The organism is Xanthomonas sp. GW, from assembly GCF_014236815.1.
Lineage (GTDB): Bacteria > Pseudomonadota > Gammaproteobacteria > Xanthomonadales > Xanthomonadaceae > Xanthomonas_A.
The window spans coordinates 2,552,603-2,606,379 of the sequence record NZ_CP051189.1; the positions used below are offsets into that span (position 1 = coordinate 2,552,603).

A 53,777-nucleotide genomic window follows, 5' to 3' on the forward strand; every position below is an offset into this window, starting at 1 on the left:
CGTCTGGCTCCGAGGCGTCCGCATAGCGCGGCTCTTTGCCGGTCGCAAGCCATAACGCAGTGACGCCGAGCACCGCTGCCAGCGCAGGTAGCTGCGTCGAGGTCACCTGGTCGCCGTTCTCCAAACCGGCGAGGGTCGGGTACTTGACCTTCGCGAGGCGGGCAAGGTCTGGGCGCGACATGCCCTTGGCTTCGCGCGCCTCCACGATTCGGTCGCCGACGGTTGTGGCCTTCATCCCATTCATCCCGCAATTCTTATGGAATTCCGTTATGGGATGCCGTTGACTCAAACTATGGGATGCCATAGGATGGGCCATGGACACGACATGGGCAGACCGAATCAAGGCGCTCGAGGCGAGGGGCTGGTCTCTGACTGAGATCGGCCGCGCGATCGAGAAATCCCCGCAGGCGGTGAGCGACATCAAGCAGGGCCGCACGCGCGAACCCGGCGGGATGGCCGCCGTCAAGTTGCACCAGCTGCACGCGACGGATGCTCCGCCGCCTTCTGCAGCCGAAGAGACCTCCACCCCCGACCACCAAGAGGCCGCCTGACGTGGCCGGCCTGCCTGAAGCGGTACCTAGCCCGACAGGAGGCGAGTCCGTCACTGTCGATTGGTCGGCCCCGCGAAACCCTTTTCCATGTACTGCAGCAGCCCGCCGAGTTCCTGATGAAGCCGGCGCAGCACGCTTATTTCCAGCCCGATCGGGCGAAGCGGCGTCATTTCCCTGGACGTCTCGTCGCCATCGCTGGGAACCGAGAGAAGGGTGATGACCGCGACTTTGAAGTTGTCCGAGACCTCGATGCTCCAGCTTCCGATGGGATCGAGTTCGATTTTTTCCTGTTCCATGTCGCCCTCCCTGCGGGCTCTGGCTGTTCGTGTGGAAACAGCAGCCTACCGCAAGGAGGGCGACGCCTTCATCGGCCGCCACGGGTCACTCCGACCCGCGGCGGAGCACGCGCGTTACCAGCTTTCCGTCGACCCATCGGGCCGACAGCCAGTTCTGTCCGACCTTGACCAGCGCGGTGACGTTCTCGCCGCGCGGTACGCGCACCTGGCCATCCCTGGCCCGCTTCCCTGCTGACTTGATCTTCTCCATGGCGCAGATGGTGCGCCGCCGCATGAACGCATTCCACGTTTCCAGAGACCGCCCATGAACGTATCCGACGCCGCCTACTACACGGTCCACGACTATCCCGGTGGCGCTGGGCCACTGGGCCTGCGCTTAACCCGCATCAACAAGGATGGCGAGGAAGTCGGGATGTCGGAGGCCGTGCTCAACAGCAAGGTCAACCAGAACACCACGACGCACCAACTGGGCTTGTTAGAAGCCGACCGCATCATGGGCCTGACCGGTGACCACCGGATTCTTTTCGCCATGGCCAGCAACCACGGCTACCAGCTGCACAAGCTCAACGCAGACCCTGCGCACGGCACCCTGATGCAGCGCCTGCTGAAGGCCAGCAGCGCCGAGGGCGCGGTCGATCGCGTACTGGAAGAGGCGCTGTCCGACGGCGTCATCACCCCTAACGAACTGAAGGCCGTCATCTCCGCGGAGATGGATCGCCAGGCCGCCAGCATGCAGCTGATGGCCAAGCTGCGCGAGATGTGCGAAGCGAGGGCTGCGGCATGAACGCCACAGCCCGCGCGATGTCGATCGTCCGCATGCAGTGGCACGTCGCCGGCTGCCTGCAGCTGCTGCGGGGTGCGTGATGGCGCGCATTCGCTCGATCAAGCCGGAGTTCTGGTCCAGCGAGCAGGTCATGGAGTGCTCGCCGACGGCTCGGCTCCTCTTCATCGGACTGTGGAACTTCTGCGACGACGCCGGCAACCACGTGGCCAGCGCGAAGACCATCAAGGCCGAAATCTTCCCAGGGGACGATATCTCCTCGACGGACGTGCAGCGAATGCTCGACGAGTTGTCGTCGAATTCTCTGATCGCCTTCTATACCAACGGTGACAAGCAGTATTTGCACGTCACTGGATGGAGAAAGCACCAGAAAATCGACCGTCCGACCTTCAAACATCCTGCTTTTTCTGCTGATGATCGTCGAGGCCTCGACGAGTCCTCACCCCCGGAAGGGAAGGGAGAGGAGGGGAGTGGAGAGGAAGGGAAAGGAGAAAAGAACCCCCCTAACCCCCCGGCTGGCGCCGAGGGGGAGAAACCGGGGCGACGGAAGCGGGCAAAGATCAACTTCCCGGCGTTCATCGAGGCATGCCGCGATGCCGGGGAGAAGCCGGTCTGTGCTGACGACCCGATTTTCACCTTCGCCACCGACGCCGGCATCCCGAGGGATTTCCTGCACCTGGCCTGGCGCGAGTTCGCCAGCAAGCACCGCACCAGCGGGCGGATGCAGAAGGATTGGCGCGCGCACTTCCGCGACGCGGTGCGGCGGAACTGGTTCAAGCTCTGGTGGTTCCCGTCCGAGGGCAGCTGCGAGCTGACCACCGCCGGCGTGCAGCTGAAGCGCGAGCGTGACGCTGCGGCCAAGCAGCCCGAGCACCCGGAGCAGGCGGCATGACCGCGGTGATGGACTACGAACGCAGCTACGACGCCGTGGCGCATCTGCGCGTGCCGCCGCATTCGGTGGACTCCGAGCAGTCGGTCCTCGGCGGCCTGATGCTGTCGCCGGAAGCGCTGCGCGAGGTTCGTGACCTGCTGTCCGAGCAGGACTTCTACCGCCGCGACCACCAGCTGATCTACCAGGCCATCTGCGACCTGGCCGACCGCGAGCAGCCGTTCGACGCGGTGCTGCTGGGCAACTGGTTCGAGAACCAGGGCAAGCTCGAGCTGGTCGGCGACGGCGCCTACCTGATCGAACTGGCCAGCACCGTCCCATCGGCCGCGAACATTCGCGCCTACGCCGAGGTGGTGCGGAACAAGGCGCTTCTGCGCGGCGTCATCCAGCGCGCCGGCGAGATCACCAGCGAGGCCTACGAAGCGGCGGACGAGGACGCCGATGCGCTGGTGGCCAGCGCCACATCGAAGTTCGCCAGCCTGAGCGTGCAGTCCAGCGGCAACGGCGGGTTGGTGCTGGTGCGCGGCGACCTGCAGGGCATGTGGGAGGAAATGGAAGCCCGCTACGAGGGCACGGCCGACCTGGGGCTCGTGCCGCCGTGGCAGAACGTGGCGAAGAAGCTGCCGGGGCTGGAGCCGACCGACCTGATGATCCTGGCCGCGCGTCCGTCGATGGGCAAGACCGCGAACATGCTGGAATGGGTCTACAGCGTCGCCGCGCAGGGCAAGAACGCTGCGGTCTTCAGCCTGGAAATGAGCCGGCGCCAGCTGCTGATGCGCCTGATGAGCATGCACTCCGGGGTGCACCTGTCCCGCATGCGCGTGAAGGGCGAGCTGACCGACGAGGACTGGCACAAGCTCAGCATCGCGCGCAACTACCTGCACAGCCTGCCGCTGGCGATCGACGACTGCGGATCGCTGCCGGTGGACTCGCTCGTGGCGCGCGCATCGCGCATGCACGCCAAGGTGCCGGGCGGCCTGAGCGCGATCGCCGTGGACTACCTGCAGCTGCTCTCGTGCCAGGCCAAGGCCGGCAACCGCACGGAGGAGGTGTCGTACATCTCGCGCACGCTGAAGAAGCTGGCGAAGACCCTAGGCTGCCCCGTCATCGCGCTGTCGCAGCTCAATCGCAGCGTCGAGACGCGCACCGACAAGCGTCCGGTGATGGCCGACCTGCGTGAGTCCGGCGGCATCGAGCAGGACGCCGACGTGATCGCCTTCATCTACCGCGACGACTACTACACGAAGGACGCATGCGGCGCGCCCGGCATCGCCGAGTTCATCCTGGCCAAGAACCGCCAGGGCGAGACCGGCGCCGCGTACCTGCGGCACAACCTGGCCTGCAGCAGCTTCACCGACTACTACGGCCCGCGCCCCGACTACACGGTCAAGCGCCTCGTGGATAGCGGCAGCACGGCGCCGGATGACGGATTCGACGACTTCGAAGGCGGCGCCGGCCAGCGCCGCAGCGGGCGCGACCGCGCTGTAGGGAGGGACCAATGAACGGCGACGCGATCTACCGCACCGCGAAGGATCCGCACCACGACGGCCATGCCGAATGGGGCTGGGATGGCACGTTCTTGTGGCACCGCGGCGTTGGTCAATCCCGGTGGACGAAGGTCAATCGGATCTCGTTCACGCCCGCGCGCATCCAGCTCATCGCCGAGCTGATTGGGAGCCAGCCGTGACCATGACCGCAGCAGCGAAGAAGGTCAGGGCGAAGCGCGCCTCGCGGCCGATCTACATGATCGTGCGCCGGCTGCTGGACCCGGTCACGCGCCAGGAGGTCGGCGCGCTGGTGCCGGAGAACCAGGTCGACAGCGAGCTGATGCGCGCGCGCGGCTACCGCGTCGGACAGGAGCTGCGCGCCGAGCTGAAAGCGCCGCGCGACGGCTGGCGCCACCGGCTACTGCACAAGATCGGCCACCTGATGGTCGAGAACGTCGACGGCTGGGAAAGCCTGGACACGCACGAAGCCGTGAAGCGGCTGCAGCGCGAAGCCGGCGTCTGCTGCGAGCAGGTCGACATGGACGCCACGGCGGTGGTGTCCGCGGTGCTGGCGGCGGCCGATGCCGCGTTCGGCCCTGGCGCGGCGAAGCTGCTGCGCGAGGTGCTGCCGCGGATCGAGACCATCCCGGTCACGGTGGCGCGCTCCCTGGCGTTCGACTGCATGGACGAGGACGAGTTCCGCCGGCTGTTCGAGGGCATCACGCAGCACATCGGCCTGCACTACACGCAGGTGATGATCGGGGACGTGGTCGCCGAGTTCTGGCTCATGGCGAACGGGCAGGGCACGCAGCCGGCGCCGGCGCGGAGGGCTGCGTAATGGCGGTCTACGTCGACAACATGCGCGCGCACTTCGGGCGGATGGTGATGTGCCACATGCTGGCGGACAGCCGCGAAGAGTTGGACGCGATGGCGGACAGGATCGGCGTGGCACGCCGATGGATCCAGCATGCGGGCACCGCCAAGGAGCACTACGACATCGCGCTGAGCGCGCGCGCCAAGGCGGTAGCGGCCGGTGCAGTCGAGGTCGATATCCGCGACACGGCGCGAATGGTCGCGGAGCGACGGGCCGCTGCCGCTGCTGCCAGAGGCGCCGTCTGATGCGCCAGCACGGCTACGACCCGACGACCTTGTCCGGAGCGATCAAGTTGCGGGCCTGGGACCGCGGCGTGACGCTCACGAAGCTGGCGCCGCTGGTGGGCATGCGTCCCGATTCGCTGCGGCAACGCCTATCGAAAACCCGCGGCAAGCGCTCGCTGCAGCCGTGGCAGGTGTCGGTGCTGGCGCGCGCCCTGGCGATGGACGAACAGCAGCTGCACCGCCTGGCCGCGAAGCATGAGGGCTGGAAGGTATGAGACGCGCCATCAAGCCGGCGACACGCGCCGAGCAGGCCTACCAGGACGCGGCGCGCGCGCTCGGCTGCGTGGTCTGCCGCTGGCGCTTCGCCGCCGGCCTGCAGCGCGGCATCGGCTGCGGTCATGTCCGCATCCATCACCGGAACGTCGGCGACCTTCACGGCCAGAAGCAGATCGGCCAGCACGCCGTCGTCGCCATGGGCGACTGGCACCACCAGGGCATTCCGCTGCCCGACAAGAACGGCCGGGCCATGTACGCCATCTACGGCCCGAGCTTCCAAGAGCAGGCGCGCGAATTCCGCATGTGGACGCTGGACGTGCTCGGCGATCTGGGGCGCGGGACTGCAGCGTGGCAGGCCTATCAGGATCAATTGCTTTTGAGGAGCGACGCAGCGTGAAGCGAGAGGAACTGACACAAGAGCGGTTGAGGACGCTCCTCACATACGACCCGATAACTGGGATCTTTCGACGCCGGATACAGCGAACGTTCGGCCCCAAAGCTGGGGTCATTGCCGGCTCGCGTCGGAACGACCGCGGCTATGTGCGCATCAAGGTCGATGGCCACGAGTACCTAGCTCATCGTCTTGCGTGGCTGTACCAGGAGGGCAAATGGCCCGCCGATCAGATCGACCACGTCAATGGCCTGACTTGGGATAACCGATGGGCGAATCTTCGCGAGGCCAATAGCCAGCAGAACGGGCAGAACCGCGCCCTCAATCGAAACAGCACATCCGGCTTCATCGGTGTCACCTGGTGCAAACGCCGCCGGTGCTGGCAGGCCGACATAAAAATCCGAGGCCGGAACGTGTGGCTTGGCTACTTCGATACAGCCGAGCAAGCCGCCGATGCACGCATTCGTGCTCAGCAACAGATCTTCGATTTTCAACCTGTGCCGAGGACTCAGGTACAGCAGGACCAACTACTCAACATCACGAGGGCAGCATGATCCAGCGCCACCAACTCTTCCGGCACGAGCCGCACAATGACATCTACGGCGACTGCCATCGCACGGCGATCGCCTGCCTGATGGACATGGAGCCGTGGCGTGTCCCGCACTTCACGCAGCTCGCTGCAACCCAGCCCGGCTACGCATGGGAGCGCGGTGTCTCTGAGTTCCTGGCTTCGCACGGACTCTGCTCCGTGGATGTCGCGTTCGGCCCTGGCAACGGCGTCGAGGGCGTCTTCGCCTACATGGAGTCCCGCAATCCGGGCATTCGCTATCTGCTGGGCGGAATGAGCCCCCGCGGAACGAACCACACGGTGATCGCGTGCGGCGGCGGCTACGAGTGGGACCCGCATCCGGACGGCGGGTTTCTGGTCGGCCCGCTGAGCAATGGGCACTACGAAATCACCTTCCTGCTCCCGCTCTCCATGCAACTGCGGAGCGCCGCATGAGCCGCGCCGCGCGGGTGCGGGCCTGGCTGATCGCCGCTGGCGGGATGCGGTCGGCGGCCGAGGTCTCGGATGGGCTGGGCGCCGAGGGCAAGGAACGGCTGATGATCGCCTGGACGCTCGGCGTGCTGGTGCGTAGCGGCCAGGTGATGCGGGAGGGATTCCGGAAGGGCACGCGCTACGAATTCGTGCGCATGCCGACGAAGGCGTCGAAGCTGACGCCGGAGGAACGCCGGACGAAGCGCAACGCGGCGGAGCGCGCGCGGCTGAAGAGTCTCGGCGGCCGATCGCGCGAAGAGTGGGCCGCGGAGCTTGCGCAGAAGCGGCAGGCGCGGGAGGTCGCGCGCGCAGAGCGGCAGGCCGAGCGCGAGGCTCGCTTCCGCGATCTGCCCTACGCCAAGCAGCGCGCCGCCGAGCGCAAGCGGCTGGCCCGCCACGCAGCTGGGCGCATGTCCCGCGCCGAGTGGCTGACCAAGGTCGCCGCCGGCAAGCAGGAGCGCCCCAGCGCGCCGCGGCCAGCGCCGACCAGGCTGCAGCGCGTCGGCAGCGTCGCCGGCATGACGCCCAAGCCTGTCGTCGTGCCGTGCAGCAAGCCGGCCGAGACCGTAGAGCAGTTCCTGGCGCGCGGCGGCGCCGTTGATCGGCTGCCCGGCATCCAGGCCGCGCCGGCGCCGCGGACCATCCCGACTTGGAGAAACGCAGCATGACCATGCGCCTGACGTTCGGCATCGACCCCGGCCTGACCGGCGCCATCGCGACCCTGATCGACGGCGAGGCCGGCCTTATCCTCGACATGCCTACGGCGCAGGTCGGCGACTGGCGCGAAGTGGACGCCCGCGCATTGGCGCTGTGGATCCGCGAGCAGCGCGCCGCGCACCCTGGCGCCTACGTGTCCGCGTGCATCGAGAAGGTCGGCGCATTCCCCGGCGATGGCGGAACGTCCGCGTTCCGGTTCGGCGACAGCTACGGCGGCGCGCGCGCGGTGCTGCAGGTCCTGGGCATCCCGTACACGCGCGCCATCCCCGCGGTCTGGAAGCGCCGGTTCGGGCTGCTGGGCCAGGACAAGGACGCGGCCCGCCTGCTGGCCCTGCAGCGGTTCCCGAGCGCCGCCGATGCGCTGAAGCGGAAGAAGGACAACGGCCGCGCCGACGCGCTGCTGCTGGCGCTGTACCACGAGCAGGGAGACGTGGGAGCCCGCGCCGCGTGAGCAACCCCGACGACCTCACCCGGCCCGAGCGCTACACCGAGCACCACCACGCCCGCGTGCTGCGCAAGCGCATGGACGCCGACCGCCGCCGGCACGGCAACTGCTGCATCTGCGCCTGCCGCGACACCACGCTGGGCATCGTCCACTGCCGCGGGCAGGAAGAGCGGCAGAAGGGCGCGTGCAGTTGGGACAAGAAACAGCCCGTTTTCCGATTCGACCCGAACACCTTGGAGAAGTACCGCGATGCAGCATAGAACCGACCCCTTGATCGAAGAGCTGAAGCGCTGGGGGAATGCCCAGGCCAACCGCTACGCCTACACGCGGGCCGACCGCAGCATCCACATGCTGGAGCAGGCGCGCGACATGGCGCCGGGGACGGTGGAGAACGCACTGCGCTACCTGAAGGGCCGTGACGGCACCGACCGCCGGCGTTTCATGGCGGCGCGCAGTGGTGTCGATGGCCTGGCCATCCTTCCCATGTGGGCGGTGGACGCTATCCGATCATCGAACGACGCCGGCAAGCCGCACGACAACCCCGAGATCGCCGTGGACATGGGAATCCCCGACGACCTGCGCTGGGTGGACCGGGCGCTATCCGGCCTGTCGCGCGCCACGCCGCTGCGCGAGCTGATCGTGCGGACTGAGTTCACGGTGTCGGCCAGTCAGTCGGTGAAGGCGCGCATGGTTGCCGAGCAGTACGGCGGCAAGCTGAGCATCTGGCAGTACCGCCGAGAGCTGCAGCGCGGGCTCGACTGCCTGGGAGGGATGCAACGCGCCGCTTGACATTAGTGCATGCTGCACTAATACTCTCGTTGCCAGTGGTGTAGGTCGCGGTTACTTCTCGCTATGAAACCACCGCTTCCGATCGTTCCCTGGCACTGTTTTTGAAAACTCGTGGTGTAGAGCGCAGTTACTTCGGATAAGCCGTTCTTCGGAACGGGGGGTTCAATTCCCCATACCTGCGCTCGCTTGTTCCCGAGTCCGGTTTGTTCTGCTGGTGGTGTAGTGGGCAGTTACTTCGACTGTTAATCGAGAGGTCGGGGGTTCGAATCCCTCCGCGCGCCGCGAGGCGCGCGTAGCTCAGCGGTTAGAGCGCTAAAATCTCTGCCTACGTTTGTTCCCCAGCTTCTACCGAATTCGGATCACTCCAACCTTGTGAGGATCCGCAAATGCAGCTCAACGCCGCGCCCCGTCGTAACACCGAAGTCACCCATGGCGGCTCGCCCGCCTTCCAGCATGTGTCCCCGACCCAGCAGCTGCGCCGCGCCGTCCTGGCGTGCTTGCTGTGGGAAGACAGCTTCTACGAATCCGGCGATTCCATTGCCGATCGCATCGCCGACCTAGTCGGCAAGGTCAGCCCGGCCGACGTTGCTGCCCTGGCGGTCGAAGCTCGTTCCGAACACAACCTGCGCCACGTCCCGTTGCTGCTCGCCGTCGAACTGGCCAAGCACGCTCGCGGCACCGGCATCGTTTCGGACACCATCGCCAAGGTGATCCAGCGCGCCGACGAAGTGGCCGAATTTCTGACGCTGTACTGGCGCGCCGGTCGCACGCCCATCGCCAAACAGGTAAAGAAGGGGCTGGCCGCGGCGCTGCGCAAGTTTGACGCCTACCAGTTGGCGAAGTACGACCGCGAAAAGGCGATCCGCCTGCGCGACGTGCTGTTCATGGTGCACGCCAAGCCGAAGGACGACGCTCAGGCGGCGATCTGGAAGCAACTGGTGGACGGCACCCTGCCGGCGCCGGATACCTGGGAAGTGGCCCTATCCGGCGGCGCCGACAAGCGCGAGACCTTCGAACGGATGCTGGGCGAGGGGACGCTGGGCTATCTGGCCCTGCTGCGCAACCTGCGCAACATGACCGATGCAGGCGTGGACACGCATCTGGTGCGCGAAGCATTGCTGGCGCGCAAGGGCGGCGCGAACCGCGTGCTGCCGTTCCGCTACGTGGCCGCCGCGCGCGTCGTGCCGCAGTGGGAACCGATCATCGACCAGGCGCTGCAGCAGGCGATCCGCGAACTGCCCGCGCTGGCCGGGCATACTGTGGTTCTCGTGGACGTGTCGGGTTCGATGAACGCTAAGCTGTCCGGCAAGTCGGACCTGACGCGCATGGATGCCGCTGCAACCCTCGCGGCCGTGGTCAACTGCGAACTGCTGCGCATGTTTTCCTTTTCGCAAGGCCTGGTCGAAGTGCCCCCGCGCCGCGGCATGGCCGGTGTCGATGCCTTGATCCGTTCGCAGTCGCACGGCGGCACGGACTTGGCCGGCGCCATCACCGCTATCAACCGGGACGTGCCGTGTGACCGCCTCATCGTCATCACCGACGAACAGGCGACCACCGGCCGCGTGCCCGATCCGGTCGCGCCGCTGGCGTACATGATCAACGTCGCCAGTTACAAGAACGGCGTGGGTTATGGGAAGTGGACGCACATTGATGGCTTCAGCGAGGGGGTCTTGCGCTGGATCATTGAGGCCGAGCGTGTCGCCTGAAGAACTGCGAGAAGCTTGCGTCGACCTCTACGGGGAATGGGGATGGCAAACCCGACTGGCTGAAGCGCTGGGCGTGGACGGATCGACGGTGCGGCGCTGGGTTTCCGGCGCCGTGCCAATCCCGAATCCAGCCGCAGCAGCTGTGCGGTGCTTCGTTGCCAGAAAGCGCGACAAGGACTGCTGACAGGGCTTAGGCAGATTAACGCCGCTTGACAGGTTGCACACTTTGACCCATGCTTTATTTTAGCGTCGAATACTCCCTCTGAAGCCCTGGCCCAAAGCCGGGGCTTCGCCGTTTTCGGCCCCCGAACACCGATCGACCACCGCGCGAACGCCCCGCTGAACCGCCGCGAGGCGACAGGGGTTGGCGCGCCGGACACCTTGGCGGCGTCGAGCGCCCGGCTCCATGAGACCGGGTGCCGTGCCTATCCAGCGGTGGTGATCGGCCCTCTTTGCCCGGCTCCTCGCCAGACCAAGCCATGCATCCAGCTGGACCGCGGGCCGGGCACCTTACAACGACCCGGTAGCTCAACTGGCAGAGCAGCGGCCTCCAAAGCCGCCGGTTGTAGGTTCGACTCCTACCCGCGTCGCCACACCCAGCCCTGCCATCCGGCGGGGCTTTTTCATTCCGGAGCCACCATGTCCGCAATCGCCGTTGCCGCCTCGCTGGTGCGCAAGTGGGAGGGCTGCCGCCTGACCGCATACCCGGACCCGGCGACGGGCGGTGACCCCTGGACGATCGGCTACGGCGCGACCGGCCCGGGCATCCGCAAGGGCGTGACCTGGACGCAGGCCCAGGCCGACCAGCGGCTGGAGCAGGACGTGTCCCGGTTCGTGGACGGCGCGCGCGCGCTCCTCAAGCGGCCGGCCACGGACAACCAGCTCGGCGCGATGGCGTCACTGGCCTACAACATCGGACTGCACCGGTTCAGCGAGTCCACGCTGCTGCGCCTGTTCAACGAGGGCAAGACCGTCGCGGCCGGCCAGCAGTTCAACGTCTGGACGATGGCCGCCGGCAAGCGGATGCAGGGCCTGGTCAACCGACGCGCGGACGAGCGCCGCGTGTTCGAGACGGCGGCCGCCTGACGTGGCGCGCATCACGCTGGCGCAGCTGGGCGTTGCGGTGCCGATCGCTGCCAGCATCTTCGGCCTGGCCGACAACTGGCCGGCGGTGAAGCTGTTCCTGATCGACATCGGCACGTTCCTGTCGGCCCCGCAGGTCGAGGCAATGTGGATGAGCCTGGCGATCAGCGTCGCCATCGGCCTGCTGCTGCCGCATCTCCCGCAGCAGATCGGCATGCGCGCGTCCTGGCCGCCGGCCTTCACGAAGGCGCGGATCCGGTTCTGGAGCTGCCTGCTGGCGATCGTCATCTGCTGGGCCAAGGTGCCGACACCGCGCGGCGCCTGGTTCGCGCTGATGACCGGCTTCGCCGCGATGGGGCTGTGGACGACCGCCTCGAACGTGCTCTACCGCATGTTCCCCTGCGCCAAGCCAGAGTCGCTGCAGGCCAACGACCCGCCGGCCGCCGGGGAAGGGGACGCGTGATGCCGGACCTCGACGATGCCGGGCTGCTGGACGCCGAGCGCCAATCCCTGGGAGAGGCGGTCGCGCTGCTGCAGGAGGTGTGGGGCCGCTCCCCGCGCCCGCGCCGCGACAACCGCAACGTGCTGCGCTTGGGCTACGGTCGGGCGATCGAGACGCGGGACCAGAGCGAGCGCGCGGCCACGCTGGAGCTGACCGAGGACTGCATGGAGGCGCAGGAGACGCTGCGCGGCCGTTTCTTCGAGCTGCTGGCGGTCCACCCGGAGATGCGCCCCTCGCTGCCGTACATCATCGCCATCGCCGACATCATCGGCGCCGAGGACGTGCGGGACAGCAGCGACCTGTGGGCCGCCGCGCGCCGGGGCGACTGGATGGAGTTCGGGTCGGTGATCCAGGAATTCCGCTGGGAGCGTTTCAACGACGCGACCGAGCAGGACAACCGGGCCGTGTCCCGACTGGTGATGCGCTTGGCCATGGGCGCATCGAGGGCTTCCGAATGAACCTGTCTACCCCTAATCCGCTGCGCCCCTACCTTGCCACGATCCGCGGAGTCGGCTACTGCCTGCTGGCCGGCGCGGTCCTGATCGGCGGCTGCAAGATGGGCCAGCACATGGAGCGGGCCGACGCCGACAGCAAGGTGGCCGCCGCTGGCAAGGAGCGCGACAAGGCTAGCAAGGTGGCCGCCGACTACCTGGCCGCAGCGAATGCCTGCGGACAGCTGGTCGCGGGGATCAGCCAGGAAACCGCGCTCGCGAAGCAGCGCTCGGACGAGTGGAAGAAGGCCGCCGAGATCGCCGACGCGCGCGCATCGAAGGCGGCCGACGATGCCGCGGCCAAGGTCGCCGCGGCCGAGAAGGCGCTGCAGGCGGCAAAGGCCAAGCCGGTATGTCGATCGCAGCTCGCGCTTGAGCTGTGCCCCGAAATCCCCCTGCTGTAGGAGCAGAGCATGCACATCATCAAGCGCGGCCGCGATCCAAGCGCCGGCGAGCACCACCGCAGCACCTGCCGCCGCTGCGGAACGAAGTTCGAGTGGCATACCGGCGAGGCCACGGTACTTCCCGACCACCGCGACGGGGACTACTACCAGGTGATATGTCCCGTTTGTAGCCATGCCGTCACCAAGGCTATCGACACCAGGTACTACGCATGAACCGCCTGCTGCTGATCGCCCTGCTGCTGCCGCTGGCCGGCTGGGGTGGATGCTCCCAGACCAAGCCGCAGATCCCCGAGAAGGTCTACGTGCGCGTGGAGGTGCCGGCCGAGCTGCCCGAGACGCTGACGGCGCCGTGCCCGCCGGTGCGCGCCAAGACCCGGACGGTCGAAGCGGTGGTGTCGGCCTACAACGCCAACATCCCGACCCAAGAGGACTGCGACCGCCGCATGGGCGAGATCCGCAAGCTGACCAAGCCGGCCCCGGGCCAGGTGAAGCCGTGAGCGCATTCCTGAGCCTGATGCAGATCGCGCTGGTGGTGGCGGCTTTGTTCGCCGCGAGCAGGGGCCGGTGGGATTGGGCGGCAGGTCTGTGGGCTGCTGCTGCGTACTGCTGGTGGAAACGAGGCCAGTTGCCAGCGCGAGGCCCCGGCCAGTGAGCGAGAAGCCCGAACCCGTCGTCTTCCACCTGGCGCATCACCTGAGCGAGGCAGAGATGGGCGACCTTGCGGCCAATTTCCGCAAGGCATACGGCGATCGGATGGTGATCGTCCTCCCGCCGGGCATCACCAAGAGCGACAGCGAGCAGCTGGACCGCATCGAGCGGCAGCTCGGCGTCCTGATCAATGCGCTGGCAGCCGAGGGCGAGGAAGAGCGGGAAGCTCCTATCACCACCCTGGACGGCGACGTGCTGCCGGGCGACCGGGACCAGACGGAGAGCCTCGGGTGACCGGGCGCAGCACGATGCCGTCCCCGGCCGGCAGACCAGTGGAGGGCAGCATCATCGGGGTTCGGATTCGGCTTGGCTGGCGCGGGCAGCCAGTGGTGCAGATCCAGCGGCAGTTGAGCCGCTTCCGATTCATGGGACCGGCGCCGGAGCCGGTAGTCACTGAGCCTTGCGGCGCCACAACCTGGCGGGACGCTGGGAAGGCCGACGCAATCGAGCTGGCCGGATTCATCAGCTCTCGCCGAGAGCCCTGATGGCGAGGGTAACCACACTGGCGCCGCGCATAAGCTGCGCACCCAGCAGGCTCAAGCCATCGGCACCGGTGGTGCCCACCTACGGGCAGGGCAGAGGCGGCAGGCCATGGCGCAGGAAGCGCGAGGCGGTGATGAGGCGAGACGCCTACCTGTGCCAGCCCTGCAAGAGGCAGGGAAGGGTGACCGAGGCCACCGAGGTGGACCACATCCTCAACGTGGCAGAGGGTGGCACCGACGACGACGCCAACCTGCAGGCGATCTGCACCGACTGCCATGGCGCGAAGACGCAGGCCGAGGCACGAAGGGGCGCGGCGCGGCCGTGACGTGGAACATTGAACCTGAATGTGAAACGTGAACGACGGCCGTGGAACATGAACTGCGAATATGAACGTGAAACATGAACGGGGGGGGGTGGAAAAATTCCGACCCTCGACCGACGGACACCCGCCGCTCACTCATTCAGAGGTTTTTTTCTCGGCTGGAATTTCAGGCTGAAGGCCATTTATGCGCAAGAACACGAAAGCGGGGCGGCCGGCGTTCTCGCCCACGGCGGCACAGCGGCGGATGGTGACCAATGCCGCGGCTGGCGGCATGTCGCACGAGGAGATCGCCATCGGGATTGGCGTCGCCCGCAACACGCTGGAGAAGTACTTCGAGAAGGAGCTGTCGACTGTGGCGCTGCGCCGGCGCATGGAGGTACTGGACGCCATGGCGAGGACGGCACTTAAGGGCAACGTGGCAGCCCAGAAGGCCTTCCTTGCGCACACGCCTACGCTGGCTGCGCCCCCGGTTACACCGGAGAAGCCGGTGGGTAAGAAGGAGCAGGCGAACGCTGCCGCGGTCGGCGCACAGGCCGGCACCGAGTGGGCGGACCTGCTGGACGACAAGGTCACCCCGATCCGGCGCGCGGCGCAGTAAGTGGCCTGGGACCTCTCCTGCCGCGATTGGTGGGAGCGCTTGCAGGCTGGGCGGCTGCCCGTCGGCGATCTGCCGCTGTGGACGCCGCAGGCGGAGCGCGCCGCGCAGATTTTCGGCCGGCTGCGGCTCGCAGATGTGCCAGGCACGCCAACGGTAGCCGAGGCCGGCGGCGAGTGGTTCCAAGAGGTGGTCCGCTGCATGTTCGGCGCCGTGGATCCGGCGACCGGGCAGCGAGAGATCCGCGACCTGTTCGCCCTGGTGCCGAAAAAGAACGCGAAGACCACGTTCGGCGCGCTGGGCATGGTCACCGCGGTGCTGCTGAACAAGCGCCCGCGCGCGACGTTCCTGATGACCGCGCCGGTGCAGGACACGGCGCAGCTGGCGTTCGATGCCGCTGCCGGCGCGATCGAGCTGGACCCGGTTCTGGATGCGAAGTTCCACATCCGGCACCACCTGAAGACGATCATCCACCGCGAGACGAAAGCCTCGCTGGAGATCATGACGTTCGACCCGGGCGTGCTGACGGGCATCAAGGTGTCCGGCGGCGCGCTGATCGACGAGCTGCACGTGTGCGCGAAGAAGTCGAAGGCGCCGCAGGCGCTGCGACAGATCCGCGGTGGCATGGTGCCGTACCCAGAGGCGTTCCTGTGGTTCATCACCACGCAGAGCGATGAGCAGCCGGTCGGCGTCTTCGCTGACGAGCTGCAGAAGGCGCGCGACATCCGCGACGGCAAGCGGCTCGGCAAGATGCTGCCGGTGCTGTTCGAGTTCCCGCAGGAGGTGCAGGAATCGAAGGACCAGCAGTGGAAGGATCCGCAGTTGTGGCCGCTGCTGAACCCGAACATCGGGCGCGCCATCACGCTGGAGCGGATGGTCGAGGAGTTCGAGGACGCCGTCGGCACCAGCGAGGCGGAACTGCGCAGCTGGGGCTCGCAGCACCTGAACATCCAGATCGGCGTGGCGCTCCACCAGGGCAGCTGGGCCGGCGCCGAGTACTGGGAGGCGCAGGCCGACAAGCGGCTGACGCTGGAGGGAATGATCCGCCGATGCGACGCCATCACGGTCGGCATCGATGGCGGCGGCCTGGACGACCTGCTTGGCCTGTCGTTCTGCGGCAGGGACAAACACACGAAGCGGAAGCTGCTGCTGAGCCGCGCCTTCGCCCATCCCAAGGCGCTGAAGCGCCGGAAGAGCCAAGAGACGCGCTACGACGACTTCATTGCCGACGGACACCTGGTCGTTGGCAAGGAGACGCAGGAGGGCGCCACGGACCTGAGCGACATGGCCGCCATGGTGAAACAGGTGGCCAAGTCCAGGCTGCTGGCCGGCATCGGCGTGGATCCATCGGGGCTCGGCACCGTCCTGGACGTGCTGGCCGCCGCCAAGATCGATCCGGAGCTGATTACCGGCATCCGGCAAGGCTGGCAGCTGACCGGCACCTGCAAAGTGTTCGAGCGCTGGTTGTGCGACGGCCTACTCACGCACGACGGCTCGCGGCTGATGGACTGGTGCGTGGGCAACGCGAAGGTGGAGGCGTCGAAGAACGCGCTCTACGTGACCAAGGCGGCCAGCGGGGTCGGGAAGATCGACCCGCTGATGGCCGCGATGAACGCTGTCGAGCTGATGTCTCGGAACCCCGAGCCGCAGAACAAAAAGCTCGTCCTCATGACCCTGGGTGGAACCTGATGAAGAACGAAAACCGTGCCTACAGCCTGCTCGAGGTGAAGTCGTACGACGACGACCAGCGCGTCATCACCGGATGGGCGACCACGCCGGAGCCGGACCGCATGGGCGACATCGTGGAGCCGCTGGGCGCCAAGTTCGCCGCCGAGCTGCCGCTGCTGTGGCAGCACCGCCACGACAGCCCGGTCGGCGTCGTGAAGTTCGGCAAGCCGACAGCGAAGGGCATCCCGTTCCAAGCTGGTGTCGCCAACATCACGACGCCCGGCACGCTGAAGGACCTGTGCGACCTCGCCTGGCAGTCCGTGAAGGAGAAGCTGGTGCGCGGCGTGTCGATCGGCTTCCGTGCGCTGGAATACAGCTTCATGGAGAGCGGTGGCATCCGCTTCACCGAAGTCGAAATCTACGAGCTGTCCCTGGTCACCATCCCGGCCAACGCCGCGGCGACCATCCAGAGCATCAAGGCCATGGACACCGGCGCGATGCGCCCGGCGAACTACGGCGTCCCCCTCATCCAGCGCCAGGCGGCACCGGTCGAGCGACCGGCCGGCGGCGCGGTGAAGTTGCTGCACTGAAGCACCGGGCCGCACTGCCCCGCGGGGTGGAACCCGCTTTCCCAATCTTGCAGGCACTGCCCGGCGTGGAACCCGGGCCGAACGGCTGCGCCATCAAGGAAACGAAATGAAGACCATCGCCGAACAGCTGGAAGCGCTGCGCGCGACCCGCGAAGCGCACCAGAAGAAGCTGGGCGACATCGCCCAGAAGTCCATGGACGAGAGCCGTTCCTTCAACACCGCCGAGCAGGAAGAGTTCGACGACCTGGAAGGCCAGATCAAGTCGCTCGACGGCGACATCGACCGCCTGACCCGACTGCAGGCCGTGCAGGCCAAGTCCGCGGTGCCGGCCGCCATCATCGCCAGGGGCAACGAGGACGCCGTGTCCCGCGGCGAAGGCCGCTCGTTGGAGCCGGCCCAGCTCAAGACGATCGACAAGGTGGATGCCGGCATCGGCTTCGCGCGCGTCGCGCGCTGCCTGGCGGTGTCCCACGTGCACCACCAAAGCCCAATCGACGTCGCGCGCGCCGTCTACCCGGGCGACGAGCGCCTGCACAGCATCATCCAGCAGAAAGCCGCGGTGCCAGCTGCCAGCACGGGTAACGCGGGCTGGGCCGGCAACCTGATCACGGACGGCGGCGTGGCGTTTGCCGATTTCGTCGAGTGGCTGCGCCCGCGGTCGCTGCTGGGCCAGGTCTCGGATCGCCTGCGCAATCTTCCGTTCGACACGCCGGTGCTGGTGCAGGGTTCCGCCGCGATCGGCAAGTGGACCAAGGAGGGCGGGGCGAAGCCGCTGACCCGGTGGTCCTACAGCCGCGCGAAACTCGTTCCGCTGAAGGTCGCCGCGATCGCTGCTGCGACGAAGGAAACGATGATGCGGGCAACGCCGGCCGCCGACGCCTTGCTGCGCGACGAACTGGGCCGCGCGGTCAATCAGACGATCGACACGCAGTTCATCGATCCCGACGCGGCCGCCGTCGCCGACGAGGCGCCCGCTTCGATCCTCAATGGCGTGCCGGCCACCACCGTGCCCGCAGGCGGCGACGCGGACGCGATCCGCGCGGGCGCCGCCGCTCTGATGAACGCCATCGCCGGGGCAAATCTGTCGCTGGCCGGCTCGTTCTGGGCGATGTCGGAGAGGACTGCGATCGCGCTGTCCCTGATGACGAACCCGCTGGGCGCAACCGAGTTCCCCGGGATCAACTTCACCGGCGGCACGTTCCTGGGCCTGCCGGCGTTCGTGTCGGCCTTCGTGCCGGACGATGAGGACGGGGCGGTGATCGCCCTGATCAAGGGAGACGAGATCTTCCTGGGCGACGAAGGCGGCCTGCAGGTCTCGATGTCGGATCAGGCGTCGCTGGTGATGGACGACGCGCCCACGATGAACAGCACCACGCCCACGGCCCAGCAGGTGGTCTCGCTGTGGCAGACCAACAGCGTCGCATTCCTGGTCGAGCGCTTCATCAACTGGCAGCGTCGGCGTGCGCAGGCGGTCGCGTGGGCGCGCGTCAACTGGGGCCGGGCTTCGGCTCCGACCAGCTCGTAATCGGATGGCGGTGGCGGGGCCTCTACGGCCCCGCCATTTCTTCCAACAAGTGAGGTTCCAATGAGCAAGGTCGAAATCCTGAGCAAGGGCGGCAGGGTGGCGCGCGTGCACCCGAAGATCGCCGACGTGCTGGTGCAGCGCGGTACGTACATCCGGCGCGACATAGTGGCGGAGCCGGCAGCGTCTTCACCGATTGCACCCGTGGCGCCTGTGCAGCAGTCCAGCCAGGAACCATCCGCCGGCCGTGCGCAACCGGTAGTCGGCGAGGCTGGCCACGCGCGCGCAAAGAAAAAGGGTGGGAAGAAGCACTCCAGCGAGGGCGCTTCCGAATGACCGGATTTTCGCCCCGAGAGCTGGCCACAGAGGCCGGCGTCCGCAAATACGGCACCGGCTACCTGAAGGCTCTGTCGCCTGCCGTCGCTGCTCCGGGGCGGAATGACTGGCACACGCTGATGGGCCATGAGCCGTTCACCGGCGCTTGGCAGCGCAACATGGAAGAGCGGCAGAGCACCGTCCTGTGCTACCCGACGCTGTACGCCTGCCTCAACCGAATCGCACCGGACATCGGCAAGCTGCCGTTCGTGCTGAAGATCGAAGACGAAAACGGCATCTGGTCGATCGACAAGGCGAACACCGCCTACTGGCCGGTGCTGCGCAAGCCGAACGCCTACCAGACCGCGCAGCAGTTCCGCGAAGCCTGGATGCTGTCGAAGCTGATCCAGGGCAACACGTACGTGCTGAAGGGTCGCGATGATCGCCGCGTGGTGACGCGGCTGTGGGTGCTGGATCCGTGCCGCGTGCAGCCGATGGTGTCCGAAAGCGGCGATGTCTTCTACCAGATCAACTATGGCACCGGGTCGAACCTGCTGCCAGCGAACTACCCGGGCGAGCAGCTGATCGTGCCGGCGAGCGAGATCATCCACGACCGGATGAACTGCTTCCACCACCAGCTGATCGGCGTGCCGCCGCTGTGCGCGGCGCACTGGCCGGCGGTGAAGAACCTCAAGATCCTGAAGGACTCCACGACGTTCTTCAGCAACGGCGCGAACCCGGGCGGCATCCTCACTGCGCCGGCGGGCATGTCGGATGATGACGCGAAAGAGGTGAAATCCTACTGGGACACGGAGTTCCGCGGCAGCAAGGCCGGCAATGTGGCCGTGATCGGAGCGGACATGAAGTTCACGCCCTTCGCGTTCAAGTCGGCGGACAACCAGCTGGTCGAGCAGATGGAGTATTCGGACCAGCAGATCACCCAGCCCTTTGGCATCCCGCCGTTCAAGGTCGGCATCGGGTCCATCCCGGCCGGCATGAAGGTCGACGACATAAACCAGCTGTACTACTCCGATGCCCTGCAGTCTCACATCGAAGCCATGGAGGCTCTGCTGGATGAAGGCCTCGGCATCAGTCGGCCGCGCGGCGTGGAACTGGATCTGGAGCCACTTCTGCGGATGGACGTGGGCAAGCAGGCTGACGTGCACACGAAGCTGACGGGTGGCGGCATCGAGACCCCGAACGAGGGGCGCAAGGCTTTCGGCCTGGGCCCTCTTGTGGGCGGCGACACCGTCTACATGCAGCAGCAGGACTACCCGCTGGATCAAGTGCGCCTCAACAAGATCGAGCAGGCGCCCGCCGCGGAGCCAGCACCAGCCGAACCGGCCGTCGAGGCGCCGCCAGCCGACACCGACGAGGTGCGCGAGCTGCGCCACCAGCTTTTCATGATGAAGGCCCTCGCGGCCGCCCGAGCCGAGGTGCTGTGCAATGAGTGATCCGATCGAGTTCGGCAAGGAGCTGGCCCGCCTTGTGCGCGATGCGCTGGCGCCGGTGCAGCGCCAAGTCGCGGCGCTTGAGGCGCGCGCGCCGGAGAAGGGGGACCGTGGCGCCGACGCGGACCCGGCGCTCGTGGCGAAGATGGTGGAAGAGGCCATGGCCGCGCTGCCGCCGCCGAAGGACGGCAAGGATGCCGATCCCGTCTCGGATGAGCAGGTGGCGGCGCAGGTGGCACGCCACCTGGAGCATCATCCGCCGCGCGACGGCCTTGATGCCGAGCCGCTGGACGTCGACGCGGTCGCCGACGCTGTGGTGGCGAAGCTGCTGTCGTCGGACCGGCTGCAGACGCTGATTGACCTGGCGACGACCGAGGCGGTGGCGAAGCACTTCGAAGCGAACCCAGTGAGCCACGGCAAGGACGCGGATCCGGCGGCGATCGATAAGGCAGTCGCCGCAGCGGTCGCCGCGCTGCCCGCGCCGAAGGACGGCCGCGACGCCGACCCGGTGTCGGATGAGCAGATCGGAGTCCAGGTCGCCAAGCATCTGGCCGCGCACCCGCCGAAGGATGGCTCCGACGGCGTCGGCCTGGCCGGCGCGATTATCGACCGCGGCGGCCATCTGGTGATTACCACCACAAAGGGGGAGGCGATCAAGCTCGACAAGGTCGTCGGCAAGGATGGCCTCGACGGACTAAGCTTCGAATCGGCAGCCGGCCACTACGACGCCGAGCGCGGCTTCGTCATCACCCTGGCCGCCGGCGAGCGCCGGAACGAGTTGGTCCTGCCGTATATGGTCCACCGCGGCTTCTGGCGCGAGGGCCTGGGCACGAAGGCCGGCCAGTCCATCACCCACGACGGCGCGCTGTGGATCGCCAAACGCGACAACGCCTCGCGGCCGTGCCTGGAGAACGAGCAGGACTGGGCGCTTGCCGCGCGCAAGGGCCGCGACGGAAAGGACGGCAAGAGCGTGCGCGTGCCGGTCGAGCCGGTGAAGCTGGGAGCCGGCAATGGCTGAGTTTGTCACCGCGGCGGACGCGCGCGAGCAGCTGCGCATCGACAGCGGCGCCGACGATGGCTGGCTGGCCATCTGGATCCCGGCCGTGTCCGCATCAGTGGCGGCATGGCTGAAGCAGGAGTGGCGTCTGTATGTGCTGCTGCGCGACTCGAACGGCGACCTGGTGCGGGACAGCGCCGGCATCCCGCTGCCGGCCGAGGACAGCAATGGCGCGCTGATCCTGCACCCCTCGGTGATCGCCGCCACGCTGCTGGAGCTGGCGTCGCAGTACCGCTACCGGGAAGGCGAGGGCGACAACGTGGTGCCGGCCGACGCCGGCCACGGCTACGTGCTGTCCAGGGCCGCCACGGCACAGCTGGCGCCCCTGCGCCGCACGACGGTGGCCTGATGAGCAACGTAGCGGCGGGCGACCTGCGACACCGGGTGCTGATCCAGCAGCAGGTCACGACCCGGGACAGCGACGGCGTGTCGCAGACTGCATGGCAGGACGTGGCCGCCGTATGGGCTGCTGTAGAGCCGCTGTCGGCGCGCGAGTTCGTCCAGTCGAGCCAGACACAGGCCGCGGTGACGGCGCGCATCACGATCCGCTACCGCGCCGGCCTGGCGCCGACGATGCGGATCCTGCACCGCGGCCAGGTCTTCAACATCGCCGGCCTGCTGCCGGACAAGGCCTCGGGGCTGGAGTACATCACCATCCCGGTGGCGGCCGGGGTCAACGACGGCCAATGATCGAGTTCGACCTCTTGGGGCCAGGGCCGAGCGCATCGGCTGAGCTGGCGGGGCTACTGCGCGCGCGCCGCGTCGGCGTCGTGGGCAACACCTTCGAGCTGGCGCCGTGGGCGGAGTTCCTGGCCGCCAGCGACCGCCAGTGGTGGGACAAGTATCCGGCGGCGCGCGAGTTCGCCGGCGAGCGCTACAGCAGCCACCGGATCGGCGGCGTGCAGCAGCTGGCCGGCGCGCTGACCAACTGGAACAGCGGCGTGCTGGCGCTGGCGGTTGCCGCCCACTTGGGCGCGACGCTGGTGCGCCTGCATGGCTTCGACATGCACGGCACGCACTTCTTCGGGCCGTACGCCAACGGCCTGACCAACACGGCGCCAGCGCGGCGCGAGATCCACAAGCAGCAATTCGCACAGTGGGCGCGGCAGAACCCGCACGTCCGCGTCGTGAATTGCACGCCCGGCTCGGCGTTGCAGTGCTTTCCCTTCTCAGGAGCAATCGAATGAATATCTGGATCGTCGGCCAGTTTAAGGCAGAGACCGAGCACGGCTCGGTGTGGGACTTCCAAGGCGCGTTCGGCACGCGGGAGGACGCCGTTGCCGCCTGTCGCACCAGCCAGTATTTCATCGCTCCCTGCGAGCTTGGGAAAGAGATCCAGGAAGAGACGTTGGACTTCCCGGCGATCGAATATCCGATCGCGCAGGAACCGGAGTCGGAGACGGCTGGCTGATGAACAGATTGCCGCTTAACTCGGTGCGCGGTCGCATCCGCGCCTACATCGAGAGCCATGCCGGCGCGCTGGGCGATGACGTGCTCGAGGTCGGCAGCCGCATCCATGACCCGGCCGCGTGGTGGTGCACGAACCGCGACCTGGCGATGGGGCAATGGACCGGCATCGACATGCAGGCGGGCGAGGGCGTCGACCAGGTAGCCGACATCCACGACCTACCGGAGGAGTGGTCGGGCCGGTTCACCGGCATCGTGTGCTCCGAAGTGCTGGAGCATGTGGCCCGGCCGTGGCTGGCTCTGCCGGAATTGCGCCGCGTGCTGCAGCCCGGCGGTCTGCTGGTGATCACCACGCTGTTCGCCTTCCCCGAGCACGGCTACCCGGACGACTACTACCGATTCAGCCGGAGCGGGCTGCACCTGCTACTGGCGGATGCCGGGTTCAGCGGCATCGCCACCGAGTACGCCGGGGAGCTGCCGATCGAGCTGAACGACCATGGCGAGCGCGGCGTGGCGCGCCGGCGCCTGCCGATGCACACCTTCGCGGTGGCGCGGTGCTGACGCTGCTGACCGCCACCGGTGCCAGGCCCGCTGCCTGGGCGCTGTGCGAGCGCTGGATGGCGCGGCAGGACTATGCCGGCCCGGTGCGCTGGATCATCGTGGACGATGGCCCGGACCCTCAGCCCGTGACGTTCCAGCGGGAGGGCTGGCAGCTGGTGCTGGTACGCCCGTCGCCGTATTGGTCGCCTGGCCAGAACACGCAGGCCCGCAACCTACTCAAGGGCCTGGCCGCGGTCGGCGCCGACGAGCGGCTGGTGATCGTCGAGGACGACGACTGGTATGCGCCCGACTGGCTCAGCACCGTCGACCAGGCGCTGGAGCGCGCCGAGCTGGTCGGCGAGCACCGCGCCCGGTACTACAACGTGCAGCAGCGCCGCGGCCGGCAATTGGCGAACACGGGCCATGCCAGCCTGTGCAGTACCGCGATGCGCGGCGGCGCGCTGCAGGAGTTCTCCGCGGCGTGCGAGGCGCGCCCCAAGTTCATCGACCTGGAACTGTGGCGACGCGCGCGCGAGCGCCATCTCTTCGGCGGCCACCGCGTGGTCGGCATGAAGGGCCTGCCCGGCCGCGACGGTATCGGCATGGGACACCACGACGACTTCAACGGGAAGCCGGACGCCGACGGCGAGTTGTTGCGGTCCTGGGTCGGCGATGACGCGGAGTTCTACCAGTGAAGAGCGGCTTGGAAATCAAGGGCATCGACGGCGTCTTGAATCTGCTGCGTTCGCTGCCGCCCGAGGTGGTGAGCAAGCGCGGCGGCCCGGTGAAGTCGGCCCTGGCGAAGGGCGCGCGGTTCCTGCGCGACAAGGAGCGCGAGAACCTGCAGGCGGTGCTGGAGCCCGGTGAAGAATCCACCGGCCTGCTGGCGGAGAACATTATCGCCAGCCGCGGCAAGGCGCCGATCGGCGGGAAGGGCGAGCGGTACCTGGTGCGCATCAAACGGAAGATGTACCCGGGGCGCAAGGGCGAGCAGGTGAGCACGCTGAAGTCCGCGCAGATCAAGGAATACGGCTCAGTGAAGCAGCCGGCGCGCTCCTTCATCCGGCGAACCGTGGTCGAACATGGTGGGCAGACGATCAACGTGGTGGTGACCGATCTGGTCGCGCGCCTGGATCGAGTCGTGAAGAAGCTGGCACTCCAGAACAAGGGCCGCTGATGTTCCCCAAGGTCTACCGAACCATCCACACGCCGGCGGTGGCCGCGATCGTGGGCGACCGGATCAGCCGGCATGGCGAGATCGCGCAGACGGAGACGCGGCCGTACATCACATGGCAGATCGTCACGGGGCAGCCCTACGACAACCTCAGCGATACGCCGTGCGGCGACTTCACCAGCATGCAGCTGGACGCCTATCACGCGACGGATGCGGGCGCGGAGCAACTGGGCCTGGCGGTCCGCGCCGCACTGGACGCTGCCCTCATCTGCAACAGGGTCGTGATCGACAACCGCGACCCCGACACGAAGCTGTACCGCGTTGGCATTGAGGCCGACTTCATCGACCAGCGCTGAGCCGCTGGCATACCCGCCACCAGCCGCCGAAAGGCGGCTTTTTCATTGAGGAATCGAAATGACCGCTGGAACCCTTCGTACCCAGGGAACCGAGCTTTACCTTGTCGACAAGCTGAGTTCCAGCGTGGAGCAGGTCGTCAAGTTCGCGTGTCCGACCGGCATCACCGGCATCGGCGGCGGCACCAAGGATCAGCTGGAGGACACCTGCCTCGACAACGAGGAGGACAAGACCTACAAGGCTGGCCTCGGCAATCCCAATGCCATCTCGGTGCCGTTCAACTTCATCCCGTCCAGCTTCAGCCACCAGACCCTCTGGGATCTCAAGGCGAGCGGCGAGAACCAGGAATGGATGGTTGGCTTCTCCGACGGCCGCGGCATCGCCCCGACGCTGGACAGCGAGGGCCACTTCGTGCCGCCGGTCTCGCCGCAGCGCACCACTATCGGATTCGATGGCTACGTGTCGGAAGTGAACATCGACGTGGCCACGAACGAGATCGTGCGCGGCACGCTGACCATCCAGCGCTCCGGCCCGGAACGCCCGTTCTGGAACGGCCCGCAGCCGACCTGACACCTATGGCGTCGGCTCTGCGCGGCGTGCTGCTGCGCATCCGGCGTCCCACCTATCTACGGCAGAGACGCATGGACAAAAAGCTCCTCCTCACTCCTTCCACCGCGGTCGAGCGCGAGATCACGCTCGCCGATGGCCAGAAGCACACCACCTGGTTCAAGCCCGTCACCGGCGGCGAGTTCTTCCGCTTCCAGCGGGACACGCGCTCCGAGGACGAGAACGTCCGCATCTTCGCGATGCAGCGCCTGATCGCCTGCAGCCTGTGCGAGGACGCGCGCGGTAGGCCGACGCTCACGAACGACGAGGCTAGGGCGCTCTCCATCGACGCGATCAACGTCCTGTTCCCCCACGTCATCGCGGTCTCGCGCACGGTCGAAGAGGAAAAAAAAGACTTGCCGAGCGCGGAAGTGAGTGGTTCCGCCACGTCCTCGCACTAGCGCTCGGCAAGAGCCTCGGCGAGATCGACGCGCTTCCCCAGGCAGAGATCGACGCCTGGCGGCACTACCACACGTTGTACCCCATCGACGACCTGCATCGCATCCACCGCCCGGCAGCCGTGATGGCTGCGTCGAACGGCGCGAAGTTCGACGCAACGATGGATTTCCTGGCTCCCGATCCGGCGTTCGCCGGCTACGAAGACGCCGACGTCGCAACCATGCGGGCCTTCGGCCTGCGCCCGCCCATCAGGACCTAGACCCATGGCAGCAGGCTCCATCATCATCGATCTGCTGATGCGTACCGGAAGCTTCGTGACCGACACGGATCGGGCGTCGAAGCGACTGAAGCAGTTCGAGCGTGAGGCGAAGGACGCAGGTGCAGCGATCGGCGCGGCCTTGGCCACGGCGGCGACCGCGACCGTCGCCTTGCTGCAGCAGTCCGTCAACGCGATGGACGACATCAGCAAGGCGGCGCAGCGCTCCGGAACCACCACGGAAGAGTTCTCGAAGCTGAGCTATGCCGCCGGCCTGGCCGACGTGGCGATGACCGACCTGCAGACCTCTCTCGGCCGCCTGACGAAGGCGCAGGCGGAGGCGCTGGACCCAGCTTCGCAGCAGGCGAAGATCTTCAAGGCGCTAGGCATCGAGGTCACCGATGCCGCCGGCAATCTGCGCAGCTCGACCGACGTGTTCAAGGACTTCGCCGACGTCTTCGAAGAGCAGAAGGGTTCGCCGGAGATCATCGCCGCCGGCCTGAACATCTTCGGTCGCAGCTTCCAGAACCTCATCCCTCTGCTGAAGGACGGGTCGAGTGGGCTAAAGGATGCCGCGGACGAGGCGGCCGCGTTCGGCCAGGTCATCAGCACCGAGGCCGGCGCCAACGCGGAGGAGTTCAACGACAACCTCAGTCGCATGAAGCTGTTCGTCACCGGCGTGGCGAACGCGGTCGCCGCTGATCTTCTTCCCGATCTAGTGGGGTTGCAGGAAGGATTTCTTGACGGTGCGCGCGATGGCGACAAACTGCAGTCCGTAGCTGAGGACGTGGCGAATGTGTTCCGGGTCTTGGGCGGCGCGATCGAAGCGGTCTCCGTTCCGCTTGGCTGGATCGACGACCGGATCCAGGGCACCACCATGGCGCTCCAGGGCCTGGCGGAGGTCGCCAAGGGTGTCATCGGGCTGAACTGGGACCAGATCACCCGTGGTGTCGTGCTGACGGGGCAGAACACGGGCAAGGCTCTTGGCCTTCCGGATTTCCTGGACCCGCTTGGCCGTGGTGGAAAGAAGTCCTCTGGTGCTGGCGCAGACATGATCTCTGCTGGCGCTGGCGGCGGCCTCGGGTTGTTCGCCAGCAGCGCAGCCGAGAAGGCTGCGCAGCAAAGGGCAAAGCTCATCCGTGATTCGGCATTCGGCCCCTCCGCGAAGAAGGGCAGCTCTGGCGGAAAATCCGATGCCGAGAAGGAGGCCGACAAGCTCGCCGCGGCATACAAAAAAACCAACGAGCAGTTGGAAGAGCAGATCGCGCTGAACGGCAACAACAGCGCGATGGCGAAGCTTGCGTTCGAGCTGCAGAGCGGCGAGCTGTCCAAGCTCAGCGACGCGCAGAAGCAGGACCTGACGGACAAGCAGGCCAAGGTCGATCTGCTGGAGTTGGAGCGCGCAGCACAGAAGGAGGTCAACCAACAGTCTGAGGACTATGCCAGCGCCGTCGCCGGCCAAGCCAAGGCCTTCAAGGACCACGCGGCCGACTTGCAGTTCGAACTCGACCTGCTCGGCAAGAGCAACAAGGAACGCCAGCGCGAGATCGAGCTGCGGTATCTCGGCGCGGGCGCCACCGAGGCGCAGCGCGAGGCCATCGGCAGCCTGTCGGATCGGCTGTACGAAGAAGGCGAGGCGATGCAGCGGAGCATAGATCTGCAGGACGACTTCCGCGACTCATTCTCGGACGCGGCGAAGGATCTCATTCGCGGCAGCTCGTCGGCCAAGGAAGCGCTGATGGACTTCCTGGACTCGATCAACGATCGGCTGGCGAAGATGGTCGCTGACGGCTGGGCCGACAAGCTGTTCGGCAAGCAGGGCGAGAACGGCGGCGGCGCCGCGGGTGGATGGCTTTCCTCGTTGGCTGGTGCGTTCGGCGGGAGCGGTGGCACGTCGTCTGGCGCCTCGCAGGGCGGCGGTTGGAGCGACTGGATCGGCACGATCGTCGGTGCCTTCAGTGGGGCCAAGGCGAGCGGCGGCGACATCCTGGGCAACCGGTCCTATCTGGTGGGCGAGGACGGCCCGGAGATGTTCGTGCCCAGGACCGCCGGCCGGGTCTACACCGCGGCGCAGACGCAGGCCATCACCGCCGGCGGTGGCGGCCGTGGCCTGACGCAGATCAACAACTTCACCCAGCAAGGCCGGATGGATCGTAGGTCTGAGCAGAAGATTGCGGCTGACGTTGGCAGGAAGGCGAATGCCGCCATTTCTCGAGGGATCGGCTGATGGCCTACTTGGACGCGTACCTGTCGCCTTGCCCGGGCTACGGGTTTGAGGGCGGCCCTAACTTCTCGACGCGGATCGTGGGTATGGCCAATGGCCGCGAGCGGCGCAATGCCGACTGGAGCATCGCGCGGCACAGCTACACAGCGCCTTTCCTGAACATCTCGAAAGCGGCGTATCGCGAGCTGAAGCGCATGCACTTGGTGTGCCGCGGGAAGCTGCACTGCTTCCGCTTCAAGGACTACCTCGACTTCCAGGCGGTGAATGAGATCTTCGCGATCGGCGACGGCGTGCATACGACCTTCCAGCTCGCGAAGCTCTCGACCATCGGCGGCATCTCCTACGAGCGACCGGTGTACGCGATCGTGGCCGCAGCCGTCACCGACAACGGCGTCCCGGTATCGCCCGTGGTCGACATGGAGCGCGGCACGGTGACCTTCGCCGCACCGCCGACGAATGGTCATGTGCTGCGCTGGAGCGGCGAGTTCGACGTGTGGGTACGGTTCGATCAGGACAACCTGCCGTTCACCCTGGACAACGTGAACGCGACCAACGGTCAAGTGGAGCTGCTGGAAGTGCCGCCGCCGGAGGAAGAGAGCTGATGCCGCGCAACATCTCCATCGCGCTGCGCTCCCACCTGGCGCAGGACGCGACCACCACCACGGTGCTGCTGCGCATCGCGTCAGTGCGGCCCGGCGTGGCGCCCTACGGCGCCGTCATGACCGATCGGGAAGTGGTGTACGACGACAGCGAAGGTGCGGTCGCCTACTCCCCCATCATCGGCATGCAGCTCAGCACCATGGCCGCGGGCATGGACATGAGCGTGGACAACGCGGAGGCGACCGGCCTGCTGCCGGAGTTCGACTTCCCGATCAGCGAGGCCGACATCCGCGCCGGTGTCTACGACTACGCGCGCTGGGTGGCCTACCTGGTCAACTACGAGGACCTGAGTCAGGGGCACGTGGTGCTCGGCGCCGGCGAGATCGGTCGCGTGTCGATCAACGACGACGGGCTGTCGTTCGTGGAGGAGCTTTTCGGAAAGACCAAGCGCCTGCGCCAGTCGGTCGTCGAGCGCGATTCCCTGACCTGCAGGGCGATCTTCGGCAGCCAACCCATCGGCACCGGCGGCGGCGTGCCCGAGCAGCGGTTCCCGTGCGGCTTCGATGCCACGAACCTGCTGGTTGCCGGCACCATCACGTCCGTGGGGCTGGAGACCAACATCACCTTCACCTCCGCGGACGTGGCAGTGGCGTTCGGAGCGGAAGAGCTCGCCCCGGGCAAGGTCTACTGGAAGACCGGGCTGAACGCCGGTCGCGACACCGAGATCGAGAGCAACACCGCAGGGGGCGAGGTCACGCTCTCGTTCAAGACCGACTACCCGATGCAGGCGGGGGACACGTTCGACATCCGGCCCGACTGCAGCAAGCAGTGGGACGACGCGGACCACGGGTGCTTGCGCTGGTGGGCCCTGGAGCGAGCGAACCACTTCCGCGGCGAGCCGCACATTCCGATCGGCGATGCTGGCCAGCTCAGCGTGCCCGGCGCGTCGGTCGGTCCGAGCCTGGGCGGCAACACGTCGCAGGACTTCACCGAGGGCGAGACGGCATGACGGCACTCGTTGCTGCCGCGCGCGCCTACCTGCAGGTGCCGTTCCGCCACCGCGGGCGCTCCCGCCGCGGCCTCGACTGCGCCGGCCTGCTGGTGCTGGCCTGCAGGGATATCGGCAGGCCGATCCCGGATCAGCGCCACTACGGCCGCGAGCCATTCAACGACGGGCTCGTGGAAGCCGGCTCGCGTGCGTTCGGGCCGCCGGTTGCGGTCGGGCAGGTGCCCGCCGAGTTCTTGCAGGCCGGCGACGTGCTGCTGCTGCGCTTCGACATCAACCCGCACCACGTCGCCATCGTCGCAGACCACCCGCTGGGCGGCCTCAGCATCATCCACGCGAACGCGGACGCCACCCAGCGGGGTCTGGTCGTCGAGCAGCGCCTCGACGCGCTGTGGCTGTCCCGCGTCACCCACGTCTTCCGGATCACCTGATGGCACGTCAAGTTCTACCCATCGTAGGCGCGGTGGTCGGCGCCTACTTCGGCAACCCAGCGCTCGGCTACGCCGTGGGCGCGGCCATTGGCAACGCTGTCGACCCGCTGGTGGTGCAAGGGCCGAAGATCGGCGACACCGCCATCCAGACTTCCGCCGAGGGCGCATATCGCGCGATCGTGTACGGCACCGCCGCTGTCGCCGGCAACTTGATCTGGACCGGCCCGAAGATCATCCGCAAGGAGAAGGAGCAGGCAGCGAAGGGGGGCGGTCCGGTGACGGAATACGAGCGCCTGTTCCAGTCGTTCGCCATCCGGATCTGCGAGGGGCCGATCAGCGGCATCCTGCGCATCTGGGAAGACGAGAAGCTGGTTTATGACGTGCGCGAGGGATCGACGATCCCCGAGGAAAGCACAAAGTTCGCCAGCCGGTTCGTGCTGCATCTGGGTGGCGAGGACCAGCTGCCAGACTCCGAGATCGAGTCGGTGCTCGGCATAGGCAACGCGCCGGCCTACCGCGGCAGCGCCTACATCGTCTTTCCGAAGGCCGACCTGACCGACCGCCGCGGTAGCATCCCGCAATACCGGTTCGAAGTGGTGGCGCGGGACGCCGACATTACATGGTCTCCCAAGGTTGTGACCTCTGAGGCCTACTTCACCGGCACATACGATGACTTGACCCAGCAGCCATCGACAACATTCGGGACGGTAAATCCCTCGGCCAAGCCGCTGGCGGTATCGCCGGATGGAACGTTGACGGCGAGTTGTTGGTTCAGTGCGCCATACCTGCGCGTGTACCGTTTTGATCGGGAGTCAGAAAGCTTCCAGCCCGTGACGATCACCGGTCTCGTGCCCGACGGCATCTGTGACACGGTGGCGTTCTCGTCTGATCAAAATTGGATGGCGGTAGGCAACAGAGGGACGCGGAAGCTCATGGTCTACCGCGTCACGGAGAGCGGCCTCGAGTTCTTCGCATCTCCCGTTACTGGCGCAGAAACAAACGTTGTCCACATTCGATTCTGCCCGACGAATAGCCTTCGAATCGGATGCTCAATGACTGGTGAAGTCCCAGTCAAGATCTTCCTGATCCGATCCGTCCCTGGCGATGTCATGCTGCTTCGACAGTCGGTTGCGGTGTACTCGGCTGGAGAGAATGCAGGGCTCGTAGAGTGGCGTCCTGACGGTCTGATGATCTGCCAGACCAACGGCACCAAAGTCTTCATATTCAATGTCGAATCCGCCAACCCGATGCCGTATCTGTTCTCTCAGAATCTGCTGTTGCTCGGAGTTAGGGCGGACCGCGGGGCATATTGGTCTGAATTTCTAGATTTCTTCTATTTCACGAGCGGCAGCGCGCCTTACATCACAGTGTTCCGTCTCCTGCATACAGGGGAGGACGCATACGTCTTGGACCGCTACCCTGACCCGGTGCAACCGGGGGCCGGCATATACTCTGCGGCACTGTCGTTCGATCGTCGCTACCTGCTTGTGGCTCCAATCGGTCTTGGCTTGCGGGTCTACAGCACGAACCTCATGGAGAGGTTGACCCTTGTCTCTGATGTCGGCACCGGGACCCAGCGCTATATCGCACTCAATGACGGGCTCAGTGTAGGTAGCGGCACCTCGGTGCCAGACACGCTATCGGCCATCGTTTCCGATATCACCGACCGGTGCGGACTTAGCGACAGCGACTATGACGCGTCCGAGCTGATCGATCCTGTCGCAGGCTTCGTCCTCGCCGGCGGATACACCGGCGCATCCGCGATCAATGCTCTCCGCGCCCCATACTTCTTTGATGCGAGCGAGTACGACGGTGTCATCCACTTCCCGAAGCGTGGCAAGCCGGTGGTTCGGACTCTGACGTTCGATGACCTGATCGATGAGCCGGAGACATCCACGAGAGAGGACGCGCGCGAGTTCCCGGCGAAGCTGCATCTGGAGTACCAGAACGCCATCAGCGGGTACGAGACGGCGAAAGCGACAAGTGCACGCAGCAGCACCGACGTGCGCGTCACCGGCGAGACGTCGGTGTCGGTGCCCGTGGTCATGGACTCGACCGAGGCACAAAAAACCGTGGTGAAGCTACACAAGGTCGCATGGACTGATCAGGAGGGCGAGCTTCCATTCTCGATCTCGGACGAGCACCTGGACCTGGTCGCTGCGGACAATATCGGACTTGCCCTGCGCGGTAGCGTCTTCCGCCTGCGCATCGAGAAGTTCGAGCATGCCGCCGGCGAAATCAAGCTGACCTGCAGGCATGACCGCCAGAGCGCCTACACCGCGAACGTCACCGGCGTGCCACTGCCAGAGCCCACGCCTCCGCCCAACAGCATCGTGGGGGCGACGCAACTTGCCATCTTGGACATCCCGGCACTGGTCGATATCAACGACCTGGCGAACCCGGTCGAGTATGCCGCCATGTCGGGCATCAGCGAGGCCTGGTACGGCGCAACCCTGCAGCGCAGCCTGGATGGTGGCAGCAGCTTCGGATCGGTGCTGCAAGACTCCAGCGGGACCGTCATGGGCACGCTGTTGCAGGAACTCCCGGGGGCAAGCGAGTTCTACCGAGACCGGACGAACCGTGTCGTGGTTGCGCTGAGCAATCCCAGTGATGTGCTGGAAGACCTGTCCGAATCGAGCTTCTTGAGCGAGGGCGGGGCGTTCGCCCTGGAGAAGGCCGGCGGTGGCTGGGAGATTCTCCAGTACAAGGACGTTGACGAGGACAGCGCCGGCAACTGGGTGCTTTCCGATCTGCTGCGCGGTCGGCTCGATAGTGGCGCCAGCGCGCACGCGGTCGGCGCTAGGTTTGTCTTGCTAGCCGGCGTCAAGGTCCTGAACGTGACGAGCGGGCTGATCGGGCAGACGGTCCTTGACCGCGCGGTCTCTAGTGGCACAGCCCCAGAGACCGCGACGCCCCAGGGGCATACGGTGACGGCACAGTCCCAGCGCGAGTGGCCGGTCGCGAGTTTGCGTGTGCGCCGCGACGGTTCGACGATCTCCGCGGACTGGGCGCCACGACATCGCTTTGGGACCGAACTCAATCCGATCGCCTCAATCAACTTCCAGGGCTTCAGGGTGGTGCTCAACGACGGCGTTGCACCACCGGTTTCGTTCGACACGACCAGCCCGAGCTTCACGTACGACGCATCGTCTCTAGGATCTTCAGTGACGGTCAGCGTTTCCTCAATCAACCGCATCACCGGGCTTGGCCCGGCTACGTCGGAGACCGTATGAGTACCCCGATCCTCCCGTTCGAAGTCTGGGAATCCGGAACCAACCAAAACAGCATTCCCGCGAACGACAACTCGCTGCGCTGGGAAATCCTCAGCGGATTGGTCATCGCCGATGATGTCACTGTGCAGCCAGCAACTCCCGACAACGGCGATATTTACGTCATCCCTGCAGGAGCTACGGGCAGTCAATGGTCGACGTTCGATCCACTCGATCTAGCTCTGTACCGCTCCGGGACCTGGTACGCCTATGCGCCGATCACTGGGATCACGGTGAACATTTCAGGCGTTCTCTACGCATTCAACGGAACCGCCTATGAGGCTTTGGGCGGTGGTGGTGGTGCTCCTGCTGCAGAAGATGTCTCCTATGACAATACCGCCTCTGGCTTGGCGGCAGAGGACGTGCAAGCTGCGATCGATGAAGTCGCGACAAGGAACCGGTCGACAACGACGACCATCAATCACAGTGCTTCTGGCGCGCTGACTATCAACTACAACTTGGGCGACTACTTCATCGTCAACCTCGCGGCCAACGTAACCGGCATCACGATCAGTAACCCGCCAGCCACGGGCCAAGGTGGATCAATCCGCATCCGCTTCGTACAAGACGGCACCGGCAGTCGCACTGTCGTGTTGCCGTCCTCTGCCAAGGCGATCAGCGGCACCGACACCAGCGTGCAGTCGGCGGCGAGCGCGCAAACCGTGCTGCATCTGACGACCGACAATGGCGGGACTTCCTGGGCCTACTCGATGAAGGCGGTTGCGGCATGAGCCTGCTGAGCGCCCACGGCGCGATGCTTCCCCTCGGTGGCTCCGGCGGCTACGCTGCGGCAGTGCTCGCTGATGCGCCTTGGGGCTACTGGAAGCTCAACGAGTCCCCCGCAGAAGGCGTGGCCGCGGCAGATGCCAGTGGCAACGGGCGCAATGGCACTTACAGGGGCGTGGCGGTGACTGCGTACGCTGCGGCAAGTGGACTCTTCGCAGGCAGTTCGGCCGCTATCCAATTCAAGAACGCAGGCTACATCGCATGCCCAACTTTGACCTTGGCATCGGCGCAAAAATTCACGCTCGAATGCATGGTCAAGGCTAGTTCGATCGTCACGAACGAAAACATGATCGGCGGCGACGATGCTGGCTCAAATCGCCGCTGGCAGTTTCGGATTACGAGCGCCGGAAAGCTTGAGTTCTTGACCATCACTCCGAGCACCGTGTCTGTAGTGGGGGCGGCCACCATTACCGACGGAAATGCACATCTGGTGCATGCCGTCTTCGATCCGAGCCTGTCGGCCGCGAGCGGGATATGCAAGATCTACGTCGACGGTGCCCTGGATACTTCGAGCACATCGTCCAACTCGATCACGGCTGGCACTGCGTTCCCGATTGTCGGCGCCCGCACCGGCGCCGGCAGCAACCCTTTCACGGGCATCCTGGACGAAGTGGCGATCTACACGACGGCGTTGAGCGCCGCCCAGATCGCGGCTCACTGGGCGGCTCGGAACGCCAGCTGAGCCGCAGGTCCGACGTCAGAATATCCTGACGCTACGCCAGGCACCTCGCCGATACCGCCAGGCCAGCTCCGGCGGGATCCTGGCAATGCCGGACGCGGACGCCATGAGGCCGCTCAACCCGCGGGCCTTGAGCAAGCCCAGCCGGCTCCATGACCGCTTCAGCCTCGCGTCTCGGCCGGTGCGACGCCCGCCGGTAGCATGCCGGCCATGGCACTACCCGACGACATCGCATGGGATCCTCCCGACCAGTGGGGCAGGGACTGGCTCCGATGCGGCCGCAAGATCGTTGCCGGGGTCAGCAACACCGTCTTCGAAGATGGCCGGTGGATCGCACGGGTGAACCGGCACGACGAGAACACGGCCTCTTACCCGCACGCCTACTTCCGCAACCGGGGCGCGGCGAGGCGATCGGTTGAGCGCTGGGCCTGCGCCCACGCCGAGCGCCTGCGCAGGGAGGTCGCGACCGGCGCGCGGGAGAAGAGGGTCGGGGTGCAGCCCAGCCGGGAGGAGAAGCGGCTGGCGAGGCAGATGCGCGGGTGACCGTGACGAGCGGCCGGTGCCGAGCCGCAATCTCAAAGCCGGTCGGCTAGTTCGTCGGGATCGGCGTTGTAGTAGAGCAGGAGGCTCTTCAGGTCGCGGTGCCCGATCATCCTGGCCAGCTCCATCACGTCCAGCTTCTTGGATAGCCGCCAGATGGCTTCGGCGCGGCTGTCGTGGAAGTGCAGGTCCTCGATCTTCGCAGCGTCACGCGCGCGACGGAAAAGCGCATCCTTCGACGGGCCATCCACCTGGAAAACGGTGTCGCCGCCCGGCGGCAGCAAGGCGATGATCTCCCGCGCCCTCGGCGATAGCGGCACCCGGCGGATGTCCCCGTTCTTGGTTCGGGGGAGGGTGACCGACTTGGGCGCGACGTCCTTCCAGGTCAGCCCCAATATCTCCCCGGAGCGCATGGCGGTCTCCAGGGCGAAGAGGAAGGCGAGGGCGACCCGCTCGGACACCGTATGCGGCGCGCCGCCGTCATAGCCCAGGGCCAGGGTCACGCGATCGATCTCGTCTTGGCTGATGCGGCGGCGCCGGCTCGGCGGGTTCGCGGGCCGGTCCACGTCCGCGACCGGATCCGTGGACAGCCATCCCCAGTCCTTCCGGCAGGCCTTGAACACGGACTGCAGCAGGTTCATCTCCCTGCGAACCGACGCCCCGGAGACCTGCGCCAGCCTGCGCTCGCGCCATTCGGCCACGTGGATGGGGCGGAGCGCCGGCAAGTGCACGTCGGCCAGCTTGTCGCGCTCCAGCAGGCGCAGTCGGGTGATCTCCCAGCGCTCGCCGCGGTGCTTGGGGCTGACCTCCTTGGCGAAGCGCTGCAGGGCTTCCCGCACGGTGTGGTCCGGCAGCCTGGCGCCCACCAGTTCGGCCTCGCGCTGCTGCGCCCAGGCCACCGCGAGGCGCTTCGTGGCGAAGCTCGCCGACTCGCGAACGCCATCCTTGTACAGTTCTGCGCGCCAGGTTGCGCCGCGGAGTCGGATCGATGCCATGGGCGGATCTTGGCGTATTTCCTGGCGTAGTTGCACCGTATGCAGGTGGGGCCAGGGCGGGAATAGGGTGTGGCACCCGTTCCCGCAGCTATCTGATTCTGCTGCCTTATCGGGTCAAAATGGGGTGGCGCGGGCATGGGCGGGTTTGCCACTGAAATTCCCACCTTCGGCACCAGGAACCTACGGCAGCTTCGGCTGCCGTTTGTTTTTTGCGTGATCGGGTTTGGGACTCCGCACCGGCATGCCGCCGCGCCGCGGTGTCTGGCCGGGAGGATCACATCTGCACCGAAGCCGGCGTCGATCGCCTGTGCTTGCTGGAGGCGGGCAGGGCATCCCTTTGCTTCCCATCGATGCTTGCTTGCCCGGGAACTGGAAGTAATGACCTGTCCCGGTCCACGCTGCGGCGCGGACGAACTGGTGCGGGAAGCCGATAGCGACGCCTTCCTTGGCTATCTATCTATATGTGATGTGCGATTCGGCCTTTCGCGCTCGGCGCGACTGTCTGGCCCGCACAACGACAGTGGCCAGCTTTCGGCAATCGAATGCGATCGAACGCGATTGCGTCGATGCGATGGATGCAGACGATCGGCGCGTTCGACAATCGGTTGCCGAATTCGCCTGCGCCGCGTTGTTAAAAAAACTTCAAAAAACGCTTGCGCAGGCAGGGCGCCATCGCTAATATTCCGCTCCTCGCAGCACACGTGGGGCCATAGCTCAGCTGGGAGAGCGCTTGCATGGCATGCAAGAGGTCGCCGGTTCGATCCCGGCTGGCTCCACCAACTTTTTCGGGCACTAGGCCTGTCCGCAGAAGCTACATCGTTATCAGCGTCCCCATCGTCTAGAGGCCTAGGACATCACCCTTTCACGGTGGCGACCGGGGTTCGAATCCCCGTGGGGACGCCATTTTATTTGCAAGAAACCTCAAGTCCGGCGCTGCCGGACTTTTTTTGTGCGGGGTTTGTACATGCCGCCAAAATCGAGTAAGATTCCGCTTCTGCCAGTACACGTGGGGCCATAGCTCAGCTGGGAGAGCGCTTGCATGGCATGCAAGAGGTCGCCGGTTCGATCCCGGCTGGCTCCACCAACTTTTTCGGGCACTAGGCCTGTCCGCAAAAGCTACATTGTTATCAGCGTCCCCATCGTCTAGAGGCCTAGGACATCACCCTTTCACGGTGGCGACCGGGGTTCGAATCCCCGTGGGGACGCCATCTACAAGAAGACACCCGGCATCGCCGGGTGTTTTTTTGTCTGCGTTTTGCGCGGCGCTTGCACCTGGTCGGCGGCATTGTCGCTTGCCGCTGCGCGGTTCAGCGCAGCAGCTTGCGTATCTGCAGGATGGCCTGCGGGGTTTCCTGCACGCTGTGCCCGGAGGTGATCACGGTTTCCGACGCTGCGCCATCCAGGTGCGCGCTCCAGTAGGGCACGAAGCCGTCGTCCGATTGCGCCAGTGGCACGCGCGGATCGCGGCGGGCGATGATCGAGTGATAAGTCACCCGCGGCGCGATCTTCAGCTCCGCCGCGGCCTCGACGAAAGCGTCGTGGTCGTTGAGATTGTCCATGCTGGTCGGCAGCTTGCCGACCAGGCCGGTGCCGGTGATGTCCTGGAATTGGTCGAGAATGCGCGCGGGCAGGCCGATCAGGCCGCCCACCAGGCTGCCGAGCACGCCGGTGGCATGCGGGGTTCCGTGATGCGGCGAGGCCAGGAAGATCGCCTCGGAGACTTCCGGCATCGGTTCGAAGTGCAGCATCGGCGACAGCTTGTCGCGCAGCGTCTGCATCGCCTGCGGCGCGAGCGTCGCGTTGCCGAACAGGCGCTGCCAGAGACGGTCGCCGTCGCTGGAGGACACCATCAAGCGCGCCAGCACGCCGCCCATGCTGTGCCCGACCAGCACCATGTCGTGCGCCGAGGCGCTGCGCCGTTGCGGATCGAAATGGTCCAGCGCCTGCTGCAGTCCCTTGCGGATCTGCAGATGGTTGTAGGCGATCGGCAGGTTGGTCGGGTAGTAGACCAGCCAGATCTGATAGCGGGCGCGCAGGTGTTCGTCGCCCAGCAGTTCGTTGGCCAGGTTCACCCAGGCCTCGGGGCTGCTGGCCAGGCCGTGCAGCAGCACCAGTACCCGGCGGTTGGGATCGTAGGGCTGGGTCAGGAAGATGTGCGGCCGGTCGATGCCATGGGCCATGCCGAACAGCGTGCGCAGCGATTGCTCGGCGAAACCCGAGCGCGCCATCCACACCCCATAGCCGGCGCTGAAGTCGCCGGCCAGCGGTACCGTGTAGCCGCCCAGCGTGGCTTGAGCGCTCAGGTACGGATCGTAGGCTTCCACCCGCACCGCGCGGCTGGCTAGCACCTTGGCCAGCGTGTCGCCATCGAAGCGCAGCAGCACGGTCAGGCTCGGTGTCGGCATTGCGCTGTAGGCCGGGCTTGTCGCGTCCGACGCGCTCGCCTCGTTCTGCAGCGACGTCGCGTTCGGCAGCACCGCGACCATCTCCGCGCCGAACCCGTCGCGCCGGTACACGCTGCGCAGCCCGGTGAAGCGCAGGCCGCTGGCCGGCAGCATCGCATCCGGCATCGGCATGTCCTGCAAGGCGCCCAACTGGCTCACGTCCAGGACGATCTTCCAGCCTGGCAGGGCCGACAGTTCGGCCGCGCTGTCGGCCTGCTGGCCCTGTTGCTGGAAGCGCACGAACAGCGCCGACACCGCCTGTTGCACCGCGTAGTTGTAGTAGTCGCGCACCTGGGTCTGGCGGTCCTCGAAGGCGCGCTCGCTGGGTGCGCGCTCGCTGAAGAACAGGTAGGCGTAGGCATAGCGCGCCGTCTCCAGCCAGGCGCTCAGTGCGGCGTCGCTGCGCGGCTGGCGTTTGGCCAATTGCAGCGAGGCCTGCAGCCACAGTTCGGCGACGGTCGCCAGCTTGCGTTCCTGGGCCACGCCATCGTTGTCGAGCAGCTGCTTTGCGCAGCGCCGGGTATGGGCGCTGCAGGCGCTTTCGTCCAGGCCGAGTACGGTAAGCGTTTCGATCGCAGCGGTGCTGAGGTGGCCGCTGCCGAGCGGGTCGCCGCGCTTGGCCTGGATGTATTCGGCCGCGCTCACTGGTTTCAGCGTGACAGTGGAGCAGCCACCAGCGCCCAGCGCCAGGCACAGCAGGGCGATCAAGCGCAACGCCAGGCGGCGTCCGCGCTGGCCGATCACGCCGCCGCCTCCGCCGTGCGCGCCTCGCTGCGGCCGTTGCGCAACGAGAACAGCAGGTCGTACAGCACCGGAATCACGCCCAGCGTGACCAGCGTGCCCAGCGCCAGGCCGCCGATCATGGTGATCGCCATGCCGGTCCACAGCGGGCCGGCGAACAGCATCAGCGGGACCAGGCCGACGATGCAGGTCAGTTTGGTCATCACGATCGGGCGCAGGCGCTTGACCGCCGCCGCGATCACCGCGTCGTGCCGGTCCAGGCCGTCCGCCAGTTCGGCATCGATGCGCTCCAGCAACAGCACCGCGTTGTTGACGATGATGCCGGCCAGCGCGAGCAGGCCGAAGGTGGCCATGAAGCCGAACGGGTAGCCGGTGACGAGCAGCGCCAGCGCCGCGCCGATCAGCACGAACGGAACGCTGGCGACGACGATGAACAGCTTGCGGAACGAGTTGAATTGCCAGATGAACAACAGCAGGATCGCGCCCAGCGCATGCGGCATGTATTGCAGCAAGGCCTGATTGGCCTCGGCCGAATCCTCCAGTTCCCCGCCCATCTCGATGCGGTAACCCGGCGGCAGGCGCAGCGCGGCGACCTTGCCGGCCAGCGCGGTCACCACTTCGTCGGTGGTCATGTTCGGGTTGTGCCCGGTGACGGTGATGGCGCGGCTCAGGTTGCGGCGCTGGATCGCCGATGGCTCCGACGACAGGGCGATCTCGGCGATCGCCGACAACGGCACGGCGGCGCCGCCTGACGCGGGATAGAGCAGGGTGCTGCCCGGATCGCTGGCCGCGGCGCGTTCGTCGGCGCCGCCGCGCAGCACGATCGGGACGTTGACGCTGTCGTCGCGGATCAGCGAGGCGTCGATGCCGCTGTAGCGCAGTTGCAGCGCCTGAGCGATGTCGTCGCTGCCGATCCCGGCGCGCCGCGCCTTGACCTGATCGACGCGGACGTCATAGCGGGGGATGCGGATCTCCCAGTCGTCGCTGACATCGATGGTGCCGGGCAGCTGGCGCAACGCCTGCGCGATCCCGGCGGCGATGCGGCGCAACTGGGTTTCGTCCGGCCCGACCACCCGGTAGATCGCCACGCCGGATTCGGTCGAGCCCATCGAGAAGCGCTTGGGTTCGGCGCGCACGGCGGGATAGCCCTGGCGGATGTGTTGGCGCACGCGCGCGATGAGTGCGTCGAGGTCGGTGCCGGGGCGCACGCTGACGGTGAAGTAGGCGATGTTGGCGGCGGCCTGCGGCGGATTCAGGCCCAGCACGATGCGCGGTCCGCCGTCGGCCACGTAGCCGATGCTGTCCACGATCTCCGGATTGCGCTTGCGATCGGCCAGCCAGGCGCTGATCGATTGCACGGTGCGCAGGGTCTGGCGCGAATCGCTGCCCGGCTGCAGGGTCACCGGCATCTGGAACTGCAGGCGGTCGGACTTGGGCAGAAAGCTGTAGGGAATCGAGCCCAGGATGGTGGCCGCCCCCGCCAACAGCAGCAGCATGCTGCCCAGGAACAGCGCCTTGTGCCCGAGCAGGGTTTCGATGATGCGCCGGTAGCCGCGGTACAGCCTGGAATCGTAGTGGTCGGCATTTTCGCCAGCGTCGGCCTGCGTGCTGCGGTGCGCCCGCGCGAAGTACATGCACAGCAGCGGGGTCACGGTGACGCTGAGCAGCCACGAGCCGAGCAGGGTCACCGCCAGCACGATCGCCAGCGAACGCATGTACTCGTTGGTGCTGGTCTGGCCGAAGAAGAACGGCGAGAACGCGAGCACGATGACCAGCGAGGAGGTCAGCAACGGCAGCGCCAGCGTGCGCCCGGCCGCTTCACAGGCGTGCCGGCGTTCCTCGCCGGCGGCCAGGCGGCGCTCGATGTCTTCGGCGATGACGATGCCGTTGTCCACCAGCAGTCCCAGCGCCAGGATGATCGCCGCGATCGACACCGTCTGCAGTTCCACGCTCAGCGCCCGCATCGCGATCAGCGTGCCGAGGATGGTCAGCGGCACGATCGCGCCGACGATCAGGCCGGTGCGCCAGCCCAGGAACAGCATCACCACCGCCATCACGATGAGCACGGTCTCGCCCATGACGTGGTGCATCTTGCCCATTTCGCGTTCCACCACGTCGGCCTGGAACGTGACCACGTGCTGCGAAAAGCCCACCGGCAGCATCCGCGCGGTTTCGCCGAGCTTCTGCCGCAGCGCCTGGCCGACTTGCGCGATGTTGTAGCCGGGCGCCATCGACACCGCCACCACCACCGCCGGCTGGCCCTGGTAGATCGCGGCGCTGTCCGGCGGATCGGCCGGCATCAGCTCGATGCGCGCCAACTGCGACAGCGGGATCTGGCGCGCGCCATCGGCGCCGGGAACCGAGATCAGCGTATTGCGCAGCTCGTCCAGGGTGCGGATCTCGCCGGACGTGGTGACGGTCATCGCCAGCCCGGACGCGGCGATCTGGCCGCCGCTGGCGACCACGTTCTGGGTGCGCAGCTGTTGCGCGACCGCGCTGGGCGTCAGCCCGGCCTCGCTCAGCCGGGTCCGCTCGAAGGCGACGTAGATGCGGTCCTCGCGCAGCCCGTGGAAGCTGACGCGTTCCACCCCGGGCACGGTGTACAGCTGCTCGCGCATCTGCCGCAGCGGCGCGCGCATCTCGCTGGTGGCGAAGCCCGGCGCGGTCACCGCGATCGAGGCGATCGCGACGCGGCCGAAATCGTCGTCGACGAACGGCCCCTGTGTGCCTGGCGGCAGTTCGGCGCTGGCATCGGCCGCCTTGGTGCGCACCCGCTGCCACAGCGCGGGCAGGTCGTCGACGTCGTCGCGGGCGGTGAGCTGCACGATTGCGCTGCCCGGCCGCACCGTGGTGACGATCTTCTTGATGCCGGTCAGTTCGCGCAGGTGCTCTTCGAGCGGGCGCGCGATCATGTTCTCGACGCGCTCGCTGGGCATGCCCGGAAACGCGACCTGCACCACCGCATCGCGCACGGTGACGCTGGGTTCCTCCTGCGACGGGAAACCCAGGAAGGTGACGATGCCGCCGATCAGGATCAGCGCAGCGGTGAACAGCGCGAAGCGGCTGGAAGCGAGGGTGGCGCGGGTCAGGTTCATGGCGAGGCGGTGCCAGTCAGGCGCGTAGCGGGATGGAAGGGAATGACGGTCTGTCCGTCGCTGAGGAAGGCCGCGCCGGCGGCGACGATGCGTTCGCCGGCGCGCAGTCCCTGGCGGACCTGCACGCGGTCGCCTTCGGCATTCCCGGTCACGATCTGGCGCCGGCGCACGCTGGCGTTGCTGTCCTGGTAGACGAACACCATCGGCTTGCCGTTGGCCATGCTCGGCACCAAGGCGCTGAGCGGGACGCTCAATGGCCGTGTCGCGTCGTGGGGCAGGGCCAGCAGCAGGTTCTCGCCGCTGCGCAAGCCGGCGGCGTCGACCGCGGTACTTTCGAACAGCGCCTGCACGGTGGCGCCGCCGTACAGGCGATCGGACACGCTGCGCAGCCGCAACGGCAGTGCCTGCTCGGGTGCGCCGGCCCGATACGCGGTCGCCGCCTGGCCGGGAAGTAGCGACGCTGCCAGCGCCGACGGCAGCGCGACCGTCACCTGTGCACGCCCGCGGCCTTCCAGTTGCAGCACCGGCTGGCCCGCTGCCACGTTGGCGTCGGGCTGCTGCAGCCGAGCCACCACGCTGCCGTCGAACGGCGCACGCAGCTCGGCCTGGCGCAGGCCGCGACGCGCCAGCGCCAAGTCCGATTGCGCGCTGCGCACGCGTGCCTGTGCGCTGGCGAAGGCGGCCTTGGCGGCGGTCAAGGTGGTGGCCGACGCGGCGCCGTCCTCGAACATGGCCTGCTGCTGGGCCAGTTGGGTCTGTTGCTGTTGCAGGTCGGCGGCGGCGATGTGGACGTTGGCCTCGGCCTGTTCGGCACGCAAACGGGTCGGTTCCGGATCCAGCCGCGCCAGGATCTGGCCCTGGCGCACGCTGTCGCCGACATCCACCTCGACCGAGGCGATGCGGCCGCCGCCTTCGAAGCCGAGTTCGGCGCGCTGCGCCTGGCGCACCTGGGCCACGAGGCGATCGTCGGTGCCGTCGGTGCTGCCGACGGCCTCCAGCTTCACCGCGCGCGGCGCTTCCGCAGGCGGCGTCGCGTCGCGGCTGCAGGCGGTCAACGACACTGCTGCCAGCGGCACGCAGGCGCAGAGGAACATCGCAAGGCTCGGTTTCATGTGCGTTCTATGTGGCGGGTCAGAAGGTGTAGGTCACGGCGCCGATGGCGCTGGCGAAGGCGCGGCGCTGCACGATCGGGCTGCCGTCGGCGTTGTCGACATAGCGCGTGCCGGCGATGGTCAGCGAGGTGCTCCAGTGCTTGGACAGCGCATGGTCCCAGTTGGCGGCGACCGAATAGGCGTACAGCCCGGAGCCGGCGCGGTAGGCGGCAAACCCGCTGCGTGCGCTCTGCGCATCGGTGACCCCGAAATAGGCCTGGTTGTAGCGGCGATCGCCCCAGTGCGCGTCCAGGTTCATGGTCAGCGTGTCGCGGTCGTTCTGCAGCAGGGTGAACTTGGCGCCGGCGCGATAGTTGTTGCGGCGCGCACCGTCCTTCAAGGCGAACTCGGCTTCGGCGTCCAGCATCAGATACGAGGTGAACTGCTGCGCGATCATGCTGCGGCTGGTGATCGACCCGGGCACGTCGCCCATGCCGGCCAGGGCCCTGGAACCCGGGCGCCAGCTGCTGTTGCGGTCCAGCCGGCCCAGGTCGTAGCCGAACGACTGGCTGACGTAGAAGCCGCCATCGCTCTGGAATTGCGCGCCGAGGCCACGCACGCTGTCGAAGAACAGCAGGCCGCTCTGGGCCGCGATCACCGGGGCGAATTGCACGCGGTCGTCCCTGGAGCCGAAGTAGCGCGGCGCCGCCATTGCGGCGGCGCCGATGCTGAGTTCGGTCTGGTGGCCGAACAGGCGGAAGCCGGAGGCGTCCGCATCGGCGGCGTTGGCCACCAGCGGCGATACGGCGCAGGCCAGGAGCGGGAGCAAGGCGATGGTTTTCATGAGCGGTCTCTTCGACGTGGGGATCAGGAGGCGTGCGGCAGTTGCACGCCATAGAACGCGCGGAACAGCGCGATGCGGTTGAGGATCAGCTCCTGGCGGGCCTGCAGGTGATCCAGTGCGGCCTGCTCGGCGGCGATGCGTTCGCCAAGTAGCGCGGGGCGATCCTGCAGGCCCTGCGCGACGCGCCGGTCCATGCGTTGGATGCGTTGCCGTTCGCGCTCACTGTTGGCCCGCTCGCGCTGTTCGCGTTGCTGCAGGGCCGGGCCGGCGTCGAGCGCATCGGCCACCTCGCGGAACGCGGATTCGATCGCCTTCTCGTAGTCGGCGACGCCGGCCTGCTTGCGCAGCTGCGCGATGTCCAGGTTGGCGCGGTTGCGGCCGAAGTCGAAGATCGGCATGGTCAGTTGCGGAACGAAACTCCAGCTGCGGCTGCCGGCGGCGAACAGGCCGCTGAGCACGTCGCTGGCGGTTCCCAGCGAGGTGCTGAGCTTGATCGACGGGAAGAACGCGGCACGCGCGGCGCCGATGTCGGCATTGCGCGCGCGCAACTCGGCTTCGGCCTGCTGGATGTCCGGACGCTGCAGCAACACCGCCGAGTCCAGATCGCGCAGCGCCATGGTGCCTGCGTCGGCCGGCAGCAATTCCTCGATATTGCCGGTGCTGGCTGGCGCATCGTAGCCGGCGACCAGTTGCAGGGCGCGGCGCGCGGCGGCGTGGTCGCTGGCCGCCTGCAGGGTACGGACCCGGGCCTGGTCGGTCTGATGGCGTTGGCGGTCGAGCGCGTCGGTGGAGATCAGACCGACATCGTGCTGGTCGTCGGCGAATGCCAACAGCGCGCCGCTGTCGTCGGCGATGGCCTGGAAACGCGCCTGCGCCTGAGCGGCGGCGCGTTCCAGCGTATAGGTCCGCAACACCTCGGCGACCAGCGCGCCGCGTGCGGCCTGCTGGCCGGCGCTGGACGCCAGATAGCGCTGCTGCGCGGCAGCGGACAAGGAGGCCAGCTTGCCGAACAGATCAAACTCGAAATCGTCGATGCCGACCGCTGCGGTGACCAGCTTCTGCCCGTAGCGCTCCTGCTGCCGCGGATCGTCGTAGCTCTGCCGGGCCTGCTGCGCATCGATGCCGATCTGCGGCAACTGCTGTGCGCGCTCGATCCGGTACTGCGCGCGGGCCTGCTGCACTTGCAGGACGGTGTTGCGGAAATCCGGATTGTGCGCCAGCGCCTGCTGCAGCAGCGGCGCGAGGTCGTGGTCCGGCGAGAATTCGCGCAGGAACCGCTGTTCCTGCTCGGACAGCGCTACCGTGGGCGCCGCGCTCGCCTGCGGCAGCGGCGCCGCCGCTGCGCCGCCCAGCGTGCTCGGCACGGTGGCCTGCGGGCGCTCGTAGACCGGAGCCAGCGAGCAGCCGCCGAGCAGTGCGACCAGCGCGGCGACGAGGAGGCGAGGGCGGTACGGACGCTTGCCTGCGGACGATACAATCATGGGGGTCAGTCGGGGGTGGCCAATCTCGAGTGATAGAGTCGGCCGGCAAGTTCAAGCTGGCTTCTAGGAATCTTCAAGATTTCGTCAAGACGCGCGACAAGGGCGGCACAGGGCATGAGCTCCAAGAAGATTCTTGTCGTCGAGGACGACGCCGACAGCGCCAGCATCCTCGAGGCCTATCTGCGCCGCGACGGATTCGACGTCGCCATCGCCAGCGACGGCGCGCGCGCGATCCAGCTGCACGCGCAGTGGAAACCGGACCTGGTGCTGCTGGACGTGATGCTGCCCAAGCTGAGCGGGACCGAGGTGCTGTCGACGATCCGCCGCAGCAGCGACACGCCGGTGATCATGGTGACCGCGATGGGTGACGAGCCGGAAAAGCTCGGCGCGCTGCGCTACGGTGCCGACGACTACGTGGTCAAACCCTACAGCCCGAAGGAAGTGGTCGCGCGCGTGTACGCGGTGCTGCGCCGCGCCGGGCCGGCCAGGGCGAGCGAGGAGCCGCTGAAGTACGAGCGGCTCACCGTCGACACCAACGCGGTGATGGCCACGGTGCAGGACGCCGACGGCAACGACGTGCCGCTGGATCTGACCCCGACCGAATTCAACATCCTGGCCACCTTGCTGAAGACGCCGTTCAAGGCCTATACGCGCAGCGAGCTGCTGGAAATCTGCCTGCCGGAAAGCGACGCGCTGGAGCGGGTGGTGGACGCCCACGTGCACAACCTGCGCAGGAAACTGGAAGGCGAGCGCATCACCGATGTGCTGGTGACGGTGCGCGCGATCGGCTACCGCTTCCGATGAAATGGCAGTGGCCATTCGCGCGGCGTCACGCGCACGCGCCGCTGTGGCAATGGGTTGGCCTGCGCATGAGTGCGTTGGCGGTGGTCACGGTGCTGGTGATCGCATTCGGCATGTGGCTGCGTTTTGCGATCTGGGATATCGCCACCCTGTACAAGCTGCCGCCGGCGGCGCGACAGGAGATGCTGGCGCTGCGCGAGGACCCGCACAGCAATGCACAGCGCCTGTGGCAACTGTTCGAGCGCTATTACGACGTCGCCGATTTCCTGCCGGGATTGGCCAATCGCGACTGGTTGTTGCTGGCGGCCTTGTTGATTGCCTCGATCCCGATCATCGTCGTGTGCGGACTGCTCGCGTCGCGACCCTTGTCGCGCCAGTTCTCCAATGTGGCGGAGGCGGCCAGGCGCATCAGCGAGGGCGACTTTTCCGCGCGCGCCAAGGTGATCCCCTCCGCGCCGGACGAACTGGCCAGCTTCGCGATGGACTTCAATGGCATGACCGCGCAGCTACAGCAATACGAGCGCGAGGTGCGCGATTCCAGCGCGATGCTGGCGCACGAACTGCGCACGCCGTTGAACGCGGCGATGGGCCGGGTGCAGGGCATGCTGGACCAGGTGTTCCCGTGCAGCGACGAGCAGCTGCAGATGGTCCATCGGCAACTGGAACAGATCAATCGCCTGGTCGGCGACCTGCATCTGTTGTCGATGGCGCGCGCCAATCAGCTGATGCTGGAGCCGCACACCTTCCCGATCGACGCGCTGATCCGCGAGCGCCTGGCCTGGCTGGCGCAGCCGCTGCAGGCTGCGCAGATGGAGGTGGAATTGCGCGTGCCGGGCGGCGTGTCGATCAGCGCCGACCGCGACCGCATCGGCCAGGTGCTGTCGGTGCTGATCGACAATGCGCTGCGCTATGCCGCGGCCGGCAAGCGTCTGCTGATCGAAGTGAACGCCGGGGCCAGCGAGGTGCTGATCTGCGTCAACGATCGCGGACCCGGCGTGGCGCCCGAACTGTTGTCGCGGATGGTCGATCGCTTCTGGCGCGCCGAGGATTCGCGTGCCCGGCACTCGGGCGGCAGCGGCCTGGGCCTGTCCATCGCCGCGGCGATCTGCCATGCCCACGGCGGCGCGCTGGAGTTCGGCAACCGCGAGGGCGGCGGCTTGTGCGCGCGGGTGCGGTTGCCGCGGGGGGCATAAATCGGACTCGGCAGCCGCGGACACCGCGGTCGGCATACCGTTCTGCAGCAGCCCTTGTCGGCGCCCCCTAACACTGTTAGATTTCGCCAACTAACAGCGTTAGGCCAGGCATGCGCAAGCCCCTCGGGCGCGAACAGATCGTCGACGCGGCCTTCCAGCTTCTGGACGCCGCCGGCATCGAAGGCGTGAGCCTGCGCAAGGTGGCCTGCCAGTTGGGCATCCGCGCGCCGTCGCTGTATTGGCACTTCAAGAGCAAGCAGGCGCTGAGCGATGCCATGGCCGATGCCTTGATCGAGGACGTGGCCCGCGACATCCCGGCCGGCCAACCCTGGCGGGCGACCCTGCGCCAGGTCGCGCATGAATTCCGGCGCGGGTTGAAGGCGCACCGCGATGGCGCGCGCGTCTATGCGGGCACCTATATCGCAAGCGAGAACGTGCTGCGCCTGGGCGAAGCGATGATCAAGGCATTGGCCGAGGCCGGCGCGCCGGTCGGCTTCGCCGCCACTGCGGCGATGGATCTGGCCTATTACGTCATGGGCTTCGTCATCGAGGAACAGGCAATGCCCGACTATCGCCAGCTCGAGGACGTGGGCAAGGCGTTCCTGGCGTTGTCCCAGGCGCGTTTTCCCTACTGCTGGCAGGCCAGGCATCTGATGACCGAGCCGGATTTCGATCGGCGCTTCGAGCAGGGCCTGGGATTGATGCTGGACGGCATCGAACACTGGCTGGCCCAGGCCGACACGCAACGCGCCCAGCAAGGGGCCCTGCCTGCCCAGGCGCGGACCGCCGCTGCGCCATGACCGCCATCGCGTCCCGCTTTCCCTCCCGCCAGCCATCGCCAGCGTCCACTCTTCCAGCGCCCGTTCACTGCGGGCTACAGGCGTCCTCCATGCGTATCCACATCCTGCGTTGTTCTTCCCTGATCCTGATCGGCGCGCTGCTGTCGGCCTGCGGCGGCGCGGACAAGAAACCCGATGCGGCGGGCACCGCGTCCGCGCTTGCGGTCACCGTGGCGGCCGCGCAGACGCAGACGCTGGCACGCACGGTGGTGGTGTCCGGCCCGGTCTCGGCCTACGAGGAAATGCAGCTCGGGGTCGAGCTCTCGGGCCAGCGGGTGACGGCGTTGAAGGTGGACGTGGGCGAATGGGTCAAGCAGGACCAGGTGCTGCTGGAACTGGACCACCGCACGCTCGACAGCGAACTGGCGCAGGCGGACGCCGCGCTGCACCAGGCGCAGACCGCGCAGGAGTTGGCGCGACTCAACTACGAACGCGGCGCGAAGCTGGCGGCCGAGCGGCTGGTCAGCGCCAGCAGCCTGGACGAATTGCGCGCCACGCGCGTGGACGCGGAGGCGCAGACCGCCACCGCCCGCGCCAGGCGCCAGGCGGCGCAGCTGCAGCGCGACTTCGCGCAACTGCGCGCGCCCGCCGACGGCGTGATCTCCAAGCGCCTGGTGCAGGCGGGGCAGGTGGTCGCGGCGGGCAACGAACTGCTGCGCTTGATTCGCGATGGCCGGCTGGAATGGCGCGCGGAACTGTCCGAGGAGCAGCTTGCCGGCGTGGCCGTCGGCAACAGCGTCGAACTGCCGTATGCCGGGCAGACCATCGCCGGCCGCATCCGCGCGGTCAGCCCGGGCGTCGATGCGCAGACGCGCACCGGCACGATCTATGCGGATCTGCCCGCGCCCGGCCCGCTCAAGCAGGGCATCTACGTGGAAGGACGCATCGTCACCGGCGATGGCCGGGCGCTGACCATTCCCAGCGCCGCGATCGTGCAGCGCGACGGGCACAGCTATGTGTTCACCGTGGATGCCAAGCAGCACGCGCAGCGCCGGCGCGTGCGCAGCGGCCAGACCGTGCAGGGGCGTACCGAGATCGTGGAAGGATTGAAGGAGGGCGACCGGGTGGTGGTGGACGGCGCCGGTTTCCTGGGCGAGGGCGACCGCGTGCGCGTGGTGGCCGCTGCGAAGGCGGCCGCCCGATGAACATCTCCGCCTGGGCGATCAACCGCCCGCTGCCTGCGATCCTGATCTTCTTCGTGCTGTGCGTGGCCGGCCTGTGGGGCTTCCACCAATTGCCGGTGGCGCGCTTCCCGGACATCGCCTTCCCGATGACCACGGTCACGGTCACCCAGCCGGGCGCCTCGCCCAGCCAGCTGGAGGCCGAGGTCACGCGCAAGATCGAGGATTCCGTGGCCACGGTGACGAACGTCAAGCGGGTGATGTCCACCGTCAGCGAAGGCGTCAGCACCACCACCATCGAATTCCAGCTCGAGGCCGACCTGGCCACCGCGCTGGATGACACGCGCGATGCGGTGACGCGCATCCGCACCGACCTGCCGCAGGACATCCAGGAGCCGGTGATCTCCAAGGTCGACATCGGCGGCTCGCTGATGACCTACGCATTGGTGGCGCCGCGAATGACGCCCGACGAAGCCAGCTGGTTCGTCGATCGCGAGATCTCGCGCGCCATGTACGGCGTACCCGGCGTGGCCCGAGTCACCCGCGTGGGCGGCGTGCAGCGCCAGGTGCGCGTGGACCTGGATCCCAACGCCTTGCTCGCCTTCGGCATCACCGCCGGCGACGTGTCCAAGCAGCTGGCGCAGATCCAGGTGGAGCGGGCAGGCGGCAAGGCCGAACTCGGTGGTGAGCAGCAGACCATCCGCACCCTGGGCACCGTGGGCGACGCGCAGGCCCTGCGCGATTTCTCGATCAGCCTGCCCGATGGGCGCGCGGCGCGCTTGTCCACGCTGGCGCGGATCACCGACGCCGCCGCCGATCCCGCCGAAGCCGCCTTGCTGGACGGGCGCGACGTGGTCGCCTTCTCGATGTCGCGCACCCGCGGCTCCAGCGAGATCAAGGTGGAGGCGGGCGTGCACAAGGCGCTGGACGAGATCAAGGCCGCGCATCCGGGAATCGATTTCCGCCTGGTCACCACCGCCATCGACGAGACCCACCGTTCCTACGAATCGTCGATGACCATGCTCTACGAGGGCGCCGCGCTGGCGCTGCTGGTGGTGTGGCTGTTCCTGCGCAACTGGCGCGCGACCTGGGTCTCCGCGCTGGCGCTGCCGCTGTCGATCATTCCCACCTTCGCGGTGATGCACCTGTTCGGTTTCACCCTGAACATGATCACCTTGCTGGCGCTGTCGGTGGTGGTCGGCATCCTGGTCGACGACGCCATCGTGGAAATCGAGAACATCGTGCGCCATCTGCGCATGGGCAAGCCGCCGTTGGAAGCAGCGCGCGACGCCGCCGGCGAGATCGGCAACGCGGTGATCGCCACCTCGCTGACCCTGGCCGCGGTGTTCGTGCCGGTGGCGTTCATGCCCGGCATCGCCGGCAAGTTCTTCCGCGAATTCGGCTGGACCGCGGCCACCGCGGTGCTGTTCTCGCTGCTGGTGGCGCGCCTGCTGACGCCGATGATGGCCGCCTACCTGCTCAAGCCGCACGGCGAAGAACAGGCCGATTCGCGGCTGATGCGCTGGTACCTGGGCTGGGTCGACGCGGCACTGCGCCATCGCGCGCGCACCTTGTGGATCGCCACCGGCCTGTTCGCCGCCTCGCTGGCGCTGGTGCCGCTGATCCCGGCGACCTTCATCCCGCAATCGGACCTGGGCCGCAGCAACTTGAACCTGGAATTGCCGCCCGGCACCCGGCTGCAGGAAACCGTCGCCGTGACCGAGCGCGCGCGCGCCTTGCTCAAGGACATTCCCGAACTCAAGCAGGTCTACACCGCGGTCGGCAGCGTGCTCGACCTCGGCGATCCGAACGCCACCGGCGTGGGCGAGGCGCGCAAGGCCACGCTGGTGCTGGACTGGGGCGTCGCCGACCACCGCGAGCGCGACCAGCGCGTGCTCGAGCGCGATGCGCGCGCGCGCCTGGCCGACATGCCCGGCGTGCGGGTGAGCTACGTGAGTTCGGAACCGGGCAACCTGTTGCAGCTGGTCCTGGCCGGCGACGACCCGCAGCACCTGCAGGACGCCGCCACCGCGCTGGAGCGCGACCTGCGCGGCATCGCCGGACTGGGCAGCGTCACCTCCACCGCGTCGCTGCTGCGGCCGGAGATCCAGATCGTCCCCGATCCCGCGCGGGCCGCGGACATGGGCGTAGCCACGGCCACCATCGCCGAGGCCGCGCGCATCGCCACCGCCGGCGACTACGAGCAGCGCCTGGCCAAGCTCAATCTGCCCGACCGCCAGGTCCCGATCCGGGTCGGCTTCGCCGAATCCACCCTCGCCAATCCGGCGCTGATCGGCCAGTTGCGCGTGCCGGGCCGCTACGGGCCGGTGCCGCTGGCCGCGGTGGCGGAGATCCGCATGGGCAGCGGCCCGTCGCAGATCTCGCGCTACCAGCGCCAGCGCAACGTCACCCTCACTGCCGAGCTCAACGGCCGGCCGCTGGGCGAGGTGATGGACCAGGTGCAGCAGCTGCCCAGCGTGAAGCAGTTGCCGCCGGGGGTGAGCTTCCTCAACACCGGCGACGCCGAAGTGTTCGTGGAGCTGTTCGTCGGCTTCATGCTGGCGATGGCCGCCGGCTTGGTCTGCATCTACATGGTGCTGTTGCTGCTGTTCAACCATGCGCTGATGCCGATCACCATTCTGGTGGCGGTGCCGCTGTGCGCCGGCGGCGCGTTCGGGGCCTTGCTGCTGACCCAGAACATGCTCTCGCTGCCGGCGCTGATCGGCTTGCTGATGCTGATCGGCATCGCCACCAAGAACTCGATCCTGCTGGTGGACTACGCGGTGATGGCCGAGGACGAGCACGGCATGAGCCAGCACGACGCGCTGATCGACGCCTGCCGCAAGCGCGCCCAGCCCATCGTCATGACCACGCTGGCGATGGGCGCGGGCATGATGCCGATCGCGCTGGGCTTCTCCGGCGATTCCAGCTTCCGCGCGCCGATGGCGATCGCGGTGATCGGCGGCCTGATCACGTCCACGCTGCTGAGCCTGATCGTGATCCCGGCCGCGTTCACCCTGGTCGATGACCTGGGCGAGTGGATGTCGCGGCGCTTCCGCCGCCGGTCGTCGCATTCGGCGGCCGGTTGAGCGCGGCGGCCCAGGTGCGCGCTACGTGCTCTCGTGTTCGCGTGGCCGCACAACGTCGGTGCGCGAAGCGGACTTCAACGGCGCCCCGATCGAAGCGGATTTGGCGGTAAAGTTGT

General features: G+C 67.1%; 65 protein-coding genes and 6 tRNA genes (1 of these 71 cut by a window edge). 62 read left to right on the forward strand and 9 right to left on the reverse strand.

The genetic code is table 11. The annotated features are described in order from the left end of the window. Positions 1–235, reverse strand: the start of a protein-coding gene (locus HEP73_RS10840; protein WP_255423745.1) for a helix-turn-helix domain-containing protein. It extends 359 nt beyond the left edge of the window; the window shows 235 of its 594 coding nt (coding positions 1–235); the start codon lies at positions 233–235; its stop codon lies off the left edge, out of view. Positions 236–314: 79 nt separating this feature from the next. On the opposite strand from HEP73_RS10840, the gene HEP73_RS10845 reads away from it, so the two are divergent. Further along, positions 315–551 carry a helix-turn-helix domain-containing protein gene (locus HEP73_RS10845; protein WP_255423746.1) on the forward strand — a complete coding sequence of 79 codons (237 nt, stop codon included), beginning with the start codon at positions 315–317 and terminating at the stop codon, positions 549–551. A 50-nt stretch (positions 552–601) separates the two neighbouring features. Here the strand turns inward: HEP73_RS10845 and HEP73_RS10850 are convergent, their stop codons facing one another. Beyond that, positions 602–847, reverse strand: a complete 246-nt coding sequence (locus HEP73_RS10850) for a hypothetical protein (RefSeq protein WP_185823161.1) — start codon at positions 845–847, stop codon at positions 602–604. 85 nt (positions 848–932) lie between these two features. After that, positions 933–1,097, reverse strand: a complete 165-nt coding sequence (locus HEP73_RS10855) for a hypothetical protein (RefSeq protein ID WP_185823162.1) — start codon at positions 1,095–1,097, stop codon at positions 933–935. A 54-nt stretch (positions 1,098–1,151) separates the two neighbouring features. Here HEP73_RS10855 and HEP73_RS10860 point away from each other — a divergent pair, with 54 nt between their 5' ends. The 51 genes from HEP73_RS10860 (at position 1,152) to HEP73_RS11110 (ending at position 35,930) form a co-directional block, all read left to right on the forward strand. Further along, positions 1,152–1,631 (forward strand): phage regulatory CII family protein, encoded by a 480-nt coding sequence (locus HEP73_RS10860; protein WP_185823163.1) that lies wholly within the window; start codon positions 1,152–1,154, stop codon positions 1,629–1,631. A 79-nt stretch (positions 1,632–1,710) separates the two neighbouring features. Further along, positions 1,711–2,520, forward strand: coding sequence for a hypothetical protein (locus HEP73_RS22445; protein WP_221899402.1), 810 nt, complete (start codon positions 1,711–1,713; stop codon positions 2,518–2,520). Next, positions 2,517–4,019, forward strand: a complete 1,503-nt coding sequence (gene dnaB, locus HEP73_RS10875; protein WP_185823164.1) for a replicative DNA helicase — start codon at positions 2,517–2,519, stop codon at positions 4,017–4,019. Before HEP73_RS22445 ends, dnaB begins: the two co-directional genes overlap by 4 nt. Further along, positions 4,016–4,204, forward strand: coding sequence for a hypothetical protein (locus HEP73_RS10880; RefSeq protein ID WP_185823165.1), 189 nt, complete (start codon positions 4,016–4,018; stop codon positions 4,202–4,204). The genes dnaB and HEP73_RS10880 overlap by 4 nt, the downstream gene beginning before the upstream one ends. Positions 4,205–4,206: 2 nt before the next feature. Further along, positions 4,207–4,842 carry a hypothetical protein gene (locus HEP73_RS10885; protein WP_255423789.1) on the forward strand — a complete coding sequence of 212 codons (636 nt, stop codon included), beginning with the start codon at positions 4,207–4,209 and terminating at the stop codon, positions 4,840–4,842. Next, positions 4,842–5,123, forward strand: coding sequence for a DUF4031 domain-containing protein (locus HEP73_RS10890; RefSeq protein ID WP_185823167.1), 282 nt, complete (start codon positions 4,842–4,844; stop codon positions 5,121–5,123). The genes HEP73_RS10885 and HEP73_RS10890 overlap by 1 nt, the downstream gene beginning before the upstream one ends. Beyond that, complete coding sequence (locus HEP73_RS10895; RefSeq protein WP_185823168.1) at positions 5,123–5,377, forward strand: hypothetical protein; 255 nt, start codon at positions 5,123–5,125, stop codon at positions 5,375–5,377. Before HEP73_RS10890 ends, HEP73_RS10895 begins: the two co-directional genes overlap by 1 nt. Beyond that, the gene (locus HEP73_RS22450; protein WP_221899403.1) at positions 5,374–5,775 is read left to right on the forward strand and encodes a hypothetical protein; all 402 of its coding nucleotides are present in this window, start codon (positions 5,374–5,376) and stop codon (positions 5,773–5,775) included. Before HEP73_RS10895 ends, HEP73_RS22450 begins: the two co-directional genes overlap by 4 nt. A gap of 143 nt (positions 5,776–5,918) precedes the next feature. Beyond that, positions 5,919–6,323: an HNH endonuclease gene (locus HEP73_RS22455; protein ID WP_221899404.1), complete on the forward strand. Its 405-nt coding sequence runs from the start codon at positions 5,919–5,921 to the stop codon at positions 6,321–6,323. Further along, positions 6,320–6,772: a hypothetical protein gene (locus HEP73_RS10905; protein WP_185823170.1), complete on the forward strand. Its 453-nt coding sequence runs from the start codon at positions 6,320–6,322 to the stop codon at positions 6,770–6,772. Before HEP73_RS22455 ends, HEP73_RS10905 begins: the two co-directional genes overlap by 4 nt. Further along, the gene (locus HEP73_RS10910) at positions 6,769–7,476 is read left to right on the forward strand and encodes a hypothetical protein (protein ID WP_185823171.1); all 708 of its coding nucleotides are present in this window, start codon (positions 6,769–6,771) and stop codon (positions 7,474–7,476) included. Before HEP73_RS10905 ends, HEP73_RS10910 begins: the two co-directional genes overlap by 4 nt. Beyond that, complete coding sequence (locus tag HEP73_RS10915; protein ID WP_185823172.1) at positions 7,473–7,976, forward strand: RuvC family protein; 504 nt, start codon at positions 7,473–7,475, stop codon at positions 7,974–7,976. The genes HEP73_RS10910 and HEP73_RS10915 overlap by 4 nt, the downstream gene beginning before the upstream one ends. Then, positions 7,973–8,230 carry a hypothetical protein gene (locus tag HEP73_RS10920; protein WP_060747620.1) on the forward strand — a complete coding sequence of 86 codons (258 nt, stop codon included), beginning with the start codon at positions 7,973–7,975 and terminating at the stop codon, positions 8,228–8,230. Before HEP73_RS10915 ends, HEP73_RS10920 begins: the two co-directional genes overlap by 4 nt. Before the next feature lie 10 nt (positions 8,231–8,240). Next, positions 8,241–8,759 carry a hypothetical protein gene (locus HEP73_RS10925; RefSeq protein ID WP_255423747.1) on the forward strand — a complete coding sequence of 173 codons (519 nt, stop codon included), beginning with the start codon at positions 8,241–8,243 and terminating at the stop codon, positions 8,757–8,759. Between the two features lie 213 nt (positions 8,760–8,972). Then, positions 8,973–9,041 (forward strand) — tRNA-Ser (locus HEP73_RS10930). A gap of 104 nt (positions 9,042–9,145) precedes the next feature. Next, entirely contained in the window at positions 9,146–10,465 is a 1,320-nt protein-coding gene (locus HEP73_RS10935) for a TROVE domain-containing protein (protein ID WP_185823174.1), read from the forward strand. Positions 10,466–10,982: 517 nt separating this feature from the next. Next, a tRNA-Trp gene (locus HEP73_RS10940) sits at positions 10,983–11,058 on the forward strand. A gap of 46 nt (positions 11,059–11,104) precedes the next feature. Further along, the gene (locus tag HEP73_RS10945) at positions 11,105–11,551 is read left to right on the forward strand and encodes a lysozyme (protein WP_185823175.1); all 447 of its coding nucleotides are present in this window, start codon (positions 11,105–11,107) and stop codon (positions 11,549–11,551) included. 1 nt (position 11,552) lies between these two features. Next, the gene (locus HEP73_RS10950; protein WP_185823176.1) at positions 11,553–12,011 is read left to right on the forward strand and encodes a hypothetical protein; all 459 of its coding nucleotides are present in this window, start codon (positions 11,553–11,555) and stop codon (positions 12,009–12,011) included. Beyond that, positions 12,011–12,508: a hypothetical protein gene (locus tag HEP73_RS10955; protein ID WP_185823177.1), complete on the forward strand. Its 498-nt coding sequence runs from the start codon at positions 12,011–12,013 to the stop codon at positions 12,506–12,508. The genes HEP73_RS10950 and HEP73_RS10955 overlap by 1 nt, the downstream gene beginning before the upstream one ends. Next, complete coding sequence (locus tag HEP73_RS10960; protein WP_185823178.1) at positions 12,505–12,945, forward strand: hypothetical protein; 441 nt, start codon at positions 12,505–12,507, stop codon at positions 12,943–12,945. The genes HEP73_RS10955 and HEP73_RS10960 overlap by 4 nt, the downstream gene beginning before the upstream one ends. Before the next feature lie 9 nt (positions 12,946–12,954). After that, positions 12,955–13,158 (forward strand): hypothetical protein, encoded by a 204-nt coding sequence (locus tag HEP73_RS10965; RefSeq protein WP_185823179.1) that lies wholly within the window; start codon positions 12,955–12,957, stop codon positions 13,156–13,158. Beyond that, a complete protein-coding gene (lysC, locus tag HEP73_RS10970) occupies positions 13,155–13,442 on the forward strand; it encodes an Rz1-like lysis system protein LysC (protein ID WP_185823180.1) in 288 nt (95 codons plus the stop codon). The genes HEP73_RS10965 and lysC overlap by 4 nt, the downstream gene beginning before the upstream one ends. 151 nt (positions 13,443–13,593) lie before the next feature. After that, a complete protein-coding gene (locus tag HEP73_RS10975) occupies positions 13,594–13,887 on the forward strand; it encodes a hypothetical protein (RefSeq protein WP_185823181.1) in 294 nt (97 codons plus the stop codon). Positions 13,888–14,317: 430 nt separating this feature from the next. Next, positions 14,318–14,461, forward strand: coding sequence for an HNH endonuclease (locus HEP73_RS22460; RefSeq protein ID WP_221899405.1), 144 nt, complete (start codon positions 14,318–14,320; stop codon positions 14,459–14,461). A 181-nt stretch (positions 14,462–14,642) separates the two neighbouring features. Then, positions 14,643–15,056: a hypothetical protein gene (locus HEP73_RS10985; protein ID WP_185823183.1), complete on the forward strand. Its 414-nt coding sequence runs from the start codon at positions 14,643–14,645 to the stop codon at positions 15,054–15,056. Continuing rightward, positions 15,057–16,742 carry a terminase TerL endonuclease subunit gene (locus HEP73_RS10990; RefSeq protein WP_221899406.1) on the forward strand — a complete coding sequence of 562 codons (1,686 nt, stop codon included), beginning with the start codon at positions 15,057–15,059 and terminating at the stop codon, positions 16,740–16,742. It abuts the gene before it with no gap. Next, the gene (locus HEP73_RS10995; protein WP_185823184.1) at positions 16,742–17,311 is read left to right on the forward strand and encodes an HK97 family phage prohead protease; all 570 of its coding nucleotides are present in this window, start codon (positions 16,742–16,744) and stop codon (positions 17,309–17,311) included. Before HEP73_RS10990 ends, HEP73_RS10995 begins: the two co-directional genes overlap by 1 nt. A 106-nt stretch (positions 17,312–17,417) precedes the next feature. Next, positions 17,418–18,836 (forward strand): phage major capsid protein, encoded by a 1,419-nt coding sequence (locus HEP73_RS11000; protein WP_185823185.1) that lies wholly within the window; start codon positions 17,418–17,420, stop codon positions 18,834–18,836. A 60-nt stretch (positions 18,837–18,896) separates the two neighbouring features. Beyond that, entirely contained in the window at positions 18,897–19,169 is a 273-nt protein-coding gene (locus HEP73_RS11005) for a hypothetical protein (protein WP_185823186.1), read from the forward strand. Then, complete coding sequence (locus tag HEP73_RS11010; protein ID WP_185823187.1) at positions 19,166–20,602, forward strand: phage portal protein; 1,437 nt, start codon at positions 19,166–19,168, stop codon at positions 20,600–20,602. The genes HEP73_RS11005 and HEP73_RS11010 overlap by 4 nt, the downstream gene beginning before the upstream one ends. Next, on the forward strand, positions 20,595–21,617 hold the full coding sequence (locus HEP73_RS11015; RefSeq protein ID WP_185823188.1) for a hypothetical protein: 1,023 nt from the start codon (positions 20,595–20,597) through the stop codon (positions 21,615–21,617). The genes HEP73_RS11010 and HEP73_RS11015 overlap by 8 nt, the downstream gene beginning before the upstream one ends. After that, positions 21,610–22,005: a hypothetical protein gene (locus HEP73_RS11020; RefSeq protein WP_185823189.1), complete on the forward strand. Its 396-nt coding sequence runs from the start codon at positions 21,610–21,612 to the stop codon at positions 22,003–22,005. The genes HEP73_RS11015 and HEP73_RS11020 overlap by 8 nt, the downstream gene beginning before the upstream one ends. Continuing rightward, complete coding sequence (locus HEP73_RS11025) at positions 22,005–22,346, forward strand: phage head closure protein (protein WP_185823190.1); 342 nt, start codon at positions 22,005–22,007, stop codon at positions 22,344–22,346. The genes HEP73_RS11020 and HEP73_RS11025 overlap by 1 nt, the downstream gene beginning before the upstream one ends. After that, positions 22,343–22,843, forward strand: coding sequence for a hypothetical protein (locus HEP73_RS11030; protein ID WP_185823191.1), 501 nt, complete (start codon positions 22,343–22,345; stop codon positions 22,841–22,843). Before HEP73_RS11025 ends, HEP73_RS11030 begins: the two co-directional genes overlap by 4 nt. Next, entirely contained in the window at positions 22,840–23,067 is a 228-nt protein-coding gene (locus HEP73_RS11035; protein ID WP_185823192.1) for a hypothetical protein, read from the forward strand. Before HEP73_RS11030 ends, HEP73_RS11035 begins: the two co-directional genes overlap by 4 nt. Then, positions 23,067–23,624 carry a methyltransferase domain-containing protein gene (locus HEP73_RS11040; RefSeq protein WP_185823193.1) on the forward strand — a complete coding sequence of 186 codons (558 nt, stop codon included), beginning with the start codon at positions 23,067–23,069 and terminating at the stop codon, positions 23,622–23,624. The genes HEP73_RS11035 and HEP73_RS11040 overlap by 1 nt, the downstream gene beginning before the upstream one ends. Next, positions 23,618–24,298 (forward strand): glycosyltransferase family A protein, encoded by a 681-nt coding sequence (locus tag HEP73_RS11045; RefSeq protein WP_185823194.1) that lies wholly within the window; start codon positions 23,618–23,620, stop codon positions 24,296–24,298. The genes HEP73_RS11040 and HEP73_RS11045 overlap by 7 nt, the downstream gene beginning before the upstream one ends. Next, the gene (locus HEP73_RS11050) at positions 24,295–24,780 is read left to right on the forward strand and encodes a hypothetical protein (RefSeq protein ID WP_185823195.1); all 486 of its coding nucleotides are present in this window, start codon (positions 24,295–24,297) and stop codon (positions 24,778–24,780) included. Before HEP73_RS11045 ends, HEP73_RS11050 begins: the two co-directional genes overlap by 4 nt. Then, positions 24,780–25,133, forward strand: coding sequence for a DUF3168 domain-containing protein (locus HEP73_RS11055; protein WP_185823196.1), 354 nt, complete (start codon positions 24,780–24,782; stop codon positions 25,131–25,133). The genes HEP73_RS11050 and HEP73_RS11055 overlap by 1 nt, the downstream gene beginning before the upstream one ends. A 58-nt stretch (positions 25,134–25,191) precedes the next feature. Continuing rightward, complete coding sequence (locus tag HEP73_RS11060; RefSeq protein WP_185823197.1) at positions 25,192–25,701, forward strand: phage tail tube protein; 510 nt, start codon at positions 25,192–25,194, stop codon at positions 25,699–25,701. Positions 25,702–25,772: 71 nt separating this feature from the next. Further along, complete coding sequence (locus HEP73_RS11065; RefSeq protein WP_185823198.1) at positions 25,773–26,138, forward strand: hypothetical protein; 366 nt, start codon at positions 25,773–25,775, stop codon at positions 26,136–26,138. 74 nt (positions 26,139–26,212) lie between these two features. Further along, positions 26,213–26,395 (forward strand): hypothetical protein, encoded by a 183-nt coding sequence (locus HEP73_RS11070; protein ID WP_185823199.1) that lies wholly within the window; start codon positions 26,213–26,215, stop codon positions 26,393–26,395. Positions 26,396–26,399: 4 nt separating this feature from the next. Further along, positions 26,400–28,619 carry a hypothetical protein gene (locus HEP73_RS11075; protein ID WP_185823200.1) on the forward strand — a complete coding sequence of 740 codons (2,220 nt, stop codon included), beginning with the start codon at positions 26,400–26,402 and terminating at the stop codon, positions 28,617–28,619. After that, on the forward strand, positions 28,619–29,218 hold the full coding sequence (locus HEP73_RS11080; RefSeq protein WP_185823201.1) for a DUF2460 domain-containing protein: 600 nt from the start codon (positions 28,619–28,621) through the stop codon (positions 29,216–29,218). The genes HEP73_RS11075 and HEP73_RS11080 overlap by 1 nt, the downstream gene beginning before the upstream one ends. Then, complete coding sequence (locus tag HEP73_RS11085) at positions 29,218–30,225, forward strand: DUF2163 domain-containing protein (RefSeq protein WP_185823202.1); 1,008 nt, start codon at positions 29,218–29,220, stop codon at positions 30,223–30,225. Before HEP73_RS11080 ends, HEP73_RS11085 begins: the two co-directional genes overlap by 1 nt. Beyond that, positions 30,222–30,653 carry a C40 family peptidase gene (locus HEP73_RS11090; protein ID WP_185823203.1) on the forward strand — a complete coding sequence of 144 codons (432 nt, stop codon included), beginning with the start codon at positions 30,222–30,224 and terminating at the stop codon, positions 30,651–30,653. The genes HEP73_RS11085 and HEP73_RS11090 overlap by 4 nt, the downstream gene beginning before the upstream one ends. Then, a complete protein-coding gene (locus HEP73_RS11095; RefSeq protein WP_185823204.1) occupies positions 30,653–33,886 on the forward strand; it encodes a phage tail protein in 3,234 nt (1,077 codons plus the stop codon). The genes HEP73_RS11090 and HEP73_RS11095 overlap by 1 nt, the downstream gene beginning before the upstream one ends. Beyond that, a complete protein-coding gene (locus tag HEP73_RS11100; protein ID WP_185823205.1) occupies positions 33,883–34,653 on the forward strand; it encodes a DUF2793 domain-containing protein in 771 nt (256 codons plus the stop codon). Before HEP73_RS11095 ends, HEP73_RS11100 begins: the two co-directional genes overlap by 4 nt. Beyond that, entirely contained in the window at positions 34,650–35,390 is a 741-nt protein-coding gene (locus HEP73_RS11105; RefSeq protein WP_185823206.1) for a LamG domain-containing protein, read from the forward strand. Before HEP73_RS11100 ends, HEP73_RS11105 begins: the two co-directional genes overlap by 4 nt. 207 nt (positions 35,391–35,597) lie before the next feature. After that, the gene (locus HEP73_RS11110; RefSeq protein ID WP_185823207.1) at positions 35,598–35,930 is read left to right on the forward strand and encodes a hypothetical protein; all 333 of its coding nucleotides are present in this window, start codon (positions 35,598–35,600) and stop codon (positions 35,928–35,930) included. 32 nt (positions 35,931–35,962) lie between these two features. Here HEP73_RS11110 and HEP73_RS11115 read toward each other — a convergent pair whose 3' ends face one another. Then, entirely contained in the window at positions 35,963–36,922 is a 960-nt protein-coding gene (locus HEP73_RS11115; protein WP_185823208.1) for a tyrosine-type recombinase/integrase, read from the reverse strand. Between the two features lie 445 nt (positions 36,923–37,367). Between HEP73_RS11115 and HEP73_RS11120 the strand changes: the two genes are divergently transcribed. The 5 genes from HEP73_RS11120 to HEP73_RS11140 all read left to right on the forward strand — a co-directional run bounded on the left by HEP73_RS11120 (position 37,368) and on the right by HEP73_RS11140 (position 38,130). After that, positions 37,368–37,601 (forward strand): hypothetical protein, encoded by a 234-nt coding sequence (locus HEP73_RS11120; protein WP_185823209.1) that lies wholly within the window; start codon positions 37,368–37,370, stop codon positions 37,599–37,601. A 24-nt stretch (positions 37,602–37,625) separates the two neighbouring features. Continuing rightward, a tRNA-Ala gene (locus tag HEP73_RS11125) sits at positions 37,626–37,701 on the forward strand. 48 nt (positions 37,702–37,749) lie between these two features. Next, positions 37,750–37,825 (forward strand) — tRNA-Glu (locus HEP73_RS11130). A 105-nt stretch (positions 37,826–37,930) separates the two neighbouring features. Next, positions 37,931–38,006 (forward strand) — tRNA-Ala (locus HEP73_RS11135). 48 nt (positions 38,007–38,054) lie between these two features. Continuing rightward, a tRNA-Glu gene (locus HEP73_RS11140) sits at positions 38,055–38,130 on the forward strand. A 99-nt stretch (positions 38,131–38,229) separates the two neighbouring features. Here HEP73_RS11140 and HEP73_RS11145 read toward each other — a convergent pair. From HEP73_RS11145 to HEP73_RS11165, 5 genes are read right to left on the reverse strand one after another with little or no spacing between them, the layout of a single operon-like run. Continuing rightward, the gene (locus tag HEP73_RS11145; RefSeq protein WP_458309684.1) at positions 38,230–40,107 is read right to left on the reverse strand and encodes an esterase/lipase family protein; all 1,878 of its coding nucleotides are present in this window, start codon (positions 40,105–40,107) and stop codon (positions 38,230–38,232) included. Beyond that, on the reverse strand, positions 40,107–43,202 hold the full coding sequence (locus HEP73_RS11150; protein WP_185823210.1) for an efflux RND transporter permease subunit: 3,096 nt from the start codon (positions 43,200–43,202) through the stop codon (positions 40,107–40,109). Before HEP73_RS11150 ends, HEP73_RS11145 begins: the two co-directional genes overlap by 1 nt. Further along, positions 43,199–44,314 carry an efflux RND transporter periplasmic adaptor subunit gene (locus HEP73_RS11155; RefSeq protein ID WP_185823211.1) on the reverse strand — a complete coding sequence of 372 codons (1,116 nt, stop codon included), beginning with the start codon at positions 44,312–44,314 and terminating at the stop codon, positions 43,199–43,201. The genes HEP73_RS11150 and HEP73_RS11155 overlap by 4 nt, the downstream gene beginning before the upstream one ends. A gap of 19 nt (positions 44,315–44,333) precedes the next feature. Next, positions 44,334–45,137 (reverse strand): MipA/OmpV family protein, encoded by an 804-nt coding sequence (locus tag HEP73_RS11160; RefSeq protein ID WP_185823212.1) that lies wholly within the window; start codon positions 45,135–45,137, stop codon positions 44,334–44,336. A gap of 23 nt (positions 45,138–45,160) precedes the next feature. Then, the gene (locus HEP73_RS11165; RefSeq protein ID WP_185823213.1) at positions 45,161–46,618 is read right to left on the reverse strand and encodes an efflux transporter outer membrane subunit; all 1,458 of its coding nucleotides are present in this window, start codon (positions 46,616–46,618) and stop codon (positions 45,161–45,163) included. A 114-nt stretch (positions 46,619–46,732) separates the two neighbouring features. On the opposite strand from HEP73_RS11165, the gene HEP73_RS11170 reads away from it, so the two are divergent. The 5 genes from HEP73_RS11170 to HEP73_RS11190 all read left to right on the forward strand — a co-directional run bounded on the left by HEP73_RS11170 (position 46,733) and on the right by HEP73_RS11190 (position 53,661). Further along, positions 46,733–47,422: a response regulator gene (locus HEP73_RS11170; RefSeq protein WP_185823214.1), complete on the forward strand. Its 690-nt coding sequence runs from the start codon at positions 46,733–46,735 to the stop codon at positions 47,420–47,422. Further along, entirely contained in the window at positions 47,419–48,612 is a 1,194-nt protein-coding gene (locus HEP73_RS11175; RefSeq protein WP_185823215.1) for a sensor histidine kinase, read from the forward strand. The genes HEP73_RS11170 and HEP73_RS11175 overlap by 4 nt, the downstream gene beginning before the upstream one ends. A gap of 110 nt (positions 48,613–48,722) precedes the next feature. Continuing rightward, complete coding sequence (locus tag HEP73_RS11180; protein WP_185823216.1) at positions 48,723–49,412, forward strand: TetR/AcrR family transcriptional regulator C-terminal domain-containing protein; 690 nt, start codon at positions 48,723–48,725, stop codon at positions 49,410–49,412. Between the two features lie 89 nt (positions 49,413–49,501). Next, positions 49,502–50,596, forward strand: coding sequence for an efflux RND transporter periplasmic adaptor subunit (locus tag HEP73_RS11185; RefSeq protein ID WP_185823217.1), 1,095 nt, complete (start codon positions 49,502–49,504; stop codon positions 50,594–50,596). Beyond that, positions 50,593–53,661 (forward strand): efflux RND transporter permease subunit, encoded by a 3,069-nt coding sequence (locus HEP73_RS11190; RefSeq protein ID WP_185816356.1) that lies wholly within the window; start codon positions 50,593–50,595, stop codon positions 53,659–53,661. Before HEP73_RS11185 ends, HEP73_RS11190 begins: the two co-directional genes overlap by 4 nt. Positions 53,662–53,777: the final 116 nt, after the last annotated feature.

Coding starts and splice junctions, on each gene's coding strand:
- HEP73_RS10845 (WP_255423746.1), top strand. CDS start 315: ATGGACACGACATGGGCAGACCGAATCAAGGCGCTCGAGGCGAGGGGC.
- HEP73_RS10850 (WP_185823161.1), bottom strand. CDS start 847: ATGGAACAGGAAAAAATCGAACTCGATCCCATCGGAAGCTGGAGCATC.
- HEP73_RS10855 (WP_185823162.1), bottom strand. CDS start 1,097: ATGGAGAAGATCAAGTCAGCAGGGAAGCGGGCCAGGGATGGCCAGGTG.
- HEP73_RS10860 (WP_185823163.1), top strand. CDS start 1,152: ATGAACGTATCCGACGCCGCCTACTACACGGTCCACGACTATCCCGGT.
- HEP73_RS22445 (WP_221899402.1), top strand. CDS start 1,711: ATGGCGCGCATTCGCTCGATCAAGCCGGAGTTCTGGTCCAGCGAGCAG.
- dnaB (WP_185823164.1), top strand. CDS start 2,517: ATGACCGCGGTGATGGACTACGAACGCAGCTACGACGCCGTGGCGCAT.
- HEP73_RS10880 (WP_185823165.1), top strand. CDS start 4,016: ATGAACGGCGACGCGATCTACCGCACCGCGAAGGATCCGCACCACGAC.
- HEP73_RS10885 (WP_255423789.1), top strand. CDS start 4,207: ATGACCGCAGCAGCGAAGAAGGTCAGGGCGAAGCGCGCCTCGCGGCCG.
- HEP73_RS10890 (WP_185823167.1), top strand. CDS start 4,842: ATGGCGGTCTACGTCGACAACATGCGCGCGCACTTCGGGCGGATGGTG.
- HEP73_RS10895 (WP_185823168.1), top strand. CDS start 5,123: ATGCGCCAGCACGGCTACGACCCGACGACCTTGTCCGGAGCGATCAAG.
- HEP73_RS22450 (WP_221899403.1), top strand. CDS start 5,374: ATGAGACGCGCCATCAAGCCGGCGACACGCGCCGAGCAGGCCTACCAG.
- HEP73_RS10905 (WP_185823170.1), top strand. CDS start 6,320: ATGATCCAGCGCCACCAACTCTTCCGGCACGAGCCGCACAATGACATC.
- HEP73_RS10910 (WP_185823171.1), top strand. CDS start 6,769: ATGAGCCGCGCCGCGCGGGTGCGGGCCTGGCTGATCGCCGCTGGCGGG.
- HEP73_RS10915 (WP_185823172.1), top strand. CDS start 7,473: ATGACCATGCGCCTGACGTTCGGCATCGACCCCGGCCTGACCGGCGCC.
- HEP73_RS10935 (WP_185823174.1), top strand. CDS start 9,146: ATGCAGCTCAACGCCGCGCCCCGTCGTAACACCGAAGTCACCCATGGC.
- HEP73_RS10945 (WP_185823175.1), top strand. CDS start 11,105: ATGTCCGCAATCGCCGTTGCCGCCTCGCTGGTGCGCAAGTGGGAGGGC.
- HEP73_RS10955 (WP_185823177.1), top strand. CDS start 12,011: ATGCCGGACCTCGACGATGCCGGGCTGCTGGACGCCGAGCGCCAATCC.
- HEP73_RS10960 (WP_185823178.1), top strand. CDS start 12,505: ATGAACCTGTCTACCCCTAATCCGCTGCGCCCCTACCTTGCCACGATC.
- HEP73_RS10965 (WP_185823179.1), top strand. CDS start 12,955: ATGCACATCATCAAGCGCGGCCGCGATCCAAGCGCCGGCGAGCACCAC.
- lysC (WP_185823180.1), top strand. CDS start 13,155: ATGAACCGCCTGCTGCTGATCGCCCTGCTGCTGCCGCTGGCCGGCTGG.
- HEP73_RS10985 (WP_185823183.1), top strand. CDS start 14,643: ATGCGCAAGAACACGAAAGCGGGGCGGCCGGCGTTCTCGCCCACGGCG.
- HEP73_RS10995 (WP_185823184.1), top strand. CDS start 16,742: ATGAAGAACGAAAACCGTGCCTACAGCCTGCTCGAGGTGAAGTCGTAC.
- HEP73_RS11000 (WP_185823185.1), top strand. CDS start 17,418: ATGAAGACCATCGCCGAACAGCTGGAAGCGCTGCGCGCGACCCGCGAA.
- HEP73_RS11005 (WP_185823186.1), top strand. CDS start 18,897: ATGAGCAAGGTCGAAATCCTGAGCAAGGGCGGCAGGGTGGCGCGCGTG.
- HEP73_RS11010 (WP_185823187.1), top strand. CDS start 19,166: ATGACCGGATTTTCGCCCCGAGAGCTGGCCACAGAGGCCGGCGTCCGC.
- HEP73_RS11015 (WP_185823188.1), top strand. CDS start 20,595: ATGAGTGATCCGATCGAGTTCGGCAAGGAGCTGGCCCGCCTTGTGCGC.
- HEP73_RS11020 (WP_185823189.1), top strand. CDS start 21,610: ATGGCTGAGTTTGTCACCGCGGCGGACGCGCGCGAGCAGCTGCGCATC.
- HEP73_RS11025 (WP_185823190.1), top strand. CDS start 22,005: ATGAGCAACGTAGCGGCGGGCGACCTGCGACACCGGGTGCTGATCCAG.
- HEP73_RS11030 (WP_185823191.1), top strand. CDS start 22,343: ATGATCGAGTTCGACCTCTTGGGGCCAGGGCCGAGCGCATCGGCTGAG.
- HEP73_RS11035 (WP_185823192.1), top strand. CDS start 22,840: ATGAATATCTGGATCGTCGGCCAGTTTAAGGCAGAGACCGAGCACGGC.
- HEP73_RS11040 (WP_185823193.1), top strand. CDS start 23,067: ATGAACAGATTGCCGCTTAACTCGGTGCGCGGTCGCATCCGCGCCTAC.
- HEP73_RS11055 (WP_185823196.1), top strand. CDS start 24,780: ATGTTCCCCAAGGTCTACCGAACCATCCACACGCCGGCGGTGGCCGCG.
- HEP73_RS11060 (WP_185823197.1), top strand. CDS start 25,192: ATGACCGCTGGAACCCTTCGTACCCAGGGAACCGAGCTTTACCTTGTC.
- HEP73_RS11065 (WP_185823198.1), top strand. CDS start 25,773: ATGGACAAAAAGCTCCTCCTCACTCCTTCCACCGCGGTCGAGCGCGAG.
- HEP73_RS11075 (WP_185823200.1), top strand. CDS start 26,400: ATGGCAGCAGGCTCCATCATCATCGATCTGCTGATGCGTACCGGAAGC.
- HEP73_RS11080 (WP_185823201.1), top strand. CDS start 28,619: ATGGCCTACTTGGACGCGTACCTGTCGCCTTGCCCGGGCTACGGGTTT.
- HEP73_RS11085 (WP_185823202.1), top strand. CDS start 29,218: ATGCCGCGCAACATCTCCATCGCGCTGCGCTCCCACCTGGCGCAGGAC.
- HEP73_RS11090 (WP_185823203.1), top strand. CDS start 30,222: ATGACGGCACTCGTTGCTGCCGCGCGCGCCTACCTGCAGGTGCCGTTC.
- HEP73_RS11095 (WP_185823204.1), top strand. CDS start 30,653: ATGGCACGTCAAGTTCTACCCATCGTAGGCGCGGTGGTCGGCGCCTAC.
- HEP73_RS11100 (WP_185823205.1), top strand. CDS start 33,883: ATGAGTACCCCGATCCTCCCGTTCGAAGTCTGGGAATCCGGAACCAAC.
- HEP73_RS11105 (WP_185823206.1), top strand. CDS start 34,650: ATGAGCCTGCTGAGCGCCCACGGCGCGATGCTTCCCCTCGGTGGCTCC.
- HEP73_RS11110 (WP_185823207.1), top strand. CDS start 35,598: ATGGCACTACCCGACGACATCGCATGGGATCCTCCCGACCAGTGGGGC.
- HEP73_RS11115 (WP_185823208.1), bottom strand. CDS start 36,922: ATGGCATCGATCCGACTCCGCGGCGCAACCTGGCGCGCAGAACTGTAC.
- HEP73_RS11150 (WP_185823210.1), bottom strand. CDS start 43,202: ATGAACCTGACCCGCGCCACCCTCGCTTCCAGCCGCTTCGCGCTGTTC.
- HEP73_RS11155 (WP_185823211.1), bottom strand. CDS start 44,314: ATGAAACCGAGCCTTGCGATGTTCCTCTGCGCCTGCGTGCCGCTGGCA.
- HEP73_RS11160 (WP_185823212.1), bottom strand. CDS start 45,137: ATGAAAACCATCGCCTTGCTCCCGCTCCTGGCCTGCGCCGTATCGCCG.
- HEP73_RS11165 (WP_185823213.1), bottom strand. CDS start 46,618: ATGATTGTATCGTCCGCAGGCAAGCGTCCGTACCGCCCTCGCCTCCTC.
- HEP73_RS11170 (WP_185823214.1), top strand. CDS start 46,733: ATGAGCTCCAAGAAGATTCTTGTCGTCGAGGACGACGCCGACAGCGCC.
- HEP73_RS11175 (WP_185823215.1), top strand. CDS start 47,419: ATGAAATGGCAGTGGCCATTCGCGCGGCGTCACGCGCACGCGCCGCTG.
- HEP73_RS11180 (WP_185823216.1), top strand. CDS start 48,723: ATGCGCAAGCCCCTCGGGCGCGAACAGATCGTCGACGCGGCCTTCCAG.
- HEP73_RS11185 (WP_185823217.1), top strand. CDS start 49,502: ATGCGTATCCACATCCTGCGTTGTTCTTCCCTGATCCTGATCGGCGCG.
- HEP73_RS11190 (WP_185816356.1), top strand. CDS start 50,593: ATGAACATCTCCGCCTGGGCGATCAACCGCCCGCTGCCTGCGATCCTG.